Origin of the sequence: Psychromonas sp. MME1 (assembly GCF_041080865.1) — a bacterium.
Taxonomy (GTDB): domain Bacteria; phylum Pseudomonadota; class Gammaproteobacteria; order Enterobacterales; family Psychromonadaceae; genus Psychromonas.
In genome coordinates, this window is sequence record NZ_CP160906.1 from 2652889 (window position 1) to 2710559 (window position 57671).

Genomic DNA, 57671 nt, shown 5'->3' on the forward strand with positions numbered 1-57671 from the left:
TAATACTTTATTGGCTTTATGCATGGCATATTTTCGATGACCAAAACGTGCTAACCAGCCCTTGATAAACTCCAACAGGATAGTTTTAATTGATGCTTTAACTTGTTTACGATTAAAAATACTCGCGTAACTACGCTTAGCATTTTGGGCAACACAACTAGTTACCCGTCCCTTCCAAACAAAAGGTAAAGCCCCTGACTGTATGGTTAAATCCGCATGGTAAGCATCCGCACCTATTTCAGCACCATGGCCTTGCATTATGTCGTTATCTAAATTACTAGTCGCTTGAGCATGGTCGATCCATACTTCAATTTTTCTCGCACCTTGTCGAATTTCAAACCAGTATTTTTCTATTTGTGCTCGGGTCGTGACGAAATCACCAAAAGAATGTAAACAATCAATGTGACCCGATTGAATAAGTTGAAGGATTTTAGAGCGCCCATCATCATCCGTATTAGTATAAGAAAAGTTATGCTTAGGCATGTCAAAATAGATTGTATTACCTACCTCCAAACCAACGCCCTTTCCAAGTAGCGTATCTTCCGTGGTATTCAGATAACGCGCAGTCTCAAAATAGATCTCTTTATTTGGTGTTTCATCTAAATCACTGCAAATCGCAAGCATTGCCTGATAGGGATAAGGGTATTTTCGTAAAGATACTATCATTAACGTTTATTTCCCCATTCGAATTTAATTCTACGACAAGCAAACAGACATTTTCTCTGTAGTTCAGCAGGAAGCAAATAGATAAAATAAATAAACAGGGTCACGATAAGGGCTAAAATAAAAGCAAATAAGGCGTAACGATAATGATTCAACTCGAAGTAATATCGAGAGCAAGACAATAATGAAAAGAACGGTAACAAGTAAAAAATGGGTAATAATAAGCTTTGCAATAAATATGAAAAATAAGGTACACCTAGCTGACGGCAGGTATATGTTGGCACCAAGATCCCATACACTATGCTCATCGGCACGACAAACAATAATGCAGCGGTTGTTAATGCTAAATTACCAACGCCTGTAAATAAAAGACCAATAACAAAAAGCGTCATTAGACTCAATAATGCAATGACTGAAATTCTACCATGTCGATTCATGCCCATTAGGATTCTGATTGAGCTATCTTGCCCCATTGAAAGTAATAAACCTGCCGATAAAATCATGATTAAATGCTTCGAGGCATAATCATCTCCCATCCATAAAGCAAGTATTTGATCACCATAAATAAACAAAAAACCTAGCGACGGTAAACAAAAAGCAAAGCTTAATTTAGTTGTATTAATAAATAGCGCTTGAATTGCTTGTGGATCTTTACTCCCTAACATAGCACCAGTAGTAGGAGTCAGCATTAAAGTAAATTTAGCCATAAATGTTTTTATTTGCTTGGTAAGCGCCATTGGTCTCGCAAAAACAGCCAATGCAGCAGGACCTATCGAACTGACTAGAATAATGCTAATTGTTTGCAACAAAATTATCGGGGGGACATTTGATAACATACTTTTTATACCAAATTTTAACATCTCTTTACAGGTAGCAAAATTGGATAAACGTAGGTTAAATGTAAACTCTTTACATATTTTTTTAACTGAAATAAAACGTAACGTTTCAAAAGTAACCGTTGATATAAAGTATCCAATCGCCATTCCCACCACACCTAATTCAGTGAAATATAAGGCAAGCACCATTAATATCAACGAAAAAACACTATCCCCGGCATGCAAGCTATTGTGAATATCCCAACGATGGTAACCTGTTAATAACCCTCGTGCTGAGCCAGATAACATCTGCATAGATAAACTAAACCCTAAAAACAGTATAACCCATTGACCAGTATGAGTGTGCTCTTGCAAGGATTCAGAAAAAAAGTATGGCAAGGAAAAATAAAACACAACCGTCGTTGTCACTACCACAGAGGCAATAATTAATTGCACAAAGACAACCGAATTAGCTACTTTATTCAGATCTTTTATCTCATTTGCTGCTCGATGCATCGCAATATAACGATTAAAACACGCCCCCATACCAAAACCAACCAACGTTAAGTAGCTAACAAAAGACCAGCCAAAATCCCATATACCTAATGCCGCTTGCCCCACTTTTTCATCGACTAAACGAGGCATAATAAAACCAGAAAAAATCAGCACTAACTGACTTATCCAGCTGATCATCAGATTCCATGCAAAACGGCTTTGTCCCGTTAGGTCTTCTGGTTTTATTACTACTGTCGGCTTTATCTCCATATTATTTTGTATAACCTAACTTTGTATGATATTCGCCAGCCACATCGTAAAATCGCTTAAGATCCGATTCGCTCATCTGTTCTTTCCAACGATCATCAAGCTTAATAACTTCAGAATCATCCAAACGCATACCATTACCGACAACATGGTGTTCAACGGTTTTAAAATCTAACCGCTTTTTGTTTGGGTCAACACCAATAAACTCAAAGAGAGTATCAAGCGTTTGTTCGGTGTTATTACAAATATCTTCATAATGCACCTTAATCCACTTATCTCTATCCATGGTTGCCAACACCGCTTGCGTTTCTTGATTACACCGCACCCATTCATGTGCCCCAACTTCAATCGAACGCCCTTTTTCTTGGGTTTTACCTGCCCCCCCGCCTCGCAACTTAGGATCTTTTGCATCAGCAAAATCTGAAGGATTCTTATAGGCTAATGCGACACCTCTACCGTCCCTTACCACCCAAATGACCTTAATGTCGAGGTCTTTGTTTTTCAGTAAATATTTAAGGCGAATACCAATTTTTGAAGAGTCTACAACTGCCTCAACATTCGCCTGTTCAGCGATTGCGCTGACATAATCAGCATTACGCTTTTGCAATTTGGGCAACTGTTTACGCCATGTCGGAGATGGTGATAATAAAATATCTCTAATAAACTCAAGGAATGGACCACGAACCAAGGGTTTAAGCAACCGTAATATATATGGTGTTGCTCCGGTTCGGATATCGGTCTCAGCGCAAGTGATACAAAACTCCTGCCCACGCTGCGCCATCTTTTCACTTACTCCTTTCCAGAATGAACATTGAGAGACCAGTGTTTTACAAGAACAAAGATAGCTATCTTGATCCCCTAAATGCACCGCCTTCAACTCTCCTACACTGCATAAGTCTGGATGAGCACCGAGTAACATCGCTGTCATCGTCGATCCGGAATGGCTAGCTGCTGCTAAATAAATTAGCTGTTGTTTTTTATTCTTGATCATCTTTAATGCGCGTCCATGACTAACTAAAGGGGTTTACTTGGAAGAAAAAATTCTTTGATTAACAAACCTAAAAACAGGGTATTGGTCACTAAATAGCGCTTCCATAAACGCCTTGGCTCCTGCTTGACTCGATATAACCACTCCAATCCCCATTTTTGCCATAGCAGCGGTGCTCGCTCTACTTTCCCAGCAAAGACATCAAAGGATCCACCAACACCATGCACAACAGGAACGCGCATTGTTTTATTCCAGCGCGCCATAAATTGTTCTTTTTTAGGTGAGGTGATGGCGACAAATAAAACATCCGCTTGAGAATCGGCAATTCTCTGCGCCACCGCCGCTTCTTCATCGTCACTAAAGTAACCATGCTGAGTTCCCGCAATAACGACACCGGGATAGGTTTTACGAATTTCAGCTTCGACTTTAGCAGAGACCTCCGGCGTTGCTCCGAGACAAAAAACGCGATAGCCCTCTGTATTCCCTTTCGCTAAAATACTAAACATTAAATCAATACCAGCAACACGTTCAGGCAATTTTTTTCTTAATAACTTACTCGCGAGCACTACCGAACTACCATCGGCCAAAATCATATTCGAGCTGAGAACATCATCATTTAATCCAGGATTTCGTTTCATATTGACAATTTTCGCAGCATTTAACATGCCGATATGCAGTGATTGTCTGTTCTTGATCGCGCTGTCAATATTATTGATAGCCTGATCTGAAGTTAATGCATGAATAGCAATACCAAATAAAGATACTCTACTATTCTTGACATCAAATGTTGAAAGGGGGGTGCTTGATGCACCTTGTAATACTGACATAAACCACTCTCCCTAGTCGAAAATATCATGATGCTATTGTTGTGTGAAAGCTGCGTGTACAATTAACAACCTTTCCGCCTTGTAAAAAGTAAACTCTTTAAAGGCAATATTTTATTAAAATAACACGAGATGACACAATAAGCAGAGTCTTTTTTGATGGAGCCTTGATATTTATGCGGCATAAGTTGAAAAACTGCGCTTTACATGAAAAATATAACTAATATCATAAACACCATTCACAACAAAAATAAGATAATGGTAGATAATATCATATTAGGGATAATTATATGTGGGCATGGAATAGAATTACAGTAGCATCATTTTTCCTTTTAAATTTTCTACTCCTTTTAATTATTAATTCATCGGCTGTTTTTGAGGTGTTCGATGAGTGGTGGAGTACCGGTCCCTATAACCATGGTTTATTAGGATTAGCGGTGGCGATGTATATCATTTGGCAGAAAAAAGATATCTTTGCTGAGCCACAGGTTAATCACTTTAGCTTGCTGTTATTGTGTGCCAGTAATTTACTCCTCTTTGTTGCTAATATTGCAGCTATTGGTCAATTACAGATAGCCAGCCTATTTCTTGTCCTGTTATCTTTATTGGCAAGCTTCTGGGGCTTCAAAATAGTCAAGAAACTATTTTTACCACTTGCCATGATACTGCTCATTCTCCCAATCTGGAGCATAATACAACTTCCGTTGCGCTCTATTTCAACTTGGGTAAGCTTCCACCTTGTTGATCTCTTAAACTTTGAAATAATCCGAAACGGGTATGAACTACTAACCCCCGGAGGTACTTTTATTGTTGAAGAGGCATGCTCTGGATTGGGCTTCTTTTTAGCTTCAGCACTATATGCGCTTTTTGTCGCACAAATCAATCACCTTTCACGTAAAGCTGGCATCCTATTCTTTTTTATCGCTATCACCGTGGCGATTATTGCCAATTGGATCCGTATATCAACCATTATTATTGTCGGCAGCCAAACAGCCATGCAGCATTTTATCGTGCAGGACCACCTCACTTTTGGTTGGCTCGTATTTGCAGGGTGCTTTATACCAGTGATCATTATAGGTAATACTTATTTTGGCGAACAAAAAGTAGATAAAGTAGATATTGTCGAAAAAATTAAAACAACGGAGTCACTCGACTATATTAATAAATGGTATCTATTAGGGATTCCGACCATCATCATCGCCTTTGCAGTTTGCACACACTTTATCTCCTCTAATTTTGATCCTAAATACAAATTTGTATTGCCAAACATTCCACATTATAAACTGATTGTCATCAACAAGGCAGAAAGCCACAATTGGTTCCCCCTCTCAATTGGCGCTGCAAATGAAGAATTCAGCTACTATAGCCAGAATGAAAACTTAATACAGGTTTACCTAGCAAACTATGTTCGACAACAACAAGGTGCTGAAATGATTTTTGTAGGGAATCGATTATTTGATAAAAATCGCTGGGTTATCGTAGACCAAAAAAGAGTTACTCTAAACCACTCAAAACTGCAACAAATCAACCTAATAACGCTTCGTAAAAATAGCTATCGTTCTCGAATTATTGCCTATTGGTATTACGTTGATGGCCGTTTTGTAGCCGATAAAAAACAGGCAAAATGGCATGAGTTACTGGCAGCACTAAAGGGCAAACCAGGGGCTAGTTTAGTTGCTATCGCATTCGATTATAATAGCGAAAATGAGCAATCAGCATTAAAAGCGACCACTGACTTCGCGGTCGCATTCGCTAATCAGCCTATTCATATTGAAACATCCCAATAAGAAGATTTTATGCAAACACTCTCTTGGTATATAAAACGTATTAAAACCATGTCGCCTAAAGAAATAATTTGGCGTATCACTTCATTGTCATCGGCACTTATTGAACATTATCGGGTCAAATGCAATTGCATATCTCAAGCAAAATTTATTGCTGCTTATCAAGAAAAGGCCCCCTTCGCGCCTCCCTTCCGTGTTTTTGTTGGTGAAATAAACGATTTCATTCCCCAGTGGCGTCCTGCGTTAATCAATAAAGCGGATAAGGTTTTACAACACAAACTTAGCTATTTTGACCTACAAGATCATGATTTAGAAACGCCTATTAATTGGCATAAAGACCATGCAACGGGGATGCAAACAAGCCTCGCCCCGATTATGTCAGTCAATTATAGGGATATTAGTAAAAATGGCGATTGCAAATTGGTTTGGGAGCCAAATCGTCACCATCAACTTGTTGTTTTGGCACGCGCTTACCAAGTTAGCAAAGAGTTAAAGTACGCACAGGGTATTGTCTCACAAATCACCTGCTGGTTAGACGCTAATCCTTACGGTTATGGCATGAACTGGCGCAACCCTCTTGAATTAGGCATCCGAATGATTAACTGGGTCTGGGCAATTGATTTAATGCTAGATTCAGGTTTATTTACTGGGGAATTTAAAAGACGCGTATTACAGTCTGTTTATTTACATTGCCGCGATGTCAGTGGTAAGTTTTCACAGGGATCATCAGCAAATAATCATTTAGTTGGAGAAGCGGCTGGCGTTTACATTGCCGCCAGTTATTTTTCTATGTTCAAAGAGGCTAAACATTGGCGAGAAAAAAGTAAAGCCGTATTAGAGAGAGAAATTCAAGCACAAACATTTATCGATGGCTGTAGTAAAGAGCATGGTTTTAGCTACCAATTTTTTGTCTTCCAGTTTTACCTATTTTCATCACAAATGGGCGAATGGCAAGAAGTTCGCTTCTCAGATGATTATATGCACACACTAAACAAACTTGCTGAATTTATCGCATTAGTTGCACAGGGGGGGGACAATTATCCGATGGTCGGCGACCAAGATGATGGCTATGTACTTGATCTGGGAGACCATGTCCACAATATCAATGCACTCTGTGACCTTGCAGGTCATCTCTATGGCAATGAAATATTTGCCATCAACTATGAGCAGCCAAGTGAATCGGCATTTTGGTTATTTCATCAACGTAAACAAAGAAAACTGCAGCCGTTGGCACATGCAACAACACCTTTGCTGTCACGCCAGTTTATAGAATCTGGATACTTTTTATTGCAAGCGGGATGTTTAGATAATCACGATCAGGTCAGTGTTTTATTCGATTGTGCCGAACTCGGCTACACTTCGATTGCAGCACATGGACACGCTGATGCACTTAGTTTGGTGATGCGAATCAACGGTAAAGATCTATTAGTCGACAGTGGCACCTATGATTATTACAGCTTTCCAAAATGGCGAGATCAGTTTAGAAAAACCCAAGCACATAATACATTGGAAGTAGACGGTTTAGACCAATCTGTCATGACGGGACCCTTTATGTGGGAACAACATGCACATGCACAATGCTTACTTTGGGAGCCAACGGAGAACGGTGGAGTCGTATCGGGTCAACACAATGGTTACCAGAGACTATCTTATCCATTAATGCATCAACGAACAGTAGAATTAAATTCACAGAAAAAACAATTGCATATTTACGACAAGATTGTATCGCAAGGCGCGCATGATATAGCCATCTATTTTCATCTATCGGAATATTGCCGCGACCTACAAATATCAGACCACACTTGCCGCTTAATTTTAGGAGAAAACAGCGTTGTTATCTCACTGCCTGAAAATTTAACCGTACAAAGCATTCACGGAGAATGGCATGACGACCCCAACCATCCATCATTAGGCTGGGTAAGTCGCGGTTACCACCAACGCACGCCCATAACCGCGCTGGTCGTTAAAGGAAAAGTTAGCGGAGAGCAAACATTTAACACCACCATTAAGTGGCATTAAATAGTGCTTACAATGGTTGTAGATAACGTCCCGTAGGCCATATTTCTTTTACCGCAAAGGGGGTGTTTTTCATTTTATTTTGCCAAATGAAAAGGTTAACCCCCAATTTTTTCTCGGCAAGCCAGCGCCTTTTATGGTCGGTATAAACGCCTAAAAAATCATAACAGTCGAGCCCTTCTCGAAGACATTGATTAAACGAATAATGGCGTAAAACTTGCCCTATTCCCGGTATAAAATCGGGATTGTAACCTTCTTGAATGGCCAAAAACTGATTGTTATAGACATAACCGAGCTGCATCGCTTGAATTTCACCCTGACTCTCAAGTCTAAGCAACCATAACCACCCTTTTTTTAGCGCCAACGGCACAAAGTGACGATAGAAATCAACCAATTCAGGACGTCTTTGAAACGTCCCGCCACCCGCATTCGCCCAATGTTTATTATGTAATTGAAATAACATTTCAAGGGTTTCACTTATATCGTCAACCATGTCACTAACCACAATTTTCCATGGACCAGTCTTATCCAAACGACGGCTAGTTTGGCGAATATTCGTGCGTAAACTCTTCGACAATTTAGGCAAAAAATCGGTGGGCCACGCGTTTAAATACGTTTGCGCAAACTCAACTTTACGGCGATGACTGTGCAGCTTTTTAACGTTCGCCAGCGATTGAAGCAGGGTCTCTCCCCCCTTTGTCCAAGCAGAGATATTACTGAACCAGATAAAATCCCAATCATCTTTGCGCTCAGGGCTCAATAAACTGCCCCATAATAAAGTTTTTAGCTCATCACTCCGCTCGGCTTTAACAATGAAATTCGCATATTCAGCTCCAGAATTTTTGTCACCAAGACAGCGCAATGCTTTATAAGTTACTAAATTTACCAATCGATACATTTGCATATAGAATGGGGCGATTGCAATCGGTTTGAGATCTTCTTGAATGACAATAATATAGGGTTTTAGTGGGGCTTCCTGCGCCTTTTGCCAGCAATTAATCCACTCCCAAGTGAGAAAAATATTGTCTGCATCTGATTGCCTCAGTAAAGCCTCCCAATCATCTTTGAGAGAATCGAAATCTCGCCACTCTGTAATGACTTTAATCACAATAGAACCTCACTGCAAACTATTCCGTAAAATACCGTTTCACTTATCATGATAAAAAATATAACACATTTATATCAACAAGATAATTGAAGTTTTCTCCTCACTAAGGTTTAATATACAGATAATTTTTCACAAATATGTAATGATTAGCTACATTCTTTTTATAAAATAGTATTTTCTATGACCAAGGTAGAAATATAATTGTTTGTCGATCTATAAATGGAAGATTATTTGGTATACTACTCCAATGTTACCTTTAGGTAATGAAAATGTTTAGCAAATGTTAACAATAATTAGTTCATTACCATCATTAAGGTTTATAATGCAAACGATAATATTGAGCAAATTATGGCTATAAAAGTATTAACTATTTTTGGTACCCGACCAGAAGCCATAAAAATGGCCCCCCTTGTTGATGCATTGAGTAAAGATACAGAATTTGAAAGTAAAGTCTGTGTTACCGCTCAACATAGAGAGATGCTTGATCAAGTTCTCGAGTTGTTTAGCATCACACCAGATTATGACCTTAACATTATGAAAGCGGGTCAATCTCTATCGGATATCACAAGCAAGATTTTACTTGGTCTCGCCCCTATTATGAGCGAGTTTAAACCCCAAATGGTCTTAGTCCATGGGGATACCTCCACCACATTATCAGCTGCATTAGCTGCGTTTTATCAGCAAATCCCTGTCGGTCATGTTGAAGCGGGTTTACGTACTTACAATTTAAACTCCCCTTGGCCAGAAGAGGGAAACCGTAAACTAACCGGTGCTATTACCGAACTTCATTTTGCACCAACAGTAAGCTCCCAAGCTAATCTACTCAATGAAGGAATCGCGACTGAGAAGATTGCCGTGACGGGTAATACCGTAATCGATGCATTAATGATGGTCACTGACAAACTCAACAATAATGCCCAATTAACAGACTCTCTCGCGACTCAGTTTCCACAATTAGAGGCCGATAAAAAACTGATTTTGGTAACGGGACATAGAAGAGAAAGTTTTGGTAATGGGTTTGAACGAATCTGCGAAGCATTAGCCGAAGTTGCCAGTAAACATGCAGAGATACAAATTGTATATCCCGTGCACCTTAATCCGAATGTCAGAGAGCCTGTGAACAGAATTTTGCACGGGCACAGTAATATACATTTAATTGAACCGCTAGATTACCTTCCTTTCGTCTACTTAATGAATAAATCTTATTTAATTTTGACCGACTCAGGTGGTATTCAAGAAGAGGCCCCAAGCTTAGGAAAACCGGTATTAGTCATGCGTGATGTAACAGAGCGTCCAGAAGCGGTCATGGCCGGTACGGTTCAATTGGTGGGTACCGATAAACAAAAAATCGTCTCTAACATTGACCATTTATTACAAGATCAACTCCTTTACAGTAAAATGAGTAAAGCCCATAACCCCTATGGAGATGGGCACGCTTGTAAACATATACTCGAAAAAATAAAGCAACATTTCAGCAATTAATAGATTATCTAAGGACAGTTAATCGTATGGATAGTGTAATAAGTAACGTTAAAGTACCGACTTCAACATTCAAAAAAGTTTCCGTTATTGGCCTCGGTTATATAGGCCTACCAACGGCGGCGATTATCGCTTCTAGGGGCGTGGAAGTGGTAGGCGTAGAAGTCAATCAGACCGCGGTAGAGACCATTAATGCGGGAAAAATACATATTGTTGAGCCTGACTTAGATATTGTTGTTCGTAGTGTGGTTTCGACGAATAGCTTAAGAGCAGTTACCATTGCCGAGCCAGCAGATGCATTTATCGTTGCCGTCCCGACCCCCTTCATTCATAGTAATGACGATAGCCATCAACCCGACCTTAGTTACATAAAGTCCGCAGCAAATACTATCGCTCCCGTATTAGAAAAGGGAAATTTGGTTATTCTAGAATCGACATCTCCAGTGGGTACAACGGAAAAACTCGCCGCTTGGCTTGCAGAGGCGCGTCCCGATTTATCGTTTCCACAGGATAAGGAAGATGATGCCGACATTAAAATCGCTTATTGTCCTGAACGAGTCTTACCTGGACATGTATTGCAAGAGCTTGTCTCTAATGATCGCGTTATTGGTGGCATGAGTAAAACCTGCAGCGATCTAGCCGTAGAGTTGTACCGCATTTTTGTTCGCGGAGAGTGCATTATCACTAATGCTCGCACCGCTGAAATGGCAAAATTAACTGAAAACTCTTTTCGAGATGTCAATATCGCTTTTGCGAATGAACTGTCAGTAATAAGTGATAAGTTAAAGATCAACGTTTGGGAGTTAATCGCACTGGCGAACCGCCACCCTCGCGTGAACATTTTAAATCCAGGCCCAGGCGTAGGTGGACATTGTATCGCCGTTGATCCTTGGTTTATTGTTGATAGCTGTCCAGAAGAGGCCCAGCTGATTAGACAAGCGCGCTTAACCAATGATCACAAACCACACTATGTCGTAAAACAAGTTATACAGGCAGCAGATGAATTCAAGCGCCCAGTTATTGCCTGCCTTGGCTTATCATTCAAAGCCGATATTGACGATTTACGAGAAAGCCCTGCATTACAAATCGTTGAACAATTAATGGAAAAAAATATCGGGCAACTACTCGCTGTAGAGCCAAATATCAAATCATTACCTCAATACTTACAAACTGCAGGCGTCAAATTTGCCACATTAAAAAGCGCATTAGAGGAAGCCAATGTGATTGTAATACTTGTTGATCACCACGAATTTAAGACTGCAGATAAAACGCAATTTGCAACTAAAGTAGTTATTGATACACGAGGAATACTATAAACCATTTAAAAAGTCCGTTACTTAAATAACTAATTGTATTAAATAATACTGCTAACTTTAATCAAGGTAAAAATAGAGAGTTTGCGATTATATCCGTCAGTAACACTGATGTTACTGACGCTAGCTCATATATTTACGACGGGATGGTAAACTCGCTTATGATGGATTATTACTCAAAGCTAACACTATACAGCTACTTAATCGCCTGTGTCGAAATTGCATTGGCGTTGACGGCTCTCATAAAGATAGAAAATATAAAAATAAAACTGAGTTTTTCTCTCCTAGCCATTTTCACCGCTATTTGGCATGTTAGCTTAACTAATAATCCCTTTTACACCATTCCCACTAGTTATCAATTCCAACTACTTGAAATACTGCGTTACATGGCTTGGTCCTTTGTACTTATATATCTACTGATGTATGCACAAAAAAAACGCCTTCCATTATACTGGTCAATTTTATTATATGGATCAATAGCAATCGCTTGTGCGCTATGGGTGAGTGGGATAGACAATGAATTAGCCCCATTATTGCATTTAAAATCATGGCTATATATAAAAATAGTTCTCTGTTTAGCCACCATTGTTATTGCTGAACAACTGTTTAGATATAAACACGCTAGTCGCGTTGGTAAATTAGTCGCGCTAATCGCTATCACACTGCTCTCCTATGACATGTTGGTTTTCTGCAATTTATTGCTATTTAGTTATGAAAATCAGAATCTTTGGTACGCAAGGGGATTCATTAGTTCCGCTACTTCATTGATCCTGGCTTTATCGATTATTATCTATCCTTTCCATCAGCGTCAGGATAACAAATTTCAATTTTCACGGTCGATCATCATTTTTAACACCAGCTTTATATTGGCCGGCATTTTCTTGATTTTCATGTCCTTACTCGGGATTGTAGTTAGGTTTTTTAATGTAGAGTGGGCTGCGGTGATACAAATCCTGCTATATGTTATGGCACTATTTGCAATCGCAGCACTTTCATGCATGGAGCGATTTCGCGAGCTAGTTACCGTTTGGGTCAGTAAAAATTTCTTTAATAAGAAATATGACTATCAAAAACAATGGATTGATTTAGATGCACTGCTTTCACAAAAACGTAAGGATAACAACGGCTATGAAATAGCATTAGCTACGATAACCACGCTATTCAAATGTAAAAGTGGTGGGATTTGGCTTAAAGGGCCACAATTTTATTCCCCAATCGCATTAAAGAACTTTCAATTACCTGCTTCACGAGCGATTGAAGTGAATAATAGCCAATTTATTGAATTAATGGCTGCAGATGAATGGGTCTTTCAGGCTCCTCGATATACGGGTAAACATGACTCATTTAATAACAAATATTTACCCAAATGGTTTGTCGATACAAAAGATGCTTGGGTAATCGTCCCTTTAAATACACATGAAGGGCTAATTGGCTTTGCAGTATTATGTAAGGAGACGATAAATTCATCCTTAACTTGGGAAGATTTAGACATATTAAAATTAACTGGGCGACAAATTGCGAGTTATATTAGCAACCATCAAGCATCAGAAAAATTAATTCAAAATCAGCAATTTGATCTGTTTAACAAAATAACCGCTTTTGCCGTTCACGATATAAAAAACCTTATTGCACAGCAGAGTTTAATGATTAAAAATGCAGAGAAGTTCAAGTCTCACCCTGATTTTCTTAACGATGTCATATTAACAATCTCCAACTCAGTTGAAAAAATGGATCAGCTATTGGTAAAACTACAGGGTAACCCACATGGAAAACTAGAGTCTGTCAATGTCAACGAACTCTTACAAAATGCCATTGACATGAATGCATCTCATCTCCCCATACCAGCACTAGCTATAGATGGGCCAAATGCCTTTGTCATGGCAGATAAGGATAAGTTACAAATGGCACTCTACCATTTGATTAAAAATGCTCAAGACGCCACTCCGGATGATGGGCGCATTACGATAAAATTGAGCAGTGAAAGCCAGGCACTATGGTTAGAAGTCAAGGATAGCGGTTGCGGCATGGACAAAACCTTTATTAAAGAGCAATTATTCAAACCCTTTTCTAGTACTAAACAAGATCAAGGAATGGGAATCGGCGCATATCAGATTCGAGAACTGATCCACTCATTGCAAGGAGAGGTTTTTGTTGATAGTGTTGTGGGGAAAGGCACAAAATTCACAATTTATTTACCCTTAAATGGCGCTGAAAAAAAAACAGATGAACTACACTTACAAAAATAACTAGCCAGTAAATGGCTCAAATTAATGGAATTAATTGAGAGGATAATATGGAAAAAATATTACTGTTAATGCTAAGCCTTTGTTTAATAACAAGCTGTTCCACATCATTAGAAGCCCCTAAAGAAAATACAATAGAAGCTGACATTGAAACAGTAGAATACCGAATCGGGGTGGCAGATCAACTATATGTTAATGTGTGGCAGAATCCAGACTTGTCATTAAGCGTACCAGTTCGACCCGATGGCCGTATTTCAGTTCCCCTTGTTGGTGACGAAAAAGCCGTGGGTCTCTCCGCAGAAGAGTTAGCCGCACAGTTAAAAACAAAACTTAATAAGTTCATCCGCAACCCAGAAGTTACGGTCATTGTCACCTCCCCCGTAAGCGCTGAATTTTTGTCGCGAGTACGTATTACAGGGGCCGTTCAAGCACCACTTTCAATTCCATACAGACAAGGTATGACCGTGCTTGATCTGTTATTACAAGCGGGTAGCTTAACCCCCTTTGCGAACGGAGATAAAGCCGTTTTATATCGCAAAACTAAGGGGGGTACAAAACGCTACGCAATACAACTCAACAGCATAATCAAAAATGGTGATATAACCACCAACTACGAGCTACGCCCTTCAGATATTATTATTGTCCCAGAGAGTGTTTTTTAAAAATGGAAATTAATGAAATATTCAAATATATAGCGGTACTGTGGCGAGAAATATCCCTTCGTAAATTTAAAGCGATATTTCTCATTACCTTAATAAGCTTTGCCATCCTCGCTGCAGGTATATTTAAACCCTCAGAGTATAATAGTGAAGTCACTATTTTCGCTGATACGCAAAATGTCATCAAACCGTTGCTGGGTAAGCAAACATCGGTCACGAACGTAAAACAGAATAGAACCGATCAAGTTCGCGACGTTATATACTCCCCCAGACAATTAAATAAAGTCATAGACCGAGTGTATGGCAAAAGCATTTACCCAACAGCAGCAAGTCGTGAAAAAAAACTGACCGAATTAAGACAAAAATTACAAGTTGAAGGCATGTCAGGTAATTATATTAAAATTTCCTATTCTGATAATAATGCCGATATGACCTTTAGATTACTTAACGAAGTGGTTTTATTATTCGTTGAGGACAGCGCAAACACTAAGCGAGATGAAAGTCGCAGCGCCTATAACTTTATAGAACAGCAAGTAGCAAGTTACAAAGAGCAATTATTACTGGCAGAAGAAAAATTAAAAACGTTCAAATCAACCCATTTAGATGGCACAGAGGCGGAAGTTGAGGCTCGCATCTCTGATTTACGTAATGAGATTGAACATTTAAAAATTGAAGAAATGGAAAGTCTTACACGAATATCTTCCTTACAAAAGCAGTTGCGCTCGCAGGATAAGTTTTCTGCAAATGACTATGAAGCATCTCTGTATCACGCTCGACTAAAAGAGCGCCAACAATATCTAAATAATTTACTGCTCACCTATAAAGACGATTACCCTGAAGTGCTCGAGGTACGTTATCAAATAAGTGACATCAAAAAAAATATCAATGACTTACAAAACAGAGAAACAACCACCACCAATGGAAATAACGAATTCAACCCTCTGTATCAAGAACTTAGCAGTAAACTTGCAACGGCTCAAGTGGCTCACAATACCATTCAAAACCGACTTTCAGCCTTTAAGAAATTACTCGATGAGGCCTATGAGCGACGCAAACGAATTGCTAACAATCAAGCCGAATTGGCTGAGTTAAATAGGGATAACACGGTTATCAAAGCGTTATATGAAGATATGCTTGCCAATAAAGAGAAGGCCCGCCTATCAATGGTGCTCGATATCGAAGGACAAGGTGTTAACTATAAAATTCAAGAGCCAGCAAGCTACCCAACAGTGCCTTCGGGACCAAGGTTTCTACACTTTGTGGCTGCGGGTCCTTTCATCGGCATTTTATTTCTGATTGCAATATTTATAGCAAAAATATTATTGGATAATAAAATTCGTTTTGCTTCTCAACTTGCTGTTTTTACAAACACTCCTCTTCTGGTTACGATTAAGCACAGCCTGAACCACTCGGAAAGAAAAAAGAAGCGCATTAATAATATCGCTTTATTCATTTATATGCTTTTTGCAATGACATTTTATATAACGATTGCTGTAGCACATAAATATGATGTACCAATCAGGGAGCTATTTACGCCATTATATAGCCAATTAATGGAGATGATTAAATGACAGTTAAAAATTCAAATTTACAGTTCTCTGATGTAAATGAACCCCCCATTACAGCAATTGCTATGAAAAACGATAGCCGTAAACAAATTCGTAATATGAATGATGAATGGCTATTAACACCAACGGAACTTGATGAACTTAAAATTATTTATCCTGGCTGCCAAGATGATAAATCAATCAATGATTATCGAGAGTTGCGCACTAAGCTATTAAAAATATCAAATAACGAAAATTTTGTCTGCATGGTATCGGGTATTAACAAAGGTGCAGGCACTACCCATATTGCCGTTAATTTAGCGGCAAGTATCGCTCTGGATCACAGTAAAACAGCGTTAATCATTGATTGCAACAGCTACTCACCAGCACTGAATGATTATTTAAAAGAAACACCAGAACTCGGTTTATCCAATTTTCTCGAAGAAGAAACTGATGAAATAGAAGATATTATCTACCCATCTGGGATCAGACGCATCAGGATCATACCAGCGGGTGTAAGAACTGAACATGCGGCAGAAAATTTTTCATCGGAGAAGATGGAGCAATTTATTGCCATGGCGAAAAAACGCTATCCAGACCGCTACATTATCCTAGACACCCCCCCAATTGGGCACTATGCGGAGAGTCAAATATTAGCCTCCATCTGTGATATGGCGATTCTAGTGGTGGGCTATGGTCAAGTAAGCACATCTCAAGTGCAAATGGGTATCGACTTAATTAGTAGTGATAAACTGGCAGGCATTATTCTTAACAATAAGTGATAGTATTTATGAATATTAATAAAGTATCTGTTAAAACTCGTCCTATTCTATTCGGGTATCTACTTCTGAGCCAAGCAACCGTGTACGCAGTTGAGGATGGGGATAGTAGAAGCAAGTTCATAGAGATGGGAGCAGGGTATCGGTATAGCACAAATATTTACAAGACATCAGCTAATGAAAAGAACAGTTCTACGCCAACTGCAGATATTGCCGTAGGCTATGAACAACAACAAAATAATAATGAAATTGCACTAAATTATTATGCCGAATACGCTAATGAAAGTGCCAATCGATTAAAAAACAATAGTTATTGGACGGGAAGTGCCCATATTAAGCAGCGGCTATTTAGTGATAATTTACAGTTTAACCTAACTCACACTCGGCAACGCTATATCGTTAATCAAAGTGAGCCTAATCTTGATAGTAACCAAGATGAGCGAGATTTTCTTAATGTCGGATTACAATGGTTTATTCGCTATTCTCAACGAAGTTCAATCATCCTAGGTGCCTCCCATAGTGAAACCTGGTTCAATGGCGGTAACACAAGTGACAGCAACAGCAATAAAGGACAAGTAAGCTGGCAATATTTGCTTGCAGATCAGTCCAAACTCGAATTAAGCTACTCTGCAAGCAAAAATAAGTTTGATGATTTCGATAACAGCTATAACGAACATAATGCCGATGTTCGCTTAACACGCGAGTATGTTTTAGGTGTTTATTCATTAAATGCAGGTAAAACATGGGTTGATGGCTCACAACAAAATTACAATGGCGCGCACTATGGTTTTACTATAAATGCACTTTTAAGGGGTCACCTATTATCATTAATAACAGCGAGGGAGTTAACTAATTCATCCGTACAAGCCGGGGAAGATGATGAATTAGACTTCTCCCAAAACCAACTATTTTGGCGTACCCGTGCAGCACTTGTAGATAAATATGCAATGTTTGACGACAAGCTAATCAGTAATATCCGTCTATATTTCGACCATGATAATGAGGTTGCAACGATAAATTCAGGAGACACAAAAGATAAAAACCGCTATGGCGCAAAAGGACAATTAACATGGGTAATGACTGAAAAACTCAGTTCGAGTCTACTCGCAGATCACAACCAATCAGATTTATCGGAAGGTGGTAAGAGAAAATTTACCCAGTTTGAAGTATCCAGCAAATATAATATAACTGACTCATTATACGTACAATTTTCTGCATCTCATGAAGAACAAGGAAAAACACCTAAGTACGATGGTTATAACGAAGAAATTTTTGCAACCCGAATCGCAGTAAGATACTAATATAAAAATAATATAAGGGAATAATTTTGCACAAAAACAATGCTCAAACATTATTAATTGTAGAGGATGATATTGGGCTGCAAACGCAATTAAAGTGGCATTTTTCTGACTATAATGTCGTTGTCGCTGCTAATTTAGAAGATGCGATTGTCGCCATTCGCTTGCATGAACCCCAAGTAATGGTTCAGGATTTAGGCCTGCCACCTGATCCCGATGGCGTCTCTGAAGGCTTTGCCCTCTTGCAACAAGCGTTGCAAATAAACCCATACATGAAGTTAATTGTTATGACAGGTAACGATTGTAATGATCACGCCCTTAAAGCCGTTAGCCTTGGTGCCTATGATTTCTACAGCAAACCCGTCAACCCTGCAACGTTAGAACTCATTGTACAAAGGGCTTTCCATATGCATCAACTCGAGTCTAAAAATAGAGCCTTTCAACTATGTCAAAGTAGTAACCTTGAAGGCCTAATTACAGGCGACGATAGAATGCTTAAAGTATGCAAATTAATTGAAAAAGTTGCCCCGACCAATGCAGCCTGCTTGTTACTTGGAGAAAGTGGTACGGGTAAAGAAGTATTAGCAAAATCACTCCATACATTAAGTCCCCGCACTGAAAAACCATTTGTCGCCATCAATTGTGCAGCATTACCTGAGAACCTATTTGAAAGTGAGTTATTTGGTTATGAAAAAGGCGCATTTACTGGTGCGGTAAAAAGTACCGCAGGTAAGTTTGAACTCGCTGATGGAGGTACCGTATTTCTTGATGAAATAGGTGAAATGCCATTGCAACTACAGGCAAAATTGCTGCGTTTCCTACAAGAAAAGGTAATCGAGCGTGTTGGTGGTCGTAAATTGATTTATTTGGATACACGTATTGTTTGCGCAACCAATAGAAATTTAGAAGAGATGATGGCCAGTGGTGACTTTCGTGAAGATCTCTACTATCGAATTGCCGAGATACAAATAGACATCCCTCCTCTAAGGGAAAGAAGCAGCGATAAGGTATTGTTAGCTCGCTATCTATTGAAAAAATATGCACAAAAGGAAAACCTTAAAATTATCGGCTTTACAGAGGAAGCCATTAGTGCAATTGAAGAATACTCTTGGCCTGGAAACATACGTGAACTGAGTAATAAAGTCACTCGGGCTGCGATTATGTGCGAACAAAAATATATTAATGCGGAAGATTTAGGCTTAAAAGCGGTTGATAGCTCTCCCCTAAACTTAAAAGTGGTAAGGGACAGTGCTGAAATACATGCCTTAAAAACCACCCTTAGTGCAACGGGAAACAATGTCTCAGCAGCAGCTAAGTTACTCGGCATCACGCGTCCGACATTATATGATTTGATAAAAAAACATAATATCAATGTAAATGACTAACTCACTCTATTCATCGCTAATTAAACTGGAAATCTATAAAAATGAAAATGACATGGATAAAGATTAAGGCAATAAAAACCTTGGCAATAGTTGCTTTTAGCTGTGTAGGGCTAGTCGCCTGCGGTGAACCAGAAGAAGCGCAAAAAAACACGAATCCAGATGCTTATATCAAACAGGGTCAGGCCTATTTAGCGATGCACCAATATAAAGCGGCATTTAGTGCTGCTAATGATGCAATCAAAATAAGCCCAGATAAACTTGAAAGTTATCTCATATTGGCTGAAATACATCAACAATCAGGACGGCCGCAAGAGAGTATAAAATCGCTCGAAAAATTTACTGGTGTAAAAAATGCTGAATATTATTTTGCATTGATAGATGCCTATCAACAATCTCAAAAATTATTATCAGCACAGCATCTCATTGAACAACAGCAGCAAATATTGTCAACTCAAGCGCAACGCCTACAATTCGTTGAGGCAGAGCAATTGCTCTACAGCAACCAGTTCAGCGAAGCACAAGATGCATTTACAACCTTACTTAACAACCCTGAATACAAAATACCAAGCATGTTAGCACTAGCCAAAATTGAAGCATTTTCTAACAATATTACAGCGAGTAATAAATGGCTTGATGAAATAATAGAATTAGATGTAAAAAATACCGATGCCTTGTATCTAAAAAGTATGCTGTATATTAAAGTCGGCGACCTCAACAATGCTGAAAAATACCTTTCCGATACTTTAACAACACTGCCTTCTTCCGATATTTTCACTAATCAAAGAATTCAGATAATTCAGAATTTATCAGCGGTATTAACACAGCAAGGAAGAAGCGCTGAAGCGATGGTATACTCGCGCATTTTATCAGATGAATTTCCAGGTGCAGAATCTCTTTCCATGCAATACAACAGAGCACTTGAATTATTTGAAAAACAAGATTTTCTAGCCGCAAAAAAAATATTAGAAGAAATTCAAAGCAGTCATCCTGCCCATAAACAAGCCTCTACATTATTAAGTTTAATTTTATATAGTGAAGGAGATCTAAAACGTGCCGAAGAGTTACTCAGTGAAGTCGTTGATCCTGAAACCTCTTCAGAAAAACTTACCGAGCTCCTCGTCACAACACAACTACAGCAAAACAAGTCTGCAGCGGTACTAAATCTACTTGATAACACCCCAGAAGAAAATAGAAATAGCGACATGTGGGTGCTTTACGGTAGTGCTGCAATCCAAGAACGAGATTTCACGAAAGCATTGACGGCTTTAAAAAAAGCCCAAGAACTTGATGCTAAGTCAATAAATGTCGCTCTCTATGAAAACTATTACTACAACAATTTAGCAGAGCCCCAATCCGAAAAAGGGCTACAAGCAATAAGCAGCGCTTTATCAATTCATCCTGAAGCCGTTAAATTACAAATTGCATATATCAAACAACTGTTAAAGCTCGATAAAAAAGCTGAAGCTGATAACTATGTTACCGACCTAACCCAAAAATATAGTAGCAATAGCCAAACCCAATTAGTTGTTGCACATTACTATCTAGCAGAGCAAAAACTTGATCAAGCAAAAGAAGTTTTAGAAAAAATATTGCTCTTCGAAGAAGATAATCTACAAGCACTCTATGGCATAGCGCGGGTAAATGAACTGCAGCAATACTGGCAAATTAATTTAACAAATTATAAAAAAATAATTGGTTATTACCCCCTTGAAATAAATGCTTATCATGATCTAGTTATTACTTTACTTCGCTTACAAAAGGATCCACTACAAGCCAAAGCGTATCTTCCTGACAATTATCAACCTAATTTACTCGCATTAGCATTAGCTTATTTAACGTTACAACAAAATAAACTGGAACTGGCGAAGCACTATGCGCTGGAGGCTGAAAATGGTTTACCAAATAAGTATCAAGTTAACTTAGCCTCCTTAACATTACAAATAAAATTAATTGAAGCTCAAACGGCATTTACCACCGGTGATTACCCAACAGCCAGGAAAATGGTCATCGAGGCTTTGGTACAAAATCCCAAAGATATTCGTCTATTAAGCCTTTTAACCTATACTGAAATTCAATCTAAAGAGTACAACGAAGCTAAGAAAATTATTGACCAAATAGCAACTTTATTACCCAATGCCCCCTTATCTACGTTACTTGCATCTGAGCTACAAGTCGCACAGGGAAACTCAGAGAAAGCCACTGAGCTATTGCAAACCTATTGGCAAAAGCACAAAGATGATCAAGTTGCAGATAAGATATATCAACAATTACGACTTAAAAATCCAGCAACAGCAGAATTATTCCTAGATGAGTGGTTGGATGATTCACCTGATAGCATTATGGCATTACGTTACAAAGCGCTACAATTGCAAATGCACAACAAAACCACACAAGCACTTGTTTTTTATGAGAAAGTATTATCAAAAACAACAAATGACATTACTAGCCTTAATAACGCAGCCTGGTTATATTTTGAACAAAACGACCCCAAAGCACTCTCACTTGCAGAAAAGGCATATAAACTTGCTCCAAATAATGGCGCTATTTTGGATACATATGGCTGGATTTTATTTAATACCAAGGACAAGGCCTCGGGTAAAAAACTGATAGAGCAAGCATCAAAATTGTTACCCGATGATGTAAGCATTAAAGAACATTTAAGCGCGATTAATCAAGAATAGCTTATATCTATAGAGCATAGCACTGTAATGGCTACAAATAACATTACAGTGCTTTTTTATAAAAGCAAAAAGTCACTTAAACCACACGAGGATTAGACTATACGTCATATTAATCCATTCAATTTTACATAATAGAAATTCCCCTCCAAAACGCAATCATCAAAAAGCCTTTTATACAAAATCTTATAATGATAGGAATTTATATAAAATGTCGAAAAAATATACATGTCGCAATGTGTTCAACATTACAATTCATTATAAGCAACTGATAAATAAAAATATAAAAGAAATGGCCTGCTATATGCTTAACTCAAATAGGCAACCACAACAATATATTCGAGTTAGCCTTTAAACCACTACATAAGGAGAATAAGATGAAAAAATTTCTTTCACTATTATCTATTGCGTTAGTTCTTTTATTTACTGCGAGTAGCGCTTCAGCAATGCTTATTCAAGGTGAGATAAGTTTTACAGGTAATGCAACAACGACTGCTGCTGGAGGGGTAGTTACCTCTGTCGACTTCGGCACTTTTAATGTCGATGTAATAAAAGGCAACTTTATACCTTACGTTAGTACAGGGGCTGTTGCAACATTCACAGACCTCGCAACTGTCGCCGCTACAAATAGCTTATGGACAGCAGGAGGCTTTACTTTCGATCTTAACAACGTGCTTTACAACTCTGTTGACTATGGCGCAGCCGTTATTGCAGGAACAGGATTTATTTCAGGCAATGGCTATGACTCAACCGCTTTCAAATGGTTATTTACGAGTCAAGTTGGTGAATCAAAAACTTTCTCTGCGACAGTAGTTCCTGCTCCAGCAGGTGCAGCATTACTTGGTTTAGCTATCTTGGGATTTGGTTTAACTCGTCGCAATAAAAGAGCATAAGGTAACAAAGAATAACAAAATAAAGCGCTACGCTGCTAAATTTTCAGACCCATAAATATATTGCTTATTTATGGGTTTTTTATTCTACATAAAATCTACAACTCATAGATCACGCACATAAAATTAGCCTCTTACTCAGCAACATGAATTACGTTATGATGATATTGCCTCCTTCTTGAAATGGACTATATGAATGGAAAATAAGAAAACGAAGTTCTTGCTCAGTTTAGATTATGAGCTTTTTTTCGGTAATAAAAGTGGTAGTGTAGAAAACTGCATGATTAAGCCAACTGAGCAATTATTAACACTGTTGGATAACTATAACTACAAAGTAAGCCTATTTGTTGATGCGGGTTTTTTACTTAAATTGAAACAGTATGCAACTGACTTCCCTCAGCTAGCCCTACAATATTCCTCAATAAAAAAACAGCTTCTTGCACTTTCTGCAAATGGTCACGATATACAACTTCACATTCACCCACATTGGCAAGATAGCATCTATGATGGAACAGGATGGATTATTAATACACAACGCTATCGCTTACACGATTTTAGCCCATTAGAGGTGAATGAGATAGTACAAAACTATAAACAAGAGCTTGAATCCTGTACTGAACAAGAGATATTTGCCTTTAGAGCAGGCGGTTGGTGTTTACAGCCATTTGCACAGATTAAGCAAGCATTGCAAGCTAATCAAATTTGGCTAGATAGCACCGTTTTTAACCAAGGTCATTCCGATGATCCGACACGTTGGTTCAATTTTAAAAATGCGCCTAAACAAGCTTACTGGCATTTCAGTGATGATCCAGTACACCCTAATAAGGATGGTTATTTTACAGAAATCCCCATTAGCGCAACGAAAACATCTCCCTTATTTTTTTGGAAGTTAGCATTACGTAAGAAATTATCTCGTGGTATTTTTGACAGCTTTGGTGATGGGCAAGCAATGATTGCCAATCGCAGTTATTATATTGAACGTTTAACTAAAACAACCTATGGGCCAGTGATGGTTGATGGTTCAAAGGCAGGGCAATTAGAGAAGGCATATCAGGACCATCTAAAATCAGCGGATCATGACAACATTTTTAATGTCATGGGACATCCAAAAAGTTTATGCCCCTACTCGTTGGTCAAATTAAAACACTTTATAGAAAAACATCATAATGAAATGAGATCTATTACCTATCAGGACCTTAAGCATTTAAAGCGTAATATAGTCAAATAAGACAGCCCCCTGAATATAGGTTTACCATGTTCAGGGGGAGAAAACACACAGTCAGCAAAGATAATTGCGTATCGTTAAATTCCGTATGCTAAGCGATAGGCTTTAACTGACTCAAGGTGCTCATGCATATCTGGTTGCGCTTCTAAATAGGTAATGAGGTCTGATAACTGCACGATAGATATCACCGTTGCACCATAATCACGTTCAACTTCTTGAATAGCCGATAATTCAGCCTTACCTTTTTCTTGACGATCCAACGCAATTAACACGCCAGCTAGCTGTGCATGGTGAGCTTGGATAATATCCATCGATTCACGAATGGCTGTGCCCGCGGTAATAACATCATCTACCAGCATGATTTTACCTTGCAACTCAGAGCCAACTAAACTCCCCCCTTCACCATGTGTTTTAGCTTCCTTACGGTTAAAACAATATGGTATATCTAAATCATAACCATCCGCTAATGCAACTGCCGTGGTTGTTGCAATTGGAATACCTTTGTAGGCTGGCCCAAAAAGGAGGTCGTAATCAATTCCAGAATCCATTAATGCTGCCGCGTAAAATCGCCCTAAGCGGGCCAAATCTCGCCCAGTATTAAATAATCCCGCATTAAAAAAGTAGGGGCTTATACGACCAGATTTTAGGGTAAATTGACCAAATTTAAGCACCTCTTTTTCAAGTGCAAATTCAATAAACTCTTTCTGATAATCTTTCATATTACTACTCCGCGCTTAATGCTTTTTTCTGCTCGTTAATTAATTTATTAATGCCACCTTCCGCAAGGCTCAACATCGCTAATAACTCCTGATGGCTAAAGGCGCCATTTTCAGCGGTACCTTGAATCTCAATCATACCACCGCTATCGGTCATCACGACATTCATATCTGTTTCTGCATTGGAATCTTCAGCATAATCTAAATCACAGACAGCTGTTCCTTGGTAAATACCCACTGACACAGCTGCAATCATCTGTTTTAAAGGGCTTTTTTTCAGTTTACCCGCAGCCACCATCCAATTTAATGCATCGACCAGTGCAACACATGCCCCAGTGATAGAAGCTGTGCGCGTGCCACCATCGGCCTGTATAACATCACAATCAACAGTGATCATGTTTTCACCCAGTGCATTTAAATCAACAGCGGCCCGTAATGAACGAGCAATGAGGCGTTGAATTTCTAAAGTACGCCCACCTTGCTTTCCTTTTGCCGCTTCACGCATATTGCGAGTATGTGTCGCACGGGGCAGCATTGCATATTCGGCAGTTACCCATCCTTTACCCTTTCCCTTTAAAAATGGCGGGACAGAATCACTGACACTGGCATTACATAATACTTTTGTATTGCCAACCTCAATTAACACTGAGCCTTCGGCATAATCGGTATAATTACGGGTAATTTTAATATCACGGTTTTGCTCTGGAGTTCGGTTGCTAGGACGCATAAATCAATCAGCCTTATTAAAAAAAGAAGGCGCATTATATACCGATTCGCCTTCAAGATGCGAATTCAGTGAAATGCGCCAACTTATACCAATCGGAATAAAGAGTGCCGATATGCGAGGCATTGATTACAGTAACAACTTGCTCTTTATTTATCTCGATTAGCTACCCGCTTTGGTAAATTATCGACATCTGTAATTTTCACTTCATTAGGCAACGACAAGAATGGAAGCTCTTTATATTTCGTTCCCTGTACTTGTACGATAATTTGCTGACTGTTCTTACCCTGCAAAAATACTTTTTGATAAAATTCCTGCACGGCTTGCAAAGAGATACTCTGCAGAGTTTTAATATAAAGTGGTTTATGATTAACATCCGCTTTGATACTCAACCATTCATTCATTAAATAATCAAACTCTGCGGCAATATTATTCGGTTTTGCTAAATAATTAGCGACATGAGCTTGCTTAATTGTATTAAATTTTTCTGTACTTATTTCATTTAATTGCTGAGAAAATTTATTTAAAAAGGCATCAAAACGGTCATAGAGCTGCGCATTACTTAGCACCGGCGTTTGTGTGAATAAGCCGAAGGCAACGCTATCATTAACCGGAAAAGAAGCACTAAAGGGTGAATAGGTTAACTGTTCTTGAGTGCGAATTTGGTCATAAAATGCAGGACGCAATAATTGGTTTAATAACTCTGCGGTTGCTAAGGATGCATCGTCCTGGAAATCGGTGAGATAAATAGAAGCAAGCGCATCATCTTCCATGGGCGAAGTAAGCGTATAATTTAAGGGGCCTTGCACAAGATTCGCCTGTAAACGGTCAATCACATAGAATGGTACAGATTGAATCTTGACCAGTTGCTCTATGTCATGGAATAACGCAAGTACTTGCTTACTACTCAGGTTCCCTAACGCAAGTAAGCGCACGCTTGAAGTGCTAAATAATTGCTTAATGAAGAGCGACATATCATCCACAGTTATCACTGCTAGTGCATTTTTTAATGTTTCATCGGACCATGTCGGTTGACGTACAACATCACGAAATCCTGCCATCGCCAAATCCATTGCTTTAGATTTACTCTTATTATTAAGTCGGCGCTCCATCTCTTGTTTCGCCTGAGTAAGTGATTGCTCACTAAACTCTGACTTTTTAATCTCTTGCAAGACAGTTAATAGCAACTTATCCTGCTTATCACTATAACCACTGGTATTGATGACCATTCCATTACTATTATTAATAGAAAAATTTAAGCCAGCTTCCTGTGTAATAAAGTTCAATTCCGCAAAATTTTTATTCAATAAATTAAGTAGTAAGCTCATCATCACACGATTATTTGCGCTTTGATCGGCAATATCATTATTAAGCTGCAACTTTAAAATAGCTTTAGGCTCATCCAAATACTGACTTTGCTGATACCACAACGAAGCGCCGGGTTTATTAATCAACTGCTGTGCAACCTCAGTCTGCTCATTATTAACAAGTGATAAATTTTCAGGTAACCACAAGTTACTACTTGGTAATTTTAAATGAATATTTTTTGCATCCGCTAGCCAAGCTTGTTGAGTTTCAACCGATACCTGTTGCAGTGCATATTTTCCTTGATAATGAGGGATTTGAAGCTCCCCTTTTACACTCGGGCTTACTTCAAAAATGCGGCTATTCTGTGGGGTCAAATAGGTTAATAGTTGGGTAATAAATTCACTATTAAAGGCATCAAGTCGATAGGGGAAGAACAAAATATCTTTATATGGGTAAATCTGCATGTTCGCCGATAACGCCATGACATAATCAAAGCCTGAGTATTTATTTAAAAATTGAAAACGTGTACTTAAACTTTGCTGCTGTTGTTCATACTGTAAGCTATTTATCCCCTTATTTTTAATCAGGTCAATAAATGCAAATAATGTCGCCATGATTTTATCTTGCTGCTCAACACCTTTACCGGTGAGTTTAAACTGCATACTCAGTTGTGAGTATTGCTCACTATATGTACTATAGAATCCCGACATCACCGACTCAACTAAAGCCTGCTTTTGCAAGGTATCTGACAACCCTCCTTGATGGTCAGAGCCTAACAAACGACTAATATACCCACCCGGTTGATACATATATTCATCTTTGACGCTCGGTAATAAAAAATTCACCTGCAGCATTTTAATATCGGCAGTGGGCTTCATAGAAACTTTAATCGCCAACTGCTCCTTTGTTAACAAAGGGGTCGCAATAACAGGTTTGCTAACCTTTTTGTTAGGTATTTGCGTCAAATATAAACTGGCAACCTGCTCCAACTGTTTTATCGTCCTGGGGCCAGTGATAGCAACCTTCATTAAATTAGCGGAATAGTAACGGTTAAAAAAACGGACCAATTCATCCTGTAATTTACTATTGGATTTGTCCACTAACGTGGTTAAATCGCCCGTGCTAAAACGTGCCATTGGATGGTCAGGATTAAGTGTAAAACGCTGCAAAGCATAAAGCTTACGCATATCATTATCAAAATAGGTTTTGTGCTCTGCATTCACGGTATGGCGTTCTTTATCGGCATATTTCTCATCGAGTAAAGGCGCTCTCATCACATCGCCTAATCTATCAAGCGCCTCACCTAAATAGTCATCATTCACTTCAAAGCCATATACCGTGCTATCTTGTGACGTATAAGCATTCGTATAACCACCGTGCTGATTCATAAATTCGCTATATTCATTAATCGTAGGGTAACGTTCTGAGCCAAGGAATAGCATATGCTCTAAATAATGCGCTAAACCTAACTGCAATTCTGGATTATGCATACTACCAACGGGCACAGATAAAGAAGCGGAGCTGTTCTCTAAATCAGGATCAGAAACGAGCAAAACCTCAAGGTCATTGCTTAAACGAATGACTTTATATTCACGCGTATCATTGGGGCTTTTTATAATATGGTTATCTAACGGGGTAAATGAAGGCATCGCTAACTCAGTGTTTGGGGTGGCATTTGCCAATGGGATAAATGAAACAAGGCACAGCAAAGAGGCTGTGAGCAGATATATCGAGCTAATACGCGGCATTATTTTTATCTCAAGTGATGTGAATATATATGACAAGCTAATGTGCGATAAGTTTAACAAAAAAATAAATAATACCAATGACTATGGAATTAAAGTTGCAGCCAAAATGTCATCGGGCCATCATTGCAAGATGATACTTGCATATCTGCGGCAAACTCTCCCGTTTCAACATGGCTTCCTAATAGGCGGCATTGTTCAATAAAGAGTAGATATAGCCTTAATGCTTCATCGGGTTCAGCAGCATGACTAAAGCCAGGACGATTTCCCTTACGTGTGTCCGCAGCTAAAGTAAATTGTGATACCACTAATAGATCCCCTCCCGCTTGCTGAACATTCAAATTACTTTTACCCTCTTGATCGGCAAAAATACGTTGCGCTAAGACCCGCTCTGCCAAACGTCTACATTTTTTATCGTCATCGCCCTTCTCAACGGCTAAATAAACGAGTAAACCATTTTTTATTTCGCCAACAGTACTATTAGCAACTTCAACTTTAGCTTGAGTCACCCGTTGTAAAAGTACAATCATCCATTATCCTTTGAAAACCTATCCGTTTGATGCAAAAACTCTTCTAAAGTTGCCGTTACTTCTGCCCCAATTAAAATAATTAACCAGACAAAGTAAATCCAAACAAACAGAATAGGGATAACCGCTAATGCACCATAGATTAACTGCTGCGTTGGGAAGTGGGTAATATACAAACTAAAAAGATCCGTTGCCAAATGAAATAATAACGAAGTTAAAAAACCACCAATTAAGGCATAACGAAACCGCACCCGTTGATGGGGAACCAAAGTATACACGCCTGCGAAAGCGAGCCAGGCAAAAATAAAGGGCATGAAACTTAAAATTTTCTGACCAATGGATAGATACCCCTCTTCTTGGAAAATAGTAAAAAGGTAAGAACTAAGTGCAATGCTACCACCAATGATAATCGGACCTAGACTCAGAATGGTCCAATAGATAGTGAAAGCCTGTACATAGGAACGTTTATTATTACAGCGCCAAATCCGATTTATCGTTTGGTCAATGGTTGAGATCAATAACAGTGCAATGACGATTAACGAAGCGATGCCCATCATGCTCATTTTTTTGGTATTTTCGATAAAACCACCCATATGATCCTTAATTGCAGCCCCGGATGTCGGAACAAAATTGTTATAAATAAGGTCTTCAATGATGGTATGTAATTTTGCAAACATCGGAAAAGCAGAAAGCATATAAAAGATCACAGCAAGAAAAGGCACTAATGAAAGCAGTGTCACATAGGCAAGATGCCCTGCTGGTACTTTAATATTATCTTGTTGGCAACGATGCCATAAAAAAACAAGATAGGCGTAGCTGCTTTTACTTTTGTTAATTAACGCTTCTTTATCAAATTGCACGATAACCATCCTTGGGTTTCAATATCTAACTATTTTATAACTATACTCGCTACCAATGTAAATGCAAAAATCGATCATAATACCAATCGGATTAAGTATGTGATCTAAATTTTGTGCAGGAAAAATGGCTTAATTTGAGGCGTAAGTTGACGTAAATGGTTTCTCCCTTTACGAAACTTACAACAAAAAAGTAAGTTATTTTAACCAGCAAAATAGAGCAGCTATTTACTCCGATTGGTATAAGCTTTGTCCTAGGAGAGCGTGTGATAATCGGGGGTAGCAACGAACAACCAAAAAAAAAGGCCTTACCTAAGTAAGACCTCAATTAATCAGTAAGTTAACTAATTAACCTTTAGCTGGACGAGCCGCACGTTTACGTTCATTTTCAGTAAGAAGTTTCTTACGAATACGAATGCTTTTTGGCGTCACTTCCACTAACTCATCGACATCAATAAACTCAAGCGCCTGCTCAAGTGTTAATATTATTGCAGGTGATAAAGTTTGCGCTTCATCTGTACCCGATGCACGTACGTTAGTTAGCTGTTTACCACGGATACAGTTAACTGTTAAATCGTTAGCACGGTTATGAATACCAATAATTTGACCTTCATAAACCTCTGTACCATGTCCTAGGAATAGGCGGCCACGATCCTGTAAGAAGAACAGAGAATAAGTAACAGCTTTACCCGTTTGATTACAAACTAATACACCATTTTGACGCTGGCCAATTGTACCGCCTTTGTGTGGGCCGTAATGGTCAAAGCTATGGTATAAAAGACCAGAGCCTGAAGTTAATGTCATAAACTCAGTTTGGAAACCAATTAAACCACGGCTTGGGATCATAAAGTCTAAACGAACACGTCCTTTGCCATCTGGTGTCATATTCGTTAGTTCCGCTTTACGAATACCTAACTGTTCCATAACACTGCCTTGATGTTGCTCTTCACAGTCAATTGTCAATGTTTCCATTGGCTCTTGTCTCTGTCCATCAACAACACGCTCAATAACCTCAGGGCGAGATACGGCTAACTCATAACCTTCACGACGCATATTTTCAATGAGGATACCTAAATGCAATTCACCACGACCAGAAACTTTAAATTTATCTGGATCTTCCGTCTCTTCTACTTTAAGCGCAACGTTGTGTACCAATTCTTTATTTAAACGATCCAAGATATTACGTGATGTAACGTATTTACCTTCTTTACCACAGAATGGAGAATTGTTTACTTGGAAAGTCATGGTAACGGTTGGTTCATCAACGCTTAATGGCGGCATCGCTTCCACATTATTTTGTGCACAGACCGTATCAGAGATTTTTAATTCACCTAAGCCACTGATAGCAATAATATCACCAGCCTGCGCAAGCTCTACATCATGGCGCTCTAGACCTAAATAACCTAATACTTGACCCACTTTACCATTACGTTTTTTACCATCTGCACCAATAACGGTAACAGGTTGGTTAACTTTCACATTACCACGGGTAATACGACCAACACCGATAACACCAACATAGGAGTTGTAGTCAAGCTGAGAGATCTGCATCTGGAAGTCACCATCACGATCTGCCGCAGGTGGTGCTACATTATCGACGATAGTTTGGAATAAATCTTCCATGCTATCTTTTTGTACATCTAACTCATCACTCGCCCAACCGTTCAATGCGGATGCGTAAATAACTTTAAAATCTAATTGCTCATCAGTTGCACCCAAATTATCAAACAGATCAAATACTTGATCCATTACCCACTCAGGACGAGCACCTGGGCGATCAACTTTATTAATAACAACGATAGGCTTGAGGCCATAGGCAAATGCTTTTTGTGTTACAAAACGGGTTTGCGGCATTGGACCATCAACGGCATCAACAATAAGACATACACTGTCTACCATTGACATGATACGTTCAACTTCACCACCGAAGTCAGCATGCCCAGGAGTATCTACGATATTGATATGGTAATCATTCCACACAATCGCTGTGTTTTTAGCAAGAATTGTAATACCACGCTCTTTTTCAAGATCGTTAGAGTCCATTATGCGTTCTTCAGAACCGCCACGTAAATCTAGTGTGCCAGACTGCTGTAAAAGTTTATCAACTAGGGTTGTTTTACCGTGGTCAACGTGAGCAATAATGGCAATATTTCTTAATTTTTCTAACGACATGATGCGCCTCAAAAGTAACTATTAATAAAAATACCAATTAAGTGAATTAAGTCATGATGAATCTATTACAGACTAAATTCATTTAATTGGTATAAACGCGCACATTGTAACCATAATTTAAAAAATAGAAAGTTTTAAGTCCGTCACAATTCATATATCCGCCCTAATACTTGCCTTTAATAATGCTTTAATCATATTTACTTACCCATTTATACTTACAGCAACAACAAAGCACCAAAATGATCCACAAAAGCACCTTGTTGGTGCAAAGATTAATGCGTTTTTCATTTACTACAGGTAAAGGTCTTGAAATTATAGCATTATATTTTTTTGGTATAATTTTAGCTTTGTTGGAGTTCTAAATTATTTTTGTTATGGTTACCCTTCATTTTGATGTTAATTAGAGGTTCTAAACATGTCTGTAAAAACTGTGCAAGATGTTCTTAATTTAATCGAAGAGCAAGAAGTAAAATTCGTTGATTTACGTTTTACCGATACACGAGGTAAAGAGCAACACGTTTCGATTCCACATCACCAAGTTGACGAGGACTTTTTCGAAGATGGAAAAATGTTCGATGGCTCTTCAATTGCAGGTTGGAAAGGCATTCAAAATTCTGACATGGTATTAATGCCAGCGCCAGAAACAGCCGTACTTGACCCCTTTACAGATGATGTAACACTTAATATTCGTTGTGATGTATTAGAGCCTAAAACCATGCTCGGTTACGACCGTGATCCACGCTCTGTGGCAAAACGTGCAGAAGCTTACATGCGTTCAACGGGTATTGCTGATACGGTTTTATTTGGTCCTGAGCCTGAATTTTTTCTATTTGATGACGTTAAATACGGTAACTCTATGCAAGGCGCATTCTTCTCTATTGATGCAAAAGAAGCTGCATGGAATTCAGGAATCCTACGATGAAGGCAACACGGGTCACCGCCCTGGTGTTAAAGGAGGTTACTTCCCGGTCGCACCTGTCGATTCAGCGCAAAATATTCGTAGTGCAATGTGCTTAATCATGGAAGAAATGGGGCTAGTTGTTGAGGCTCATCACCATGAAGTAGCAACGGCAGGCCAAAATGAAATTGCCTGTCGCTTTAATACAATGGTTGAAAAAGCCGACGAAATTCAAATTTATAAATATGTTGTGCATAACGTCGCTCATGCATACGGTCAAACCGCAACATTCATGCCTAAACCGATTATTGGCGATAACGGCTCAGGCTGCCACTGTCACCAATCTTTAGGTAAAGACGGTGTTAACTTATTCTCGGGTGACCAATACGCAGGCCTATCGGAATTAGCACTTTACTATATTGGCGGTATTATCAAGCACGCTAAAGCCCTTAATGCATTTACCAATGCATCAACTAATTCTTACAAACGTTTAGTGCCACATTTTGAAGCCCCTGTCATGCTCGCATATTCTGCAGGTAATCGCAGTGCATCAATTCGTATTCCAATTGTACCTAGCGCTCGTGCTGCACGTGTTGAAGTGCGCTTTCCAGATCCAACAATGAATCCATACCTTGGTTTTGCTGCAATGTTAATGGCGGGTCTTGATGGCATTAAAAACAAAATCCACCCAGGAGAATCATTAGATAAAGATCTCTATGATCTTCCTAAAGAAGAGGCTGATGCGATTCCACAAGTAGCTGTTTCTTTTGAAGAAGCACTTGCAGCTTTGGATGCGGATCGCGAGTTCTTAACCGCTGGCGGCGTGTTCTCAGATGAGGCTATTGATGCTTACATCGCACTTAAAACAGCAGAGTGTGAGTCTGTTTCTCGTGCCACACACCCGAAAGAATTTGAACTATACTACAGCGTATAATTTAATTAATATCACATTGCATTAACTTTAAAAAGGGGCTTCATAGCCCCTTTTTTATTACCTGCAAAACCCCTCATTGACAATAATTTATAGCATGGATAGTATTCACTCCCACCAGCAAAAACATCAATATATTATAAAAAAAGTCACGCACTAGCGTAAACAACCAGAAGACAGCAGGTTGGTATAATTATTGCTTAATTACCAGCAGATTTTACATTTAACCTTTATAAATAACTAAGCTGAAAACAAACAGCCTTTTTACATAAGCAAGGAGCCCCACATGAGTGGAAACCAAGTCCGCCTACAAGCAATTGAACAAATTACTAATCGTGCACCAAAAGAGGTCGCTCAGCCTCAAGCATTAAACAAAATTTGGGCTGAAGATGTATTCAACTTCCAAAAAATGGAACAAGCACTTTCTAAAAATGCGTTTAAAGCCATTAAAAAAACAGCACAAACAGGTGCAGTATTAGACTCAGCAACGGCTGATGTTGTTGCAGCAGCTATGAAAGAGTGGGCTCTGAGCAAAGGCGTTAAATTCTTTTCTCATATTTTCTACCCAATGACGAACATCACAGCTGAAAAACATGATGGCTTTATTGTTACAAATTCCGATGGCGGCGCTATCTCTGAATTTACAGGTAGCTTATTGATTAAGGGCGAACCTGACGGCTCTTCTTTCCCGAACGGAAGCTTACGTATGACTAACGCTGCGCGTGGTTATACGGCATGGGATCCAACAAGCCCTGCATACATTATGCATACTGCTAATGGTTCTACATTAATGATCCCAAGTGTATTTATGTCTTGGACAGGCGAAGCATTGGATAAAAAAATCCCACTTCTACGCTCTATCTCTGCAGTAAATAAAGCAGGACAAAAAGTACTGACGTTAATGGGTGAAAAAGATATCGCACCTTTAAACTCAAGCTGTGGAGCAGAACAAGAGTACTTCTTAGTTGATGAAAACTTTGCAAATGCTCGCCCTGACCTATTATTAGCTGGCCGTACACTATTTGGTGCGCCACCTGCAAAAGGTCAAGAATTTGATGATCACTACTTTGGTGCAATCCCAGAGCGTGTACAAGTCTTCATGCAAGACTTCGAAGACACTCTTTATAAATTAGGTATTCCAGCTAAAACTCACCATAACGAAGTTGCACCTGGTCAATTTGAAATTGCACCTTATTATGAAGCGGCTAACGTTGCAGCTGATCATCAACAATTAATGATGACAGTGATGAAAAGCACGGCTAAAAAACATGGTTTCCTATGCTTATTGCATGAAAAACCATTCGCAGGTGTTAATGGCTCTGGTAAACATGTTAACTGGTCTATCGGTAACGCAACACAAGGTAACCTACTAGATCCAGGCAGTACTCCACATAGTAACCTTAACTTCTTACTATTCTGTGGTGCTGTTATTCGTGGTGTACACAAATATGGTCCATTATTACGTGCAGTAATCGCATCAGCTTCAAACGATCACCGTTTAGGTGCAAACGAAGCGCCACCAGCAATCATGTCTGTTTATTTAGGCGACCAATTGGAAAATGTCTTTAAAGACATTAAAGAAGGTAAACTATCTTCTTCAAGCACGGGTGGTTTAATGGATCTTGGTTTATCACAAATCCTACAATTCCAACGTGATCCAGGTGACCGTAACCGTACTTCACCATTTGCATTTACAGGTAACCGCTTTGAATTCCGTGCTGTGGGTTCATCACAATCTGTATCGGGTCCATTAGTTGCAATGAATACAATGCTTGCTGATTCATTAAACTGGATAGCGGAAAAATTAGAAGCAACACTAGCAACTTCTGCTGATCAAACAACTGCGGTTATCTCTGTATTAAAAGAGTTGATGGAACTTCACGGCAATGTTGTCTTTGGCGGTGACGGATATTCAGCAGAGTGGCATGAAATGGCAGTTTCTGAGCGTGGTTTGAAAAATCTACGTAACTCAGCAGATGCTTTACCTGAATTTAAAGCTGACTACATTGTTGAACTATTCAAGAGAACAGGCGTATTGTCTGAAATTGAATTAGCAAGCCGTTTTGAAGTTTATGCGGAACAATACGTACAATCAATTGCTGTTGAAGCGAATTTGGTTGTTGATATTGCAACAACCAAGATTTACCCAGCAGCTGTTAACTACTTATCTGAACTTGCTCTAACATCTTCTTCAATGCAAGATTTAGGGATTGAATTAGATACGTCATTAGCAGCAAGTATTGCTACAGAAGCAAATGCGATGATGTCAGCGGTTGCTAAATTAAAAGCAGCTAAGGCAACTCATGATTTTGCTTCAACAGAGGAACATTTACGTTTCTGTGCTGATGATATTCGTGACTTAATGAATACTGTTCGTGCACATGCAGATACGCTAGAAACCTTAGTGGCTGATGAATTATGGCCTCTACCTAAGTATGCTGAAATGTTATTTATTAAATAACCGTATCATGCAAGAAGTGGATAATTAAATCCACTTCTTGCTGTTTATATAACTCATGAATAAAAAGCATTTTTAATGCTAATGGTAAAACTCGTTAGCATTAAAAATGCAATTTCATAAAATATAATAACTTATATCTCTATATCCCTAAATAAGTCATATTATTAATATTGGCAATTGATTCACAATTTGCAAAAGCTTCTATTTATAAACAAGGGTTTTTATTGCCTTAATTGATATCATGATCCACAATTGAAGCAATAAATTCAAAGGGTTATTATTATGAAAAATGTATTATTTTGTTTATCTTTAGTGACGATTCTATGCACACCTATGCAAGCTGTTAGTGAGATGAAAATTTACCATTGGATTGATAAAGAGGGTAATAGCCACTTTTCAGATACTGCGGATCCGAATACTGAAGAGGTTCAACTTAAAGAGCAAAATGTATTTGTAGAAGAGTTTAGTGCTCCTCCCGCTAGCCCAACACAGGATATGCTAACGGACGAAGCTGTTATTGAATATGTAGCTACGATTGTGTCACCTACAGATGATCAAGCAATACGTAGCAATGAAGGCACTATTAATATTCAAGTATCCACGACGCCTGAAAAAGAAAACAGTCAAAAATTACAGCTTTATTTAGATGGTGTAGCACTAGGCCAACCGCAAATATCACCAACGATTAGCGCACAAAATATTGATAGGGGCACACATCAATTAGAGGTTCACTTAATTGATGAAAATGACAAATTGTTAGCTAAAACACAAGTTGTTACCGTACATTTACAACGCGTACACATAAATAGAGCAGTGGCAATCCCCAAATAATATGGCGAGTATCTGCTTCTTTATCGTGTAATTTTTAAAAGTAATGAGATACTTCTATGCTAAACAAGCAAATACAAACATCACCGCTGGCATTAGCATTACTTGAAGAAGCAAACACCGCCTTTATTGTCATTAATAACGATTTAAAGCTAATTTATGTTAATCCGGCTAGCGAATTATTGCTATCACAAAGCAAACAGCGACTTTACCAGCAAAATTTACAGCAGCTAGCGCGCCAATTTCACTTCAACCCGATTAAGATAAAAAGGCTACTTAAAAATAGAAATTCGTTCACAGAAAATGAAGTCGCTTTATTAGTTGATGGTCACCCGCTATTGATAGCGCTCAGTGCCACCTACTTAAATTTTGATGGTCAAGATAACGTTATTCTTGAAATGCGCTGCATTGAGCAGCAACTTAAAATTAGCCAAGTACATTATCAAGAGCATCAACAAAAAGCAGCCCAAGATTTAGTACGCGGCCTAGCCCATGAAATAAAGAATCCTTTAGGGGGATTACGAGGGGCTGCACAGCTTCTTGAAGGTGAGCTGCATAATCCTGAATTAAAAGAGTTTACACAAATAATAATTGAGCAGGCAGACCGCTTAAGTTCGTTAGTTAATCGCTTGTTAGGTCCACAACAAATTGGACTTCGCGCCACGGATAACATTCACTCAGTACTTGAAAAAGTGCGTAAATTAGTCTGCTTAAACTTACCCGATTTTATTACCATAAAAGTCGATTATGATCCAAGCATTCCCGATTTTGAAATGCAATCCGATCAATTACAGCAAGCATTCTTAAATATTATCCAAAATGCCGTGCAGGCCTTTGATTATAAAACAGAAAATGTAGGAAAAATAACGCTACGCACACGCACTGCACATCAAGTCACGATTAATGGATTACAACACCGATTAACGACGGAGATAAGAATTATCGATAATGGTGTAGGTATCCCCGACAATTTGAAAGATACCTTATTCTATCCCATGGTAACAGGCCGTAAAGATGGTACGGGGTTAGGGCTATCTATCGCTCAAGAGTTAATTAAACAACATAATGGTCGAATTGAATGCCATAGCATTCCCGGACATACTGAATTTTTAATCTATTTACCAATGACTATTTAAAATAATAACAATAAAAACAGTTAGCCATAAATAAGGAAATAATATGAGTGTGAAAGCTTGGATTGTTGATGATGACCACGCCATCCGCTGGGTGTTAGAGCGCACATTAAAAGCTGAAAAAATTGATCATGCCAGTTTTCCAGATGGAGAATGTCTATGGAAACAGTTACAGATAGAGCAGCCTGACGTAATTATTTCTGATGTCCGTATGCCGGGTATTGATGGCCTATCATTAATGGAACGTATCCACGAACGCTTCCCACTAATACCAATTATAATCATGACTGCTCATAGTGACCTAGATAGCGCTGTTAATGCCTATCAAAGTGGCGCCTTTGAATACCTACCCAAACCCTTTGATATTCATGAAGCAACGGCATTAATTCAACGTGCTATTAACCATAGTTTAGAGCTAAAACAAAAGAAAAAAGCGCCAGAAAGTGCCGTTTCTATGCCAGAAATTATTGGAGAAGCGCCGGCAATGCAAGAGGTTTTTCGGGTGATTGGTCGTTTATCACGCTCAAGTATGAGTGTCTTAATCAACGGTCAGTCTGGTACAGGTAAAGAACTAGTCGCTCAAGCCCTACACAAACATAGCCCACGTAAAGATAATACCTTCATCGCGCTTAATATGGCCGCGATCCCACGCGAATTAATTGAAGCGGAGCTCTTTGGCCATGAAAAAGGCGCTTTTACCGGAGCAGCTAATAATCGCCAAGGGCGATTTGAACAGGCCAATGGAGGAACCCTATTCTTAGATGAAATAGGTGATATGCCACTCGATGTTCAAACTCGTTTATTACGTGTACTTGCTGATGGCCAGTTCTACCGTGTTGGCGGCCACCAAGCGATTAAAGTTGATGTACGGATCATTGCCGCGACTCATCAAAATCTAGAGAGTAAAGTAAAAAGTGGTGATTTCCGCGAAGATCTATTTCACCGTCTCAATGTTATTCGCATCCAAATTCCAGCACTAAAAGAACGTCGCGAAGACATCTGCCTGTTAGCGCAGCACTTTTTACGAGAGATAGCAGCCGAACTCAAAGTGGAGAGCAAGCAACTTACCGATGAAACTAAGGCTTATCTCAGCCAACTACCCTGGCCTGGCAATGTTCGTCAACTAGAAAATATTTGTCGTTGGCTAACCGTGATGGCGAGTGGTCAAGAGGTTCATATTTCCGATTTACCACCTGAACTAACGGCACAAGAAGCACAATATACTGAAAATAATGCCCCCCTTTGGGAGCAACATTTACAGCAATGGACATTATCAGAGTTTAAAAAAGGTGAAGATAACGTACTAGCAAAGGCAATGCCTGAATTTGAACAAATAATGTTAAAAACTGCCCTATCATTTACGCAAGGTAAAAAACAAGAAGCAGCCAAACTATTAGGCTGGGGAAGAAATACATTAACACGCAAACTCAAAGAGTTTGATATGTCATAAGTAAGTCACTCTATTTTATTCCCGCTTTTATGCGGGAATATCATTTGAAATGCTTCGATTATCGTATCCTCCCATTGTAAATAAGCAAATTTTACACTGACATTACCCTGTTGCTCACTTTCATGCCAGAATTTTATCAGCTGATTATTTTCCACAAACTGCAGATCATCAATCTGCACTCTGCCTTTTTTAAGTTGTAAAGGTAACGCTGCATCGGCGCTACTGATATCTATATTATCTAAATGAGCGTACTTGATGAAGAAGCTAGAGATGGGTAGCACCGTTTTCTCCTCACTGCTCGTGATGCTTTTTGATGGCGTTAGGCGCTGTGGAATATGTATCTGCATATCTTTCATCTCTAACGATGATAAAGTAACATTTTGCACGGCAATAAGCGCATTAGATAACGGATTAAAAGCAAAGGTTGCCTCGCCCTGTAATTGTAATTCACCGGTAAAGATGCGTGCGAATAAGCGCTGTAAAATGAGCTTACTATTCTCTAACTGTAAGCTTAACTGCGCATCATCAACAACATCGGAAAATTCAGGGGTAATAACACTAATTTGACGAACAGCTAACATTAACTGCGCCTGTAGCGCTATCAAATCGAAATTAGTGTGCAAAGTAAAATCGTTAAGTCGCACAAAGCGGTCGTTTTGTAACTGCCAGTTAGCCTCTTTTAGTGCGGCTTGCCAATTTCCTTGCATCCCTGAATAAATAAATTGATTGTTACTAATAAGCGTTAAATGCTCACTACTTAAATCTAGTTGCTGTAATTGTAGATTGGTATCTTGGTAATGTATCTGTACATTAGCATCCACTATTGCTACTTTATCGATGGTCAAACTATTCCAAGGTAACAATGACTCGCGCCGAGGCGTTTGCTTTATTGGCTGTTGTGGGGCGTGATTAAGCTCGCTTAAGTTGCGTTCATCCCACCAAACATGCAAGCCCTGTAGTTCCACTGAGGCAATCTCTAAATGGCGATGTCGAAGATCCAATTGACGGCTTTTTATCTCTAATCGATCAAATGTTAATAGCGGTTGATCCTGATAACCAATGGCAACTGCAGAAAGCGTTAGCTGCGGGTTAAGCCAATCAGCCATTGTGATTTCTTCAACGCTAACTTGATATCCCGTCCGCTTTTCAATCTGCGTGGTTAGCCATGCGGAATAATCATTAATATCAAATAAGGCAATAAAGATCACCATCGCAGCGCTTAATAAAAGCAACATAAGCATGCATAAGCGCTTTATCAATAGTGCCTTAAGCGTGAACATATTGATCTTTATCTGCAAGCCAACGCTGCGTTAATGCAGGTATCAGCGCGGGATAAGCGGTGATGATTTGTTCAGCTAGCCGCTGAGACTGTGCAATTAGATGCTGATCCCTGATTAAATCAGCAATTTTAAAAGCAGCAACACCCGTTTGTTTTGTACCTAACACTTCACCGGGGCCGCGGATCAGTAAATCTTGCTCTGCAATATAAAAGCCATCGTTACTTTCTCGCAGAATCTGTAAACGCTTTTGTGAGGTTTTAGAGAGCGGATTTTTGTACAACAATACACAATGACTGGCCGTGTCCCCACGTCCAACCCGACCGCGTAATTGGTGCAATTGGGCTAACCCTAAACGCTCCGGATTCTCAATAATCATCAAACTCGCATTAGGGACATCCACACCAACTTCAATGACTGTCGTCGCAACCAAAAGATCTAACTCTCCCGCCTTAAAAAAATCCATCACATACTGCTTTTCCGCTGCTTTCATGCGACCGTGCACCAAACCGATACGCAAGTCGGGTAATGCCAATTGCAGGCTATTAGCCGTATCTTCCGCCGCCTGACATTGCAATGCCTCCGACTCTTCAATTAAGGTGCAGACCCAGTAAGCTTGCCGTTCTGATTTTTTACAGGATTGGTAAACTCGTTGAATGATATCGTCACGGCGAGTATCAGGCAAAACAACCGTTTGAATAGCGGTACGACCGGGTGGTAACTCATCAATCACGGAAACCGTTAAATCAGCATAGGCGGTCATAGCTAAGGTTCTTGGAATGGGGGTGGCGGTCATGGTTAACTGATGTGGTGATAAGTCATCGCTACGCCCTTTCTCACGTAACGCTAACCGTTGATCTACCCCAAAGCGGTGTTGCTCATCGACAATAATCAAAGCCAAATTATTAAACTCAACGCCATCTTGGAACAACGCATGAGTTCCTATCACCATTTTAGCTAATCCTAGGGTAATATTTTCTAATTGATTACGTCTCTCTTTTACCTTCATTTTACCACAGAGCATACCGACAGAAACATCCAATGGGGCAAACCATTTCTGGAAATTAATAAAATGCTGCTCCGCAAGTAATTCAGTCGGCGCCATTAAAGCGACTTGATAACCCGCTTCGATAACCGCCAGTGCGGCACTAGCTGCGACTAATGTTTTCCCCGACCCCACATCGCCCTGAACCAAACGCATCATTGGCACCCCCTGCTGCAAGTCAGTTGCAATCTCTTGACTTACTCGGCGTTGTGCATCAGTTAAAGCGAAGGGTAAACTATCGAGTAATCGCCGTGGTAAGTCACCTTCGCTTGCAATGCTTACGGCACGATGACGCTGCATATCAACGCGCATGGTTAACATACTTAACTGCTGCGCCAATAACTCTTCGATAATTAAACGCTGCTGTGCGGGATGTGTTTTTGTCTCTAGCTCTTCAATGCTGGCATCGGGAGGTGGGCGGTGAATATAAAAAAGCGCATCACGTAAACTAATGGGGTGCATTAAAAGGTGCGTAGGCAATAATTCATCTATATCATTTTGCTCTAAAAAAGCTAAGGCCTGTGCAGATAAATTACGCAGGCTATTTTGCTTGAGCCCCTCCGTTGTTGGGTAAACAGGGGTTAGATTCTCTTCAACTAATGTGTTTTTCAAACTTTTAACAAAGCTGTAATCAGGATGAGTAACCTCGATCCCTTGATAACCGAAACGAAACTCACCAAAGCAACGGACTTTACTACCGACCTTAAAGCTGTTCTTTTGTGCGGCGTTAAAGTGAAAAAAATTCAACGTCACCGAGCCACTCTGATCCGCAATTTTACATTTTAAAATCGACCGCTTTCCATTCTGTACGTTACAACTTAACACCGTCCCAAGCACAGTTACTTGCATACCATCTTGCAAATCGGCCATGGCATAAACACGGGTTCGATCTTGATAATGTAAGGGCAAATGGAAAAGAAGATCGGCAACATGATAAAGTGAAAGCTTGGCAAGTTTCTCCGCAACTTTGACCCCAACACCTTGCAGCGCCGTTAATGGAATTTTATCTAATTTCATTTATCTCCTTAAGTGCACTGCTAGACTAATGATGCATCGCTGCTGCTAACGTGTCGATAAACTGTATTCGTTTACTCTCTTTATTGTCTACGACACGACCATTTAGTGATGACCAATCAGGATGACTCCGCGCTCGTCGCAACCATTTATGCCAATGTTGAGGTAACTCAAGCTTTTCTTTGCCTATCTCTAAATCTATTTTATCAAAGCTAGCATGCCCCCTTTGTTGCAAAATCTGTAGCAATTTATTTTGTCGCAACCACAAAACCTGTAATGTGACATCATCAAGACAAATATAACGAGAGCCAGTGACTTTCGCATATATTTCATCATAGTAACGTTGCTTCACACTCCATAGTGCGCCAGCAACCCCTCCGGTTATCGCGGCCGCACCAAGCGACATGCCAGCAGTCATTAAATCAATCGCGACACCTGCACCAACCCCTTTAGCAATATTGCCAGTGATATTAATGCCAAGCTCCTGTAAATTATCAGCGGAAAAAAGATCCAAGTGCCAACCATCCTGTGCAACGGGGAGCTGACTCTCCTTCACATCTTCTTGACGAAACTGGTACAGGGTTAATAACTCAGCAACACACTTATTCTCTGCTTTGCGTATCCTTCGCTGCAGTTCTTCACTGCATTTCTGTAATGCTTGCTCGCTATTATCGACCTGATAACGCAGGGCGGCACACTCAACAAATAATTTAGCAACAATTTGTGTCGCCAACTCAAAAGTGTCTGCCCATTGCTGTTGGCGCTGTAATATTAATTGATTTAATAGCCCCTCTTGATCCGGTAAAAGTGTTTGCATTTTTTGATAAATTTTCATTTCATCTGAAAAATCAAAATGAACATTATCAAAGCTCACATAGGCATGAAAATTTAAACGCGCAAGTTGTTGCTTCCACAACGCCAAATGTTCACCACCTTGCCGCGTGAAATTAAGCACAGGAATCACCGGTTTGGCTGCATAACTTAAAATTTGCAATTCATCTCGATATTTCCCTAGAATAGGCTCTCGCAGGTCGATGACGTAAAAAATAAGGTCGATATCTAAGAGTGCACGTAACACCTTTGCCTCTTGATCTAGTTCGGGGTAACTCGGCAAATGGTCAAGGAAATAACGCAATCGTTCAACCCCATCAACGGAGTGTTCAGGGAAAAACTGACTCAAAATATGAAAAAGACGGATAGAATCTTCTAATCCCGGTGTATCGAATAACGCGAGGCGATTCTCCTCGCCAATATTCACCGCGCTACCTTCAACATGGCGGGTCGTTCCCGCTTGGTCGGCAACCTCACCAAATTCGCTATCACGTAATAGAGTCCGTATTAACGAGGTTTTTCCCGCGTTAGCATGGCCAACAACGGCCACTGACAGTTGACCTATAGCCATCATGCACCCTCATTATTACAAGTGAACTGGATAACATTATCCAAACAAAGATTAGCTTGTGCAGCTGCACTATACCAATCACTTCGACGTTTTTCTTTATTCTCCTGAGGCTGCTTATTTTCATCGATTAGCAGCAAATATAACGATCCTTCCATTGACCGTTTTAAGGTAGATAATAGACGCAATAGGCCTCGATCGGGTAAACGTAACAAACTAACATAAACGACAAGATGCATATGCTGGAGGGTCGCAATATTGGCTAACATAGCTTGCTGGGAATCAAAGTCACAAACGTTTTGCAGGCAGGGTAATTGTTCAGGGCAATATTCACGAACATGTTGCTCACAAATGGCCAATTGCGATTCAGATAACTCCAATGCTACGGGGTAAAAAGTCGCAGGTAAAGCGGCCGTAGAGATGTGCGCATCAACGGGAGTATATGAACGATTGAGATGCCTATCAGGGTCGCTAATACCTAAAGATGTCACATTGGGCTTTAATACTTGCCTTAACTTTACATAGTAGGCAAGGCTAAAGTCTAATGTGAAGTTATTTTTATTCACCTTGGATAACAAGGACATTAACCCCCACAGAAAGAGGCGAGGTAGCATGCCGTAAATAATAAAACTACTAATTAATAAAGTTGACCACGCTAAACGGCTCGCCTGTTCATCGGCCAATACATTTAACGCACCTAAATGGCTTTCTTGAATCTGTGCGATATTGGGTACTAACACCCCCAATTGCCCAGGAAGATAGGCGAGCAGTTCTGTTAACCACTGTAGATTAGCTACCGACAATATGCTGCTTTGCCAGATAAAATCAACTTGATGTGTCGCAAGCATAGCAACCAACATGAGCGTTGCACCGAGAAAATAGCTAAACCATAATCGATGGGTTAAAGCGGAGAGTTGGTAGCGACCTAATTTATCAGTAAAAAAGACGGCAAAATAACATTTAAAGAGCGTCCAAAAATGCACATCCTGTGATGCATTCCGATTAAAACGCTGTTCAATTTTCCTACATATATACATACAACTACGGAGCAGCCAGCCTTGAGTTAACTCCTTAGATTGAAAAAAAAAGAGCAACCAAAGCAGTAAACTAATCATATTAGGAATAAAAAAAAGAGTAAAAACCCAGAAAAAATTGATTTGAGAGTCGGCAACAGTAAAGAAAAACTGCTTTACACTAAGCCCTCCAATGATCAATACAATCAGTGATAATACTCTGAATAAATTCATTGTTAATCGCTGAAAATGAACAAAATGAGCCGAGATATGTAACGTACTATCTAGTTTTTGAGCTCGCTCTAATAGCAATAATTCAAAGGTTTTATCTTTACTAGTACTGACTGTAGTGGTTAAAACAGGCAACTCACCCTCAATTGAACGCACCCCTTCAGCTAATAGTCTCTGCTTAAATAAATCCAATGAATGCTCCTTAGAGACGGTTAATCCATTTATAAAAGAGTAGTAGATAGAAACACTCAAACAACATTTTCCTATCTACTCATTGCAGTTTACTTAGCAAGGGGCTTAGTTGAACGAATCGCTGACCACCACGCATCATCGGCATCAATTTGCCCATTTTCATCTAATGGTGGGTAAGGTAAATTTTTCTCTTTACATAAATTAGTGAAAATAGGATGCCCCCCTTCAAACAAGATACGGTCAACTTCCTCATTCGGCAGTCTACATCCACCGTTATACATGCCAGCAATTTCACGTTGACGCTGTGCTTCATATAAAATCAGTGCGGAGGCAACGGATACATTAAGAGACTGACACATCCCAACCATCGGTATAATGACATCTTGATCAGCCAACGCTAGCGCTTCCGCACTAATACCATGCTTTTCTTGCCCCATCAGGATGGCCGTGGGTTTGCTATAATCCACTTCACGAAAATCAATCGCAGTATCAGATAAATTAGTTGCAATAATCTGCATGCCTTGAGCACGTAAAGTCGCGATGGCTTCTTCAATTGAATCATGGGAATGTACATTAACCCAATTTTGACTACCCGTGGCACTTTTACCAGAAAGACGCATGGATCTATTTTCCCACGTTGCATGAACATCACTAACGCCAACCGCATCCGCTGTACGCACGATAGCAGATAAATTATGAGGTTTATGCACTTGTTCTAAACATATCGTCAGTTCAGGTTGGCGACGGTTGAGCATTTGGGTAATACGAGCAAAACGTTCTGGTGACATAATCATTCTCAAAATCAGGTAAAGAGTAAAATGTGCATTATACATTAATAATGCACGACAAAAAGAGACTGAAAACAAAGGATGGTTATCTATTTAAAAGCAGTAGAGAGTCGATAAGAGAACAATATAGGTAATTGATATTCACTTTTCTCGTATAACAGCGCAAAACTGGTTATCGTGCTATTGCCTAGACAAAAAGTGAAGTGTCAATATTCCGGCAAGTAGCTTGCCGGAATGAATGGTTAATCTTTAAATGATCTAATCACGCAGTGGAATATAATTTTTACGAGCATAATCCGGGCGTGCCGCTTTTAATATTGCCGCTTCCTCTTCGGTTAACTTCCCCGTTGGCAAACAAAGCACTTTGTAAGTTAATAATGGTCGTGCATCGATAGAGATAGAGAGCTTTATTACACGCCCACTGCCCTTTACCTCCTGCGCAGGAAATGCAGGCACCAACACACCAGAATGCAGAAGGTTACTCACTGCGGGCTCATTCATTGGTAAAGATAAAACATTTTTTTGTTGAATGACAAATTCACGTAACAGTGCTTTCTCTTCAAAATCCAAATTCTGAATCATCTTATTACGGGTGAAAACCAGTTTTCGTTCCGCCAACACCGTACAAAAATGAGTAAATATGAAGAGGACTAAACGCGTTAATAAATAAGATCCGGCTAAAAGCGCCAAAATCCACGCATACGGGGTAAAGAAGTTTGACCACTGGTCAGTACCGGATATCTTTAATATCGATGCAGGCGCAATAATCAGCGTCGCACAAACCAAACACAACCAGGCCATTGTCAGCGTAATGCCTTTTTGATCTTTTATACGTTGAATAAACTGTACCATTATTTACCTCCCTGCCAAATTATTGTTATACAAGGCAATAAAGCAATTAATGTGCCAAAAGAAAGGTCACCCTTATCGTGTTGTTTTAAATGTAATAAAAAAGGAGCCGAAGCTCCTTGATGACTAAGGTGCTAACTGTTTAGCCTGCATCAATAACATTTGCTTGGCAAACAAACTCTTCACCATTCTTTGGTGTGACTATTTTGACGGTCAGCAAGCCATTAGTCTGACCATTCGCTTCATCTTCATTGGCTAAAATTAATGTTTTTACCCAAGGCTCGATGCTATTGCTCGACTTAGTAAATGAAGTTGTGCCCTCTATTTTGCCGTTAGCTGTTTCAATAGAGATAGTCGTATCTGTCGGTGGTGTATTCCCATTTTCATCTTGTACGATAAACTGTAGTGGGATACTTTGCACAGCAGTTAAATCAATATTACCATTTGTTAAATCGACATCGTTAGCATAAATATTACATCTAACTGAATCCGAAGCCATAGCTAAAGTGGCATTCATACGCACATGTACTAGTGATTGATTACAGTTTCCTGCTGTTTGTTCCGCATCAGAACATAGCGCACCAGTAAATAAGCCATCTGCTTCCGTATATATCTGATCATCAACGATTGTATCTGTTTCTAGGGCAATAAACTCTTCATCTGAAGCTGCATCATAAACGCCATTATTATTATAATCAAAAAAGACTTCAGGTAAGTCAGTTTGGTTATTGAAAATAGGGGTATCAACAACAGTAAATATGTCGCCATTAGAGAACCAACCATCATTGTCCTTATCAACAAAACTTTCTTCACCTAATGCCCAAGCTGTGATAGTAATGCGACCATCTGCAGGACGTGGATTAGAAGAAATCCATTGCATTGAACAGGTACCTTGTAATGTTTCACAGTAACCAACTGGCGAAGTAGTATTTTGAATTTTACCGCCTTCTGTATGGAAATATACAACGGTTCCATCAGGCACCGTATTATTGAAATGGTCAGAGAGAATAACAGTAACATCAACAGTCTCTCCATTATGATTCCAAGCTGAGGGAGCGAAATCAGATAAACCAAGCGTAAAACTATTCTGATCTGGTAACCCTGTTGAAATTGAAATAGCATCGGATTGAACAGAGATCGAAGTATTAGAATCGAGCGTCACTTTTACCTTAGATAAGCCACTCACTTTTCCTGAGCTAACAGTCGTCCTAACGTAACCATCGCTATCGGTTGTACCACTCAATGGATTAATGGAACCACCTGAAGGCAAATCGGCAGTGAATGTAACATCTTCAGAGTCTACGGGGGCACCATTCTTATCAAGCAACTGGAAGGTTACAATTGACGCTTCAGCACGCCCTGCACCACCAGTACCCTGGATAGCAATAAAAGATTGAGATGAGCTAGTATAGGTAAAATAGGAAGGTACGCCAGCGACCTCTTCAACGGGTTCAGTGGGTACAGGATCAGTTGGATCGGTAGGGTCAGTCGGATCGGTTGGCGTACTTTCGCCTTCAAGGCTTCCCCCACAGGCTGTCAAAAAAAACGCCGTGAATACAACTGCAAACAGTTTATGCCATTGCATAATTAATTCCTTTTATGAGTGTAAATTTCCAATTTTGGTAATTATAAAGCAATAATTTTTTACTGCGGTACTTTATTGCTGATTATCTGATACAGTTCAACAATATATAGGATATTACGAAGATTAACAAATAAGGTTTTGATCATGAATTTTAGAGATTTAGAATACTTAATTGCGCTAGAGGAATTAAAACATTTTCGCAAAGCTGCAGAAAAATGCTTTGTTAGCCAACCAACACTAAGTGGTCAAATTAGAAAACTAGAGGATGAGTTAAATGTACAGCTGATGGAACGTTCATCACGTAAGGTTATTTTCACGCAAGCTGGACTGGATATTGTTGCACAAGCTAAAAATATCATTATCAGTGCAAAATCCTTAAAGGAGATAGCCAAAAGTCATAATCATCCAATGCAAGGCACACTACGAATAGGTCTAATACCGACCGTTGCACCCTATCTATTACCTCTTATTATTCCTGTAATGAAACAGAGTTTCCCTGATTTAGAGCTTTACCTCTATGAAAAACAAACGCACATGTTACTTAAGGAGTTAGAAGAGGGAGAATTAGATTGTTTAATCTTAGCCCTACTCCCTGATATGCAATCTTTTCAGCAATACCCTCTTTATGATGAACCATTAGAATTAGCGCTATCTGAAAGACATGCGTGGGCGAATCAAAATAGCATTGACCTACAAAAACTACGCGGTGAACACGTCCTAATGCTAGAAGATGGCCATTGTTTGAGGGATCAATCCCTTGGATTTTGTTTTACTGCTGGCGCTATTGAAGATAATAGTTTCCAAGCAACAAGCTTAGAAACACTGCGTCACATGGTGAGTGCTGACAATGGATTAACACTCATTCCACAGCTAGCGATACCAACCAATCGACATCAAGATGGTATTAAATATATCCCGTTTAACAATCCACAGCCCTTTAGAAATATTGCCTTACTGTCGCGTAAAAATAGTGTCCGTAATATCTGTTTTGAACAACTAGCAAAACTCATTAACGATACGGTAGCGTTAAAACTAGCGCAATATTGCTAGTATCAATATTTATTAGATACAAAAAAGCCGAACAAAAGTTCGGCTTTTTCTTATAACATCAAAAGAAATTATTCTTCTTCTGCTACAACTGGGCAATCTACCAATTCGATGTATGCCATTGGAGCATTATCACCAGCACGGAAGCCACATTTAATGATACGAGTGTAACCACCAGGGCGAGACTCGTAACGTGGACCCAATTCGTTAAACAATTTAGCTACAACCGCGTTATCACGGGTGCGAGCAAAAGCTAAACGACGGTTAGCAACGCTATCCGTTTTAGCCAATGTAATTAAAGGCTCAACTACACGACGAAGTTCTTTTGCTTTTGGTAAAGTAGTCTTGATTATTTCATGACTAACAATAGAACTTGCCATATTGCGAAACATAGCCTGACGGTGGCTGCTGTTTCGGTTAAGTTGACGTCCGCTATGACGATGACGCATAACCTAATCCTTATTATTCGTTATTCGGATGACGACTGATTAATCTTCAATAATACTTGCAGGTGGCCAATTTTCTAGGCGCATACCTAGAGATAGTCCACGAGATGCAAGCACATCTTTGATTTCAGTAAGAGACTTCTTGCCTAAGTTAGGCGTTTTGAGAAGTTCAACTTCTGTTCTTTGTACCAGATCACCGATATAGTGAATCGTTTCTGCTTTCAAACAGTTAGCAGAACGAACAGTTAATTCTAAGTCATCTACTGGGCGCAAAAGAATTGGATCAAACTCAGGTTTTTCTTCTTTTTCAACCGGCTCACTTACATCACGTAAATCAACAAACGCGTCTAATTGCTCAGCTAAAATTGTAGCTGCGCGACGAATTGCTTCTTCTGGATCAAGTGTTCCATCTGTTTCCATATCGATGACAAGTTTGTCTAAATCGGTACGTTGTTCAACACGAGCAGATTCAACACTGTAAGCAATACGCTCAACAGGGCTAAATGTCGCGTCAACCAATAGACGACCAATAGGACGCTCATCTTCTTCAGTATGGATACGTGCTGAAGCGGGAACATAACCGCGACCTGCTTCAATTTTGATACGCATGCTTATTTCAGCATTGCCTGTCAAATTACAGATCACATGTTCTGGGTTGACTATCTCTACATCACCATCATGGATGATGTCGCCTGCCGTAACAGGACCCGCCCCAGATTTAGTTAAACTAACTAGAACTTCATTTTTACCTTGAAGCTTCACAGCTAGACCTTTAAGGTTAAGAAGAATCTCAAGGATATCTTCTTGCACGCCTTCTTTTGTGCTGTACTCATGTTGTACACCATCAATTTCGACTTCTGTTACCGCCGTTCCCGGCATAGATGATAACAAGATACGACGAAGTGCATTACCTAAAGTATGACCAAAACCGCGCTCTAACGGCTCTAAGGTCACTTTTGCTCTAGTTGCGCTGACTTGCTCGATATCAACTAATCTTGGTTTTAGAAAATCAATTACAGAACCCTGCATTTGTGTCCTCTCTTAGCAGTTAACTTTACTTAGAGTAAAGCTCGATGATTAACTGTTCGTTAATCTCAGCAGATAAATCTGAACGTTCAGGTAGACGAGTAAACACGCCTTCCATCTTCGTTGTATCAACAGCTACCCATGAAGGCACTTCACGTTGACCAGCGATTTCAAGTGCAGCGCCAATACGTGCTTGCTTTTTAGCTTTTTCACGAATTGCAATTACATCACTTGCTTTAACGTTGTAAGAAGGAATATTTACAACTTTACCGTTAACTAAGATAGCTTTGTGGCTAACTAGTTGACGTGCTTCAGCGCGAGTAGCACCAAAACCCATGCGGTATACAACATTGTCTAAACGTCCTTCAAGAAGTTGAAGAAGGTTTTCACCAGTGTTGCCCTGTAAACGAGCCGCTTCTTTGTAGTAATTACGGAATTGCTTTTCAAGAACACCGTACATACGACGAACTTTTTGCTTTTCACGTAGTTGTAAACCGTAATCAGATAGACGTGGTTTACGTGCACCGTGTACACCCGGTGCATTATCAATTTTACACTTAGATTCAATCGCGCGGACACCTGATTTTAAGAATAAATCAGTTCCTTCACGACGGCTAAGCTTAAGCTTAGGACCTAAATATCTTGCCATTGTTCTTTCTCCAGTTACCTAAGATCGTCGTAATTAAACGCGACGTTTCTTCGGTGGACGACAACCATTGTGTGGGATTGGTGTAACATCAGTAATGTTAGTTACACGGAAACCCGCCGCGTTTAGAGCGCGAATCGAAGATTCACGACCTGGTCCTGGTCCATTTACAAAAACTTCAACGTTTTTAAGACCGTACTCTTTTGCTGCTTCAGCAGCACGCTCAGCAGCAACCTGTGCAGCGAACGGAGTAGATTTACGAGAACCACGGAAACCAGAACCACCTGCAGTTGCCCAAGAAAGAGCATTACCTTGACGGTCTGTAATAGTTACGATTGTGTTGTTGAAAGAAGCATGGATGTGAGCCATACCATCAGCAACTTGCTTTTTAACGCGCTTACGAGCACGAGTTGGAGTCTTAGCCATTATCTCTTACCCTTATTTACGAATTGCTTTACGCGGACCTTTACGAGTACGAGCATTCGTTTTAGAACGCTGTCCACGTACAGGCAAGCTGCGACGGTGACGAAGACCACGATAACAACCAAGGTCCATTAGACGCTTGATGCTCATAGATACTTCACGACGTAAATCACCTTCAACAGTGAAATTTGCTACTTCAGTACGAAGAGCTTCGATTTGTGTTTCATCCAGATCTTTAAGCTTTGTTGATTCAGCAATACCAGCCGCTGCACAAATTGTGCGCGACGTAGTTTTACCAATACCAAAGATAGCAGTTAATGCGATAACTGCATGCTTGTGATCAGGAACGTTAATGCCAGCGATACGGGCCACTATGCACTCCTTATAAGTTAACGATTCATTTGCGAAAAGCCCGGTAGGATACTCTACAAATGAGAATTTATCAAACAAAACAAAGCTTAGATAACAAAGTTATCTAAGCCATTGATATCCAAAATCAATCTTTTAGCCTTGGCGTTGTTTATGCTTTGGCTCTACACAGATAACACGCACCACACCGTGACGCTTGATAACTTTGCAGTTACGACAGATTGCTTTAACGGATGCACGAACTTTCATTGCAACACTCCGTAGTTAATATAACTTTTAGATTCGGTTACTTGCCGTAATCTTTCAAGTTAGCTTTTTTCAAGACAGAATCATATTGATTAGACATCAAATGAGTCTGTACCTGTGCCATAAAGTCCATGATAACAACAACAATAATTAATAACGAAGTACCACCGAAGTAGAACTGCGTATTCATTGCTACCATCATAAACTCGGGAATCAAACAGATAAAGGTAATATATAACGCACCTGCTAATGTCAGGCGAGTCATCACTTTATCAATATAACGTGACGTTTGTTCTCCGGGACGTATACCTGGAATAAAGGCACCGCTTTTTTTCAAATTATCTGCTGTTTCACGTGGATTAAACGTAAGTGCAGTATAAAAGAAACAAAAGAAGATGATTGCTGCTGCATATAACATCATATGCAACGGTTGTCCTGGCTGTAGCGCCAATGAAACATCCGATAACCAGCTTAAACCTTCAGACTGACCAAACCACTGCGCGATTGTACCAGGAAATAAGATAACACTCGAGGCAAATATTGCAGGAATTACACCCGCCATATTTAATTTTAATGGCAGATGAGTACTTTGAGCCGCAAAAACTTTACGCCCTTGTTGACGTTTAGCGTAATTAACAACGATACGTCGTTGACCACGTTCAACAAAAACAACAAATGCCGTTGTCGCAAAAACGATAACGATTAATGCTAATAGCGCTAAAAGATGAAGTTCACCTTGACGCGCTTGCTCTGCTGTTTGCCCAATTGCTTGAGGCAAACCTGCAACTATACCCACAAAGATAATGATAGAAATACCATTACCTATACCGCGTTCTGTAATTTGTTCACCTAGCCACATCAAGAACATGGTTCCTGTTACTAGACTTACAACAGCCGTAATATAAAAACTAAGACCTGGATTTTCAACCAGACCTGGCATCATACTCGGCAAACCAGTCGCAATACCAATTGCTTGGAATGTACCTAAAACTAAAGTACCGTAACGCGTGTATTGATTTATCTTACGTCGACCAGACTCACCCTCTTTTTTTAGCTCAGCTAAAGGAGGATGAACAACGGTCAACAATTGGATAATAATCGATGCCGAAATATACGGCATAATACCCAACGCAAAGATAGATGCACGCGAAAGTGCACCACCAGAGAACATGTTAAACATTTCAATGATGGTACCCTTCTGCTGCTCAAATAGATTAGCTAGTACAGCGGCGTCAATACCAGGAATGGGAACAAAAGAGCCTGCACGGAACACTAAAATAGCCCCTAAAACAAACAATAGTCGTGTTTTAAGTTCACTTAAGTTACTGCCCTGTACCGCTTTAGGATCTAATCCTGGTTTCTTAGCCATTATCTATTATTCCTTGATTGTTCCGCCCGCAGCTTCAATAGCAGCACGAGCACCTTTCGTTACACGAAGGCCTTCAACTGTTACTGAGCGAGAGATTTCACCAGACAAAACTACTTTTGCAAACTTAACTGTGTTTACAAGTAGTCCGGCCTGTTTCAACGTATCAATAGTTACTACATCACCTTCTACTTTAGCGATTTCGTTCAAACGAACTTCTGCGCTAACTAGAGATTTACGTGAAGTAAAACCAAATTTTGGTAAACGTTGTTTTAAAGGCATTTGACCGCCTTCAAAACCTGGACGTACTTTACCGCCTGAACGAGACTTTTGACCTTTGTGACCACGGCCACCAGTTTTGCCTAATCCAGAACCGATACCACGGCCTACACGTTTAGCAACAGGCTTCGAACCTGCTGCTGGAGATAGAGTATTTAGTTTCATAATTACCCCTCAACCTTAACCATGTAGTAAACTTTATTAACCATACCACGTACTGCAGGAGTATCTTCTAACTCTACAGTATGACCGATACGACGCAGGCCAAGACCTGTTAACGTTGCACGGTGTTTTGGTAAACGGCCAATTGCACTTTTGGTTTGGGTTATTTTAATCGTTTTAGTAGCCATGCTTAATTACCCCAGAATATCAGTAACGTTTAGACCACGCTTAGCTGCAATTTGCTCTGGAGAATTCATATTCTCTAGTGCATCAAGCGTAGCGCGAACAACGTTAATTGGGTTAGTTGAGCCGTAAGCTTTAGCTAGTACGTTATGTACGCCAACAACTTCTAATACGGCACGCATTGCACCACCTGCGATGATACCAGTACCTTCAGATGCTGGTTGCATGTACACCTTAGAACCAGAATGACGGCCCTTAATAGGATGTTGCAGAGTGTTACCTTTTAATTGGATTTCGCTGATATTGCGACGTGCTTTTTCCATAGCTTTTTGAATAGCTGCAGGAACTTCACGTGCTTTACCGTAGCCAAAACCAACACGACCACTACCATCACCAACTACTGTTAGTGCTGTAAAGCTAAAGATGCGACCACCTTTAACTACTTTTGAAACTCGGTTTACTGCGATTAGCTTTTCGTTCAGATCACCGGTTTGAGATTCTACTTTTGCCATCATCATTACCCTTAGAACTGAAGACCAGCTTCACGAGCTGCTTCAGCTAGTGCTGCTACGCGGCCGTGGTATTGGAAACCGCTACGGTCGAAAGAAATTTTGCTAATTCCTTTTTCGATCGCGCGTTCTGCTACTAATTTACCAATTAGTTGAGCAGCTTCTTTATTACCACCGTTGCTAACTTGTGCACGCACTTCTTTTTCTAATGTAGAAGCGCTTGCTACGACTTGTGCGTCTGCTGTAATTACCTGCGCGTAAGTATGGCGAGGTGTACGGTTGATCACAAGACGAGTGGCACCAAGATCTTGTAATTTCTTACGTGTGCGAGTAGCACGACGAAGACGAGATGCTTTCTTATCCATAGTCTTACCTTACTTTTTCTTCGCTTCTTTACGACGCACATTTTCGTTAGCGTAACGAACACCTTTACCTTTATAAGGCTCTGGTGGACGGAATGCACGAATCTCTGCAGCTATTTGACCCACTTGTTGTTTGTCAACACCTTCAATAGTTAGTTCTGTTTGGCTAGGAGCCGCTGCAGAAATACCTTTTGGTAATGTATAAACAACAGGATGAGAAAAACCTAATGTTAGGTTGATATCTTGGCCGTTAACTTGAGTACGGTAACCAACACCTTGAAGAAGAAGAGTCTTCTTAAAGCCTTCTGATACACCGATAATCATGTTATTAACATTTGCACGTGCAGTACCTGCTTGTGCCCATGCACCTTGAACACCTTCAACAGGTCCAAAGGATACAACGCCATCTTCAAGTTTAACTACCACAGCATCATGAAGAGTACGAACTAATTCGCCTTTACCACCTTTTACAGTGATCTCTTGACCGTTTACTTTAACTTCTACGCCAGCAGGAACAGTAATCGGTGCCTTAGCTATACGAGACATAGATTACTCCTTAAGATACGTAACAGATGATTTCACCACCGATACACGCTTTACGCGCTGCACGGTCAGTCATAACACCTTGAGAAGTTGAAACAATCGCGATACCTAAACCAGCCATAACCTTAGGAAGATCGTTCGCACCTTTATAGATACGTAGACCTGGACGGCTAACTCGTTTTAAAGTATCGATAACTTTTTTGCCTTCGAAGTATTTTAACGTAACTTCTAATTCAGGCTTTGTGTCACCAGCAACAACGTAATCAGTAATATAACCTTCAGCTTTTAACACAGCTGCAATAGCAACTTTTTGTTTAGAAGAAGGCATCTTTACAGATACTTTGTTTGCTGCTTGACCGTTACGAATACGCGTAAGCATATCCGAAATAGGATCTTGCATGCTCATAACTATTTACTCCGTGATTTAATTGATTACCAGCTAGCTTTTTTCAAGCCAGGGATTTC

52 protein-coding genes (2 of these 52 only partly in view) are annotated in these 57671 nt (G+C 39.7%); 20 read left to right on the forward strand and 32 right to left on the reverse strand.

Translation table 11 applies throughout. The annotated features are described in order from the left end of the window. The 4 genes in view from AB2N10_RS12160 to AB2N10_RS12175 are tightly spaced (at most 23 nt apart) and all read right to left on the reverse strand, a layout consistent with a single transcriptional unit that may run on beyond the window. Positions 1–666, reverse strand: partial view of a hypothetical protein gene (locus tag AB2N10_RS12160; RefSeq protein ID WP_354622646.1) — the 5' portion only. The gene continues 546 nt to the left of window position 1, outside the view; 666 of the gene's 1212 nt are visible here — the first part of the coding sequence; its start codon is at positions 664–666; the stop codon falls past the left edge of the window. Continuing rightward, positions 666–2243 carry a lipopolysaccharide biosynthesis protein gene (locus AB2N10_RS12165; protein ID WP_369433905.1) on the reverse strand — a complete coding sequence of 526 codons (1578 nt, stop codon included), beginning with the start codon at positions 2241–2243 and terminating at the stop codon, positions 666–668. Before AB2N10_RS12165 ends, AB2N10_RS12160 begins: the two co-directional genes overlap by 1 nt. A gap of 1 nt (position 2244) precedes the next feature. Beyond that, positions 2245–3231 carry a sulfotransferase domain-containing protein gene (locus tag AB2N10_RS12170; protein ID WP_354622648.1) on the reverse strand — a complete coding sequence of 329 codons (987 nt, stop codon included), beginning with the start codon at positions 3229–3231 and terminating at the stop codon, positions 2245–2247. A 23-nt stretch (positions 3232–3254) separates the two neighbouring features. Further along, complete coding sequence (locus AB2N10_RS12175; protein WP_354622649.1) at positions 3255–4055, reverse strand: WecB/TagA/CpsF family glycosyltransferase; 801 nt, start codon at positions 4053–4055, stop codon at positions 3255–3257. Positions 4056–4342: 287 nt separating this feature from the next. On the opposite strand from AB2N10_RS12175, the gene AB2N10_RS12180 reads away from it, so the two are divergent. Further along, the gene (locus AB2N10_RS12180; protein WP_354622650.1) at positions 4343–5839 is read left to right on the forward strand and encodes an exosortase C-terminal domain/associated protein EpsI; all 1497 of its coding nucleotides are present in this window, start codon (positions 4343–4345) and stop codon (positions 5837–5839) included. Positions 5840–5848: 9 nt separating this feature from the next. Beyond that, positions 5849–7855, forward strand: a complete 2007-nt coding sequence (locus AB2N10_RS12185) for an alginate lyase family protein (protein WP_354622651.1) — start codon at positions 5849–5851, stop codon at positions 7853–7855. Positions 7856–7862: 7 nt separating this feature from the next. On the opposite strand, the gene AB2N10_RS12190 is transcribed toward AB2N10_RS12185, so the two are convergent. Then, positions 7863–8960 (reverse strand): GNAT family N-acetyltransferase, encoded by a 1098-nt coding sequence (locus AB2N10_RS12190; protein WP_354622652.1) that lies wholly within the window; start codon positions 8958–8960, stop codon positions 7863–7865. Positions 8961–9308: 348 nt separating this feature from the next. Between AB2N10_RS12190 and wecB the strand changes: the two genes are divergently transcribed. The 11 genes from wecB to AB2N10_RS12245 all read left to right on the forward strand — a co-directional run bounded on the left by wecB (position 9309) and on the right by AB2N10_RS12245 (position 24459). Continuing rightward, positions 9309–10442: a non-hydrolyzing UDP-N-acetylglucosamine 2-epimerase gene (gene wecB, locus AB2N10_RS12195; protein ID WP_354622653.1), complete on the forward strand. Its 1134-nt coding sequence runs from the start codon at positions 9309–9311 to the stop codon at positions 10440–10442. A gap of 26 nt (positions 10443–10468) precedes the next feature. Next, positions 10469–11755 (forward strand): UDP-N-acetyl-D-mannosamine dehydrogenase, encoded by a 1287-nt coding sequence (gene wecC / locus AB2N10_RS12200; RefSeq protein ID WP_354622654.1) that lies wholly within the window; start codon positions 10469–10471, stop codon positions 11753–11755. 158 nt (positions 11756–11913) lie between these two features. Continuing rightward, a complete protein-coding gene (prsK, locus tag AB2N10_RS12205) occupies positions 11914–13998 on the forward strand; it encodes an XrtA/PEP-CTERM system histidine kinase PrsK (protein ID WP_369433906.1) in 2085 nt (694 codons plus the stop codon). Between the two features lie 47 nt (positions 13999–14045). Next, positions 14046–14657 carry an XrtA/PEP-CTERM system exopolysaccharide export protein gene (locus tag AB2N10_RS12210; RefSeq protein ID WP_354622656.1) on the forward strand — a complete coding sequence of 204 codons (612 nt, stop codon included), beginning with the start codon at positions 14046–14048 and terminating at the stop codon, positions 14655–14657. 2 nt (positions 14658–14659) lie between these two features. Next, positions 14660–16225 (forward strand): XrtA system polysaccharide chain length determinant, encoded by a 1566-nt coding sequence (locus tag AB2N10_RS12215; RefSeq protein WP_354622657.1) that lies wholly within the window; start codon positions 14660–14662, stop codon positions 16223–16225. Further along, entirely contained in the window at positions 16222–16983 is a 762-nt protein-coding gene (locus tag AB2N10_RS12220; protein WP_354622658.1) for an AAA family ATPase, read from the forward strand. The genes AB2N10_RS12215 and AB2N10_RS12220 overlap by 4 nt, the downstream gene beginning before the upstream one ends. Positions 16984–16991: 8 nt before the next feature. Then, on the forward strand, positions 16992–18281 hold the full coding sequence (locus tag AB2N10_RS12225) for a hypothetical protein (RefSeq protein ID WP_354622659.1): 1290 nt from the start codon (positions 16992–16994) through the stop codon (positions 18279–18281). 26 nt (positions 18282–18307) lie between these two features. Continuing rightward, entirely contained in the window at positions 18308–19663 is a 1356-nt protein-coding gene (gene prsR / locus AB2N10_RS12230; RefSeq protein ID WP_369433907.1) for a PEP-CTERM-box response regulator transcription factor, read from the forward strand. A gap of 41 nt (positions 19664–19704) precedes the next feature. After that, complete coding sequence (locus AB2N10_RS12235) at positions 19705–22344, forward strand: tetratricopeptide repeat protein (RefSeq protein ID WP_354622660.1); 2640 nt, start codon at positions 19705–19707, stop codon at positions 22342–22344. A 374-nt stretch (positions 22345–22718) separates the two neighbouring features. Further along, on the forward strand, positions 22719–23234 hold the full coding sequence (locus AB2N10_RS12240) for a PEP-CTERM sorting domain-containing protein (protein WP_354622661.1): 516 nt from the start codon (positions 22719–22721) through the stop codon (positions 23232–23234). Positions 23235–23427: 193 nt separating this feature from the next. After that, positions 23428–24459: a hypothetical protein gene (locus AB2N10_RS12245; protein ID WP_354622662.1), complete on the forward strand. Its 1032-nt coding sequence runs from the start codon at positions 23428–23430 to the stop codon at positions 24457–24459. A 74-nt stretch (positions 24460–24533) separates the two neighbouring features. Here the strand turns inward: AB2N10_RS12245 and pyrE are convergent, their stop codons facing one another. The 6 genes from pyrE to typA all read right to left on the reverse strand — a co-directional run bounded on the left by pyrE (position 24534) and on the right by typA (position 32505). Further along, positions 24534–25175, reverse strand: a complete 642-nt coding sequence (gene pyrE / locus AB2N10_RS12250; protein WP_354622663.1) for an orotate phosphoribosyltransferase — start codon at positions 25173–25175, stop codon at positions 24534–24536. A 4-nt stretch (positions 25176–25179) separates the two neighbouring features. Continuing rightward, a complete protein-coding gene (rph, locus tag AB2N10_RS12255) occupies positions 25180–25899 on the reverse strand; it encodes a ribonuclease PH (protein ID WP_354622664.1) in 720 nt (239 codons plus the stop codon). Between the two features lie 146 nt (positions 25900–26045). Further along, a complete protein-coding gene (locus AB2N10_RS12260) occupies positions 26046–28952 on the reverse strand; it encodes an insulinase family protein (protein WP_369433908.1) in 2907 nt (968 codons plus the stop codon). Between the two features lie 89 nt (positions 28953–29041). Further along, positions 29042–29479: a D-aminoacyl-tRNA deacylase gene (dtd, locus tag AB2N10_RS12265; RefSeq protein ID WP_354622666.1), complete on the reverse strand. Its 438-nt coding sequence runs from the start codon at positions 29477–29479 to the stop codon at positions 29042–29044. Continuing rightward, positions 29476–30336, reverse strand: coding sequence for a virulence factor BrkB family protein (locus tag AB2N10_RS12270; protein WP_354622667.1), 861 nt, complete (start codon positions 30334–30336; stop codon positions 29476–29478). The genes dtd and AB2N10_RS12270 overlap by 4 nt, the downstream gene beginning before the upstream one ends. Positions 30337–30681: 345 nt before the next feature. Next, positions 30682–32505: a translational GTPase TypA gene (gene typA, locus AB2N10_RS12275; protein ID WP_369433909.1), complete on the reverse strand. Its 1824-nt coding sequence runs from the start codon at positions 32503–32505 to the stop codon at positions 30682–30684. A gap of 415 nt (positions 32506–32920) precedes the next feature. Here typA and AB2N10_RS12280 point away from each other — a divergent pair, with 415 nt between their 5' ends. The 6 genes from AB2N10_RS12280 (at position 32921) to glnG (ending at position 40206) form a co-directional block, all read left to right on the forward strand. Next, a complete protein-coding gene (locus tag AB2N10_RS12280; protein ID WP_369433910.1) occupies positions 32921–33427 on the forward strand; it encodes a glutamine synthetase beta-grasp domain-containing protein in 507 nt (168 codons plus the stop codon). Continuing rightward, a complete protein-coding gene (gene glnA / locus AB2N10_RS12285) occupies positions 33387–34337 on the forward strand; it encodes a type I glutamate--ammonia ligase (RefSeq protein ID WP_369434676.1) in 951 nt (316 codons plus the stop codon). The genes AB2N10_RS12280 and glnA overlap by 41 nt, the downstream gene beginning before the upstream one ends. Positions 34338–34620: 283 nt before the next feature. Continuing rightward, positions 34621–36795, forward strand: a complete 2175-nt coding sequence (locus AB2N10_RS12290; protein ID WP_354622668.1) for a glutamine synthetase III — start codon at positions 34621–34623, stop codon at positions 36793–36795. A gap of 282 nt (positions 36796–37077) precedes the next feature. After that, complete coding sequence (locus AB2N10_RS12295; RefSeq protein WP_354622669.1) at positions 37078–37626, forward strand: DUF4124 domain-containing protein; 549 nt, start codon at positions 37078–37080, stop codon at positions 37624–37626. Positions 37627–37682: 56 nt separating this feature from the next. Then, entirely contained in the window at positions 37683–38759 is a 1077-nt protein-coding gene (gene glnL, locus AB2N10_RS12300; RefSeq protein ID WP_354622670.1) for a nitrogen regulation protein NR(II), read from the forward strand. 43 nt (positions 38760–38802) lie between these two features. Next, the gene (glnG, locus tag AB2N10_RS12305) at positions 38803–40206 is read left to right on the forward strand and encodes a nitrogen regulation protein NR(I) (protein WP_369433911.1); all 1404 of its coding nucleotides are present in this window, start codon (positions 38803–38805) and stop codon (positions 40204–40206) included. A 5-nt stretch (positions 40207–40211) separates the two neighbouring features. Here the strand turns inward: glnG and AB2N10_RS12310 are convergent, their stop codons facing one another. The 7 genes from AB2N10_RS12310 to AB2N10_RS12340 all read right to left on the reverse strand — a co-directional run bounded on the left by AB2N10_RS12310 (position 40212) and on the right by AB2N10_RS12340 (position 49599). After that, on the reverse strand, positions 40212–41486 hold the full coding sequence (locus tag AB2N10_RS12310; RefSeq protein ID WP_354622671.1) for an AsmA family protein: 1275 nt from the start codon (positions 41484–41486) through the stop codon (positions 40212–40214). After that, positions 41473–43545 (reverse strand): ATP-dependent DNA helicase RecG, encoded by a 2073-nt coding sequence (gene recG / locus AB2N10_RS12315; protein WP_369433912.1) that lies wholly within the window; start codon positions 43543–43545, stop codon positions 41473–41475. The genes AB2N10_RS12310 and recG overlap by 14 nt, the downstream gene beginning before the upstream one ends. Positions 43546–43570: 25 nt before the next feature. Beyond that, positions 43571–44947 (reverse strand): DUF3482 domain-containing protein, encoded by a 1377-nt coding sequence (locus AB2N10_RS12320; protein ID WP_354622672.1) that lies wholly within the window; start codon positions 44945–44947, stop codon positions 43571–43573. Next, a complete protein-coding gene (locus tag AB2N10_RS12325) occupies positions 44944–46437 on the reverse strand; it encodes a DUF2868 domain-containing protein (protein ID WP_369433913.1) in 1494 nt (497 codons plus the stop codon). Before AB2N10_RS12325 ends, AB2N10_RS12320 begins: the two co-directional genes overlap by 4 nt. A 29-nt stretch (positions 46438–46466) precedes the next feature. Next, positions 46467–47165 (reverse strand): tRNA (guanosine(18)-2'-O)-methyltransferase TrmH, encoded by a 699-nt coding sequence (trmH, locus tag AB2N10_RS12330; protein WP_354622675.1) that lies wholly within the window; start codon positions 47163–47165, stop codon positions 46467–46469. 258 nt (positions 47166–47423) lie between these two features. After that, a complete protein-coding gene (locus AB2N10_RS12335; protein ID WP_354622676.1) occupies positions 47424–48017 on the reverse strand; it encodes a superinfection exclusion B family protein in 594 nt (197 codons plus the stop codon). Between the two features lie 139 nt (positions 48018–48156). Beyond that, positions 48157–49599: a hypothetical protein gene (locus tag AB2N10_RS12340; RefSeq protein ID WP_354622677.1), complete on the reverse strand. Its 1443-nt coding sequence runs from the start codon at positions 49597–49599 to the stop codon at positions 48157–48159. 144 nt (positions 49600–49743) lie between these two features. On the opposite strand from AB2N10_RS12340, the gene oxyR reads away from it, so the two are divergent. Continuing rightward, complete coding sequence (gene oxyR / locus AB2N10_RS12345) at positions 49744–50649, forward strand: DNA-binding transcriptional regulator OxyR (RefSeq protein ID WP_369433914.1); 906 nt, start codon at positions 49744–49746, stop codon at positions 50647–50649. 68 nt (positions 50650–50717) lie between these two features. Here oxyR and rplQ read toward each other — a convergent pair whose 3' ends face one another. From rplQ to rpsN, 14 genes are all read right to left on the reverse strand, one after another. Further along, a complete protein-coding gene (rplQ, locus tag AB2N10_RS12350; RefSeq protein WP_369433915.1) occupies positions 50718–51095 on the reverse strand; it encodes a 50S ribosomal protein L17 in 378 nt (125 codons plus the stop codon). Positions 51096–51134: 39 nt separating this feature from the next. Beyond that, positions 51135–52121 (reverse strand): DNA-directed RNA polymerase subunit alpha, encoded by a 987-nt coding sequence (gene rpoA, locus AB2N10_RS12355; protein ID WP_354622681.1) that lies wholly within the window; start codon positions 52119–52121, stop codon positions 51135–51137. Between the two features lie 25 nt (positions 52122–52146). Beyond that, complete coding sequence (gene rpsD, locus AB2N10_RS12360; protein ID WP_354622682.1) at positions 52147–52767, reverse strand: 30S ribosomal protein S4; 621 nt, start codon at positions 52765–52767, stop codon at positions 52147–52149. 33 nt (positions 52768–52800) lie between these two features. Beyond that, a complete protein-coding gene (gene rpsK / locus AB2N10_RS12365) occupies positions 52801–53190 on the reverse strand; it encodes a 30S ribosomal protein S11 (protein ID WP_019613697.1) in 390 nt (129 codons plus the stop codon). Positions 53191–53202: 12 nt separating this feature from the next. Then, positions 53203–53559 carry a 30S ribosomal protein S13 gene (gene rpsM / locus AB2N10_RS12370; protein WP_354622683.1) on the reverse strand — a complete coding sequence of 119 codons (357 nt, stop codon included), beginning with the start codon at positions 53557–53559 and terminating at the stop codon, positions 53203–53205. Positions 53560–53691: 132 nt separating this feature from the next. Continuing rightward, a complete protein-coding gene (gene rpmJ, locus AB2N10_RS12375; RefSeq protein ID WP_354622684.1) occupies positions 53692–53805 on the reverse strand; it encodes a 50S ribosomal protein L36 in 114 nt (37 codons plus the stop codon). A 37-nt stretch (positions 53806–53842) separates the two neighbouring features. Beyond that, positions 53843–55171, reverse strand: coding sequence for a preprotein translocase subunit SecY (secY, locus tag AB2N10_RS12380; RefSeq protein WP_369433916.1), 1329 nt, complete (start codon positions 55169–55171; stop codon positions 53843–53845). 6 nt (positions 55172–55177) lie between these two features. Next, positions 55178–55612: a 50S ribosomal protein L15 gene (gene rplO / locus AB2N10_RS12385; protein WP_354622685.1), complete on the reverse strand. Its 435-nt coding sequence runs from the start codon at positions 55610–55612 to the stop codon at positions 55178–55180. Between the two features lie 2 nt (positions 55613–55614). Further along, complete coding sequence (rpmD, locus tag AB2N10_RS12390) at positions 55615–55797, reverse strand: 50S ribosomal protein L30 (RefSeq protein WP_354622686.1); 183 nt, start codon at positions 55795–55797, stop codon at positions 55615–55617. Between the two features lie 6 nt (positions 55798–55803). Beyond that, positions 55804–56304, reverse strand: a complete 501-nt coding sequence (gene rpsE / locus AB2N10_RS12395; protein WP_354622687.1) for a 30S ribosomal protein S5 — start codon at positions 56302–56304, stop codon at positions 55804–55806. An 11-nt stretch (positions 56305–56315) separates the two neighbouring features. Then, entirely contained in the window at positions 56316–56666 is a 351-nt protein-coding gene (gene rplR, locus AB2N10_RS12400; RefSeq protein WP_238741203.1) for a 50S ribosomal protein L18, read from the reverse strand. Between the two features lie 9 nt (positions 56667–56675). Continuing rightward, complete coding sequence (gene rplF, locus AB2N10_RS12405; RefSeq protein WP_354622688.1) at positions 56676–57209, reverse strand: 50S ribosomal protein L6; 534 nt, start codon at positions 57207–57209, stop codon at positions 56676–56678. 10 nt (positions 57210–57219) lie between these two features. After that, a complete protein-coding gene (gene rpsH / locus AB2N10_RS12410; RefSeq protein ID WP_354622689.1) occupies positions 57220–57612 on the reverse strand; it encodes a 30S ribosomal protein S8 in 393 nt (130 codons plus the stop codon). Positions 57613–57638: 26 nt separating this feature from the next. Next, a protein-coding gene (rpsN, locus tag AB2N10_RS12415) for a 30S ribosomal protein S14 (RefSeq protein ID WP_354622690.1) crosses the window boundary here: on the reverse strand, positions 57639–57671 show its 3' portion. The gene runs 273 nt beyond the window's last position; the window shows 33 of its 306 coding nt (coding positions 274–306); its start codon lies off the right edge, out of view; its stop codon occupies positions 57639–57641.

Excerpts from the sequence above, each read along its gene's own strand:
- AB2N10_RS12165 (WP_369433905.1), bottom strand. The coding sequence starts at position 2,243 with ATGGAGATAAAGCCGACAGTAGTAATAAAACCAGAAGACCTAACGGGA.
- AB2N10_RS12170 (WP_354622648.1), bottom strand. The coding sequence starts at position 3,231 with ATGATCAAGAATAAAAAACAACAGCTAATTTATTTAGCAGCAGCTAGC.
- AB2N10_RS12175 (WP_354622649.1), bottom strand. The coding sequence starts at position 4,055 with ATGTCAGTATTACAAGGTGCATCAAGCACCCCCCTTTCAACATTTGAT.
- AB2N10_RS12180 (WP_354622650.1), top strand. The coding sequence starts at position 4,343 with ATGTGGGCATGGAATAGAATTACAGTAGCATCATTTTTCCTTTTAAAT.
- AB2N10_RS12185 (WP_354622651.1), top strand. The coding sequence starts at position 5,849 with ATGCAAACACTCTCTTGGTATATAAAACGTATTAAAACCATGTCGCCT.
- wecB (WP_354622653.1), top strand. The coding sequence starts at position 9,309 with ATGGCTATAAAAGTATTAACTATTTTTGGTACCCGACCAGAAGCCATA.
- wecC (WP_354622654.1), top strand. The coding sequence starts at position 10,469 with ATGGATAGTGTAATAAGTAACGTTAAAGTACCGACTTCAACATTCAAA.
- prsK (WP_369433906.1), top strand. The coding sequence starts at position 11,914 with ATGATGGATTATTACTCAAAGCTAACACTATACAGCTACTTAATCGCC.
- AB2N10_RS12210 (WP_354622656.1), top strand. The coding sequence starts at position 14,046 with ATGGAAAAAATATTACTGTTAATGCTAAGCCTTTGTTTAATAACAAGC.
- AB2N10_RS12215 (WP_354622657.1), top strand. The coding sequence starts at position 14,660 with ATGGAAATTAATGAAATATTCAAATATATAGCGGTACTGTGGCGAGAA.
- AB2N10_RS12220 (WP_354622658.1), top strand. The coding sequence starts at position 16,222 with ATGACAGTTAAAAATTCAAATTTACAGTTCTCTGATGTAAATGAACCC.
- AB2N10_RS12225 (WP_354622659.1), top strand. The coding sequence starts at position 16,992 with ATGAATATTAATAAAGTATCTGTTAAAACTCGTCCTATTCTATTCGGG.
- AB2N10_RS12235 (WP_354622660.1), top strand. The coding sequence starts at position 19,705 with ATGAAAATGACATGGATAAAGATTAAGGCAATAAAAACCTTGGCAATA.
- AB2N10_RS12240 (WP_354622661.1), top strand. The coding sequence starts at position 22,719 with ATGAAAAAATTTCTTTCACTATTATCTATTGCGTTAGTTCTTTTATTT.
- AB2N10_RS12245 (WP_354622662.1), top strand. The coding sequence starts at position 23,428 with ATGGAAAATAAGAAAACGAAGTTCTTGCTCAGTTTAGATTATGAGCTT.
- pyrE (WP_354622663.1), bottom strand. The coding sequence starts at position 25,175 with ATGAAAGATTATCAGAAAGAGTTTATTGAATTTGCACTTGAAAAAGAG.
- rph (WP_354622664.1), bottom strand. The coding sequence starts at position 25,899 with ATGCGTCCTAGCAACCGAACTCCAGAGCAAAACCGTGATATTAAAATT.
- AB2N10_RS12260 (WP_369433908.1), bottom strand. The coding sequence starts at position 28,952 with ATGCCGCGTATTAGCTCGATATATCTGCTCACAGCCTCTTTGCTGTGC.
- dtd (WP_354622666.1), bottom strand. The coding sequence starts at position 29,479 with ATGATTGTACTTTTACAACGGGTGACTCAAGCTAAAGTTGAAGTTGCT.
- typA (WP_369433909.1), bottom strand. The coding sequence starts at position 32,505 with ATGTCGTTAGAAAAATTAAGAAATATTGCCATTATTGCTCACGTTGAC.
- AB2N10_RS12280 (WP_369433910.1), top strand. The coding sequence starts at position 32,921 with ATGTCTGTAAAAACTGTGCAAGATGTTCTTAATTTAATCGAAGAGCAA.
- glnA (WP_369434676.1), top strand. The coding sequence starts at position 33,387 with ATGCAAAAGAAGCTGCATGGAATTCAGGAATCCTACGATGAAGGCAAC.
- AB2N10_RS12290 (WP_354622668.1), top strand. The coding sequence starts at position 34,621 with ATGAGTGGAAACCAAGTCCGCCTACAAGCAATTGAACAAATTACTAAT.
- AB2N10_RS12295 (WP_354622669.1), top strand. The coding sequence starts at position 37,078 with ATGAAAAATGTATTATTTTGTTTATCTTTAGTGACGATTCTATGCACA.
- glnL (WP_354622670.1), top strand. The coding sequence starts at position 37,683 with ATGCTAAACAAGCAAATACAAACATCACCGCTGGCATTAGCATTACTT.
- glnG (WP_369433911.1), top strand. The coding sequence starts at position 38,803 with ATGAGTGTGAAAGCTTGGATTGTTGATGATGACCACGCCATCCGCTGG.
- AB2N10_RS12310 (WP_354622671.1), bottom strand. The coding sequence starts at position 41,486 with ATGTTCACGCTTAAGGCACTATTGATAAAGCGCTTATGCATGCTTATG.
- recG (WP_369433912.1), bottom strand. The coding sequence starts at position 43,545 with ATGAAATTAGATAAAATTCCATTAACGGCGCTGCAAGGTGTTGGGGTC.
- AB2N10_RS12320 (WP_354622672.1), bottom strand. The coding sequence starts at position 44,947 with ATGATGGCTATAGGTCAACTGTCAGTGGCCGTTGTTGGCCATGCTAAC.
- trmH (WP_354622675.1), bottom strand. The coding sequence starts at position 47,165 with ATGTCACCAGAACGTTTTGCTCGTATTACCCAAATGCTCAACCGTCGC.
- AB2N10_RS12335 (WP_354622676.1), bottom strand. The coding sequence starts at position 48,017 with ATGGTACAGTTTATTCAACGTATAAAAGATCAAAAAGGCATTACGCTG.
- AB2N10_RS12340 (WP_354622677.1), bottom strand. The coding sequence starts at position 49,599 with ATGCAATGGCATAAACTGTTTGCAGTTGTATTCACGGCGTTTTTTTTG.
- oxyR (WP_369433914.1), top strand. The coding sequence starts at position 49,744 with ATGAATTTTAGAGATTTAGAATACTTAATTGCGCTAGAGGAATTAAAA.
- rplQ (WP_369433915.1), bottom strand. The coding sequence starts at position 51,095 with ATGCGTCATCGTCATAGCGGACGTCAACTTAACCGAAACAGCAGCCAC.
- rpoA (WP_354622681.1), bottom strand. The coding sequence starts at position 52,121 with ATGCAGGGTTCTGTAATTGATTTTCTAAAACCAAGATTAGTTGATATC.
- rpsD (WP_354622682.1), bottom strand. The coding sequence starts at position 52,767 with ATGGCAAGATATTTAGGTCCTAAGCTTAAGCTTAGCCGTCGTGAAGGA.
- rpsK (WP_019613697.1), bottom strand. The coding sequence starts at position 53,190 with ATGGCTAAGACTCCAACTCGTGCTCGTAAGCGCGTTAAAAAGCAAGTT.
- rpmJ (WP_354622684.1), bottom strand. The coding sequence starts at position 53,805 with ATGAAAGTTCGTGCATCCGTTAAAGCAATCTGTCGTAACTGCAAAGTT.
- secY (WP_369433916.1), bottom strand. The coding sequence starts at position 55,171 with ATGGCTAAGAAACCAGGATTAGATCCTAAAGCGGTACAGGGCAGTAAC.
- rplO (WP_354622685.1), bottom strand. The coding sequence starts at position 55,612 with ATGAAACTAAATACTCTATCTCCAGCAGCAGGTTCGAAGCCTGTTGCT.
- rpmD (WP_354622686.1), bottom strand. The coding sequence starts at position 55,797 with ATGGCTACTAAAACGATTAAAATAACCCAAACCAAAAGTGCAATTGGC.
- rpsE (WP_354622687.1), bottom strand. The coding sequence starts at position 56,304 with ATGGCAAAAGTAGAATCTCAAACCGGTGATCTGAACGAAAAGCTAATC.
- rplR (WP_238741203.1), bottom strand. The coding sequence starts at position 56,666 with ATGGATAAGAAAGCATCTCGTCTTCGTCGTGCTACTCGCACACGTAAG.
- rplF (WP_354622688.1), bottom strand. The coding sequence starts at position 57,209 with ATGTCTCGTATAGCTAAGGCACCGATTACTGTTCCTGCTGGCGTAGAA.
- rpsH (WP_354622689.1), bottom strand. The coding sequence starts at position 57,612 with ATGAGCATGCAAGATCCTATTTCGGATATGCTTACGCGTATTCGTAAC.